The sequence below is a fragment of the Streptomyces sp. NPDC087906 genome, from assembly GCF_055584925.1.
Map to the genome: position 1 here is coordinate 1 of NZ_JBVJLC010000017.1, position 57,671 is coordinate 57,671.

Sequence of the window (57,671 nt, forward strand, 5' to 3'; positions counted from 1 at the left end):
GGTTACATTCCGAACCCGGAAGCTAAGCCTCATTGCGCCGATGGTACTGCAGGGGGGACCCTGTGGGAGAGTAGGACGCCGCCGAACAATCTTTGAAGGGCCCGTGGTCCAGCGTTCAACGCTGGGCTACGGGCCCTTTTTTTGTTTTGTCCTTTTCTGCATGATGCGCACCCGAAGGCCGGTTGCGCGAGAATGACTGCGTCACCCGAAGACAGGAGCTCAACCCATGTCCCCCAACTCCTCCGAGGATCGTCCCGACCGCGAGCAGCCTCGCCGGGACAACAGTGGTGACCGGGGCGGGTTCCGTGGGGGTCGTGACGACCGTGGGGCCCGCTCCAGTGGCCCCCGTCGTGACGACCGCCCCAGCAGCAGTCCTCGGCGTGACGATCGCGGTCGTGATGATCGCGGTGGCCGGCCCAGCAACAGCGGTGGCACCGGCGGCGGTTTCGCGCGTCGTGACGACCGTCCCAGCGGGCCGCGTCGTAGTGACGACCGGCGCGACGACCGTCCCTCCTTCCGTCGTGACGACCGAGGTGACCGGCCGAGTGGTCCGCGTCGTGACGACGACCGTGGTGGACGCCCCAGCACAGGCGGCCGTCCGAGCACCGGGGGCCGTCCCACCGGCGGAGGCCGTCCCAGCAGCTCCGGGCGCCCGACCGGCGGTGGCAGGCCCACCGGTGGTGGTCGTCCCACCGGCGGCCGTGACGATCGCGGCCGCGACGATCGCGGTAGCAGGCCCAGCAACAGCGGTGGCGGTTACGGGCGTCGTGACGAGCGGCCGAGTGGTCCGCGCCGTGAGGACGACCGTGGCGGACGTCCCAGCACAGGTGGGCGCCCCAGCACGGGCGGCCGTCCCAGCAGTGGTGGGCGTCCGACCGGCGGTGGTCGTCCCACCGGCGGTCGTGACGATCGCGGCGGCCGTCCCACCACGGGCGGTGGCGGCGGCGGTTACGGTCGGCGTGACGATCGGGACCGTGGCGGATACCGCGGGCGGGACGACAACCGGCGCGACGACAGCCGTGGTGGCGGCTACACCCGCCGCGATGACCGCGAGCGGGACAGGGAGCCGATCAAGCGGCTGCCGATTCCCGACGAGGTCACCGGGTTCGAGATCGACAAGAGCGTCCGGCAGGAGCTGATGAGCCTGCCCAAGACCCTCGCCGACGACGTCGCCAGGAACCTCGTCATGGTCGCGCAGCTCATCGACGACGACCCCGAGCAGGCGTACGCGTACTCGCGTATCGCGCTGCGGCTCGCCTCCCGCGTCTCCGCCGTGCGCGAGGCCGCAGGCTTCGCCGCGTACGCGACGCAGAAGTACGGTGAGGCGCTTGCCGAGTTCAGGGCCTCGCGGCGGATGACCGGCGGCGTGGACCTGTGGCCCGTCATGGCGGACTGCGAGCGCGGCCTCGGCCGCCCCGAGCGTGCGATGGCGATGGCCGGCGAGCCCGAGGTGCAGAAGCTCGACAAGGCCGGCCAGGTCGAGATGCGGCTGGTCGCCGCCGGCGCCCGCAGGGACATGGGGCAGATCGATGCCGCCATCGTGACCCTGGAGAGCCCGGAGTTGGGGTCGAGCGCCATTCATCCGTGGACCTCGCGGCTCCGTTACGCCTATGCCGACGCGCTGTTGTCGGCCGGGCGTGAGGACGAGGCACGCGAGTGGTTCGCCAAGACGATCGAGGCAGACAAGGACGGGGCGACGGACGCGTCCGACCGGCTCGCCGAGCTGGACGGGATCGAGTTCGTCGACGCCGAGGCGGCCGACGAGGACGCTGACGGAGACGACGAGAAGTGACCGTGTAGTCCGACGAGAGGGCGGCGCCGGAATCCCGAACAGGGTTCCGGCGCCGCCCTTTTGCGTTGCCCGGCCGCAGCCGCACTCAGTCCAGCGTGAGGCTCCGCATCACCAGACCGGTCGCGGGCTTCGGTCCGAACGACGTAGATTTGCGCGGCATCGTGACGCCCTGGCGGGCCAAGTCCCGTACGACGTCCTCGCGTACCGGGTGCAGCAGCACGGCGGTCGAGCCGTTGCGTTCGGCGTGCTCGACCACCGCGTCGGTCTCGTGGATGTACGCGATATGTTCGCGGTCGTCGGGGATCCGCAGGATGTGGTCCAGCAGTGTGCTGTGCAGCACCGTCGCGTCCAACTCCCGCCAGGCCGCAGGCCGGTCGGCCGGGATCGTACGGGCCAGCAGTGCGGGGTCCGGGCGGTCGACCAGGTGGAAACGGCCGTCCCCTGCGAGCAGGAACGCGGTTCCGTCCTCGGCCGCCGCACCGAGGGCGCCCAGGGCCGCCGGTAGCGGTCCTTCGACCGTGCGCACGCGGAAGGCGCCGTCGAGAGCGTCGAGCGCGCGGGCCACCGGTATGCCGTGCAGCAGCCGGTGGATGGCCCGCACCCGCAGCGGATAGCGGTTCGTGTCGACGAGCAGGACCAGCCCGTAGCTCCACGGTCCGCCCGCCGCGTGCTCCGTACGCAGCCGCAGATACGTCGCCCACCGGTGGTGGCCGTCCGCGATCAGCGCCTGATGGCTGCCCAGGTCCGCGGCGATCTCGGCGAGTTCGGCGGGATCGGTGACCGACCACAGCCGGTGGCTGAAGCCGTCCTCGGTGGTGGTGGCGAGCAGCGGGGCCTTGCCGACCGTGCGCTCGATGACCGCCGCGGTGCCCGTGTCCTGAGCTGTGCCGCGGTAGGTCAGCAGCAGCGGCTCCAGGTTGGTCGCCGTCGTGCGCATCAGGGCCGCGCGGTCCGCCACCACGTCCGGCATGACGTCCTCGTGCGGCAGCACGATGCCGTCCGCCGGTTCGGAGAGGGCCAGCGCCCCGATGATCCCGCGCTGCAACACCTCGCCCCTGCGCTGCTCGTAGACGTACAGCGCGGGGTCCGGGTCCGGGGCGATGACACCCTCGCCCCGCCAGCGCTCCAACGTCTCCGCCGCCTGCCGGTGGCGCTCGTCGGCTGTCGGCGCCTGCGGCAGGATCAGCCGGACGATGTTGTGGGGATCCGCCGATTCGAGGTGCTGCAGTCCGTCCGGCCTGATGACGACGTCGTACGGCGGTGACGTCACGGCGGCGAGGCTGCCGACCAGTTCGGGGACGTAACGCAGGCCGCGGAAGGGAAGCAGCCGCAGCCCATCGGGCGCCGGACCAGTCGTCTTCATCTGAGCATGGTAGGTGGGATGCGGCTATGAGCGATGATCTGGGGGATGGTCCCGAGCGAGGAGCGGAAGACGGATGAGTCAGCAGGGCAGGTCCAGGCCGGGCAGCAGCGCCGAAGCGCTGGACGAGACGTACGACACGGCTCTGCTCGATCTTGACGGTGTGGTGTACGCGGGCGGTTCCGCCATCGCGCACGCCGTCGAATCGCTCGGCACGGCGCGGGACGCGGGGATGCACCTGGCATACGTGACGAACAACGCGCTCAGGACGCCGGACACCGTCGCCGGGCATCTGACGGAGCTGGGGGTGCCGGCCGAGGCGGCCGATGTGATCACGTCGGCGCAGGCGGTGGCGCGGCTGATCGCCGAGCAGGTGCCGGCCGGGGCCAGGGTGCTGGTCATCGGCGGGGAGGGGCTGCGGGTCGCGCTGCGCGAACGCGGCCTCGAACCGGTGGAGTCGGCGGACGACGATCCCGCCGCCGTCGCCCAGGGGTACGGCGGTCCCGACCTCGCCTGGGGGAGGTTCGCCGAGGCCGGTTACGCGGTGGCCCGCGGTGTGCCGTGGTTCGCCTCGAACACGGACCTGACGATTCCGAGCGGGCGCGGGATCGCGCCGGGCAACGGGGCGGCCGTCGAGGTCGTACGGATCGCGACCGGCGCCGAACCGCAGGTCGCGGGCAAGCCGTTGCCGCCGATGCACCGGGAGACGATCCTGCGGACCGGCGCCAAGCACCCCCTGGTCGTGGGGGACCGGCTGGACACGGACATCGAAGGCGCGTTCAACGGCGAGGTGGACTCGCTGCTCGTGCTGACCGGCGTCACGGACGCGGCCCATCTTCTTGCCGCCGAGCCCAAGCACCGGCCGACGTATGTGGACGCGGATCTGCGCGGACTGCTGACCGGGCAGCCCGAAGTGACGGATGCCGACGGCGGGTTCGGCTGCGGCGGGTGGACGGCGGCCGTGCGCGACGACGCGTTCGTCCTCGACGGGGACGGCGCCGCGCTGGACGGGCTGCGCGCGCTGTGCGCCGCTGCCTGGACGCAGGCCGGTGAGGGCTCCTGCACGCTCGACGCGGGGAAGGTGCTGGCGAAGCTGGGCTTCTGAGCGGCGGGGGCTGCGCGCTGGAGGGCCGCCCGCAGGGGCTCTGAGCAGGCACGCAGCCCCCTCACCGGGGTGGCTTGTCAGGGTAGGCTAGCCTAACTTCCGTGTTGGTCGACCGTCCCTCCGAACAGCGCGCGGAGCCCCTGCCCGCAGCGCCGCCCGCGCGCCGCACCCTGCGTGCCGCCGGGTTGCTGCTCGCTCTCTGCGTGCTGCTCCTGGTGTGTGTCGCGAGCATCGCCGTCGGTGCGAAGTCGATCTCGCCCGCCGACGTGTGGCACGGGCTGTTCCACGCTTCGGGCACCGACAACGACGTGATCGTCACCGACGTACGGTTGCCGCGCACCGTCCTCGGGCTGCTCGTCGGCGCCGCCCTCGGGCTGGCCGGCGCCGTGATGCAGGCGCTCACCCGCAACCCGCTCGCCGAGCCGGGGCTGCTGGGTGTCAACGCCGGTGCTTCGGCGGCCGTGGTCTCCGCGATCAGCTTTCTCGGCGTCACCTCCCTGACCGGGTACGTGTGGTTCGCCTTCGCCGGCGCCGCCGTCGTGTCCGTGGCGGTCTACGTCCTCGGCGGCAGCCGTGGCGCCACTCCCGTACGGCTCGCGCTCGCCGGTACGGCGGCGAGCGCCGCGCTCTTCGGCTACGTCAACGCCGTCCAACTGCTGGATTCGGCCGCGCTCGACCGGCTGCGGTTCTGGACGGTCGGCTCGCTCGCCTCTGCCGACATGTCGACCGTCGGCAAGGTGTGGCCGTTCATCGCGGCCGGTGTGCTGCTCGCGCTGCTGATCGCCCGCCCGCTGAACGCCATGGAGCTGGGTGACGACACCGCACGGTCCCTGGGCGCGCGGCTGACCCGTACGCGCGTGCTCGCGATGCTCTCCGTCACCCTGCTGTGCGGGGCGGCGACCGCCGCGTGCGGGCCGATCGTCTTTATCGGGCTGATGGTGCCCCACCTCGTCCGTACCGTCACGGGCCCCGACATGCGCTGGATCCTGCCGTACGCGGCGGTCCTCGCGCCGGTGCTGCTGCTCGGCTCCGACGTGCTGGGCCGGGTCGTGGCCCGGCCCTCGGAACTGCAGGTCGGCATCGTCACCGCGCTGGTCGGCGGCCCCGTCTTCGTCCACCTCGTCCGCCGCAAGAGGATGGCCCAGTTGTGAGCGCGCCGACACGGGTGATCCGTACGCCCGGTGGACTGTCCGTACGGTTCGACGGCCGGTCCTGTCTCGTCCTTCTCCTGCTGACGGTGGCGGCGCTCGCCGCCGGGGTCGTCCTGATCGGCAGTGGCGACTTCGCGATGTCGCCGGGCGACGTCGTGGCCACCCTGGTCGGGAAGGGCACGGCCTCGCAGGAGTTCATCGTCCGTGACCTGCGGCTGCCCCGGGTGCTCGTGGGGCTGCTGGTGGGCGGGGCGCTCGGGATCGGCGGGGCCGTCTTCCAGTCCGTCAGCCGCAACCCGCTCGGCAGCCCCGATGTGATCGGCTTCGGCCAGGGCGCGACCGTCGGCGCGCTCGGCGTGATCGTGCTCTTCCACGGCGACGCGGCGGCCGTCTCGGCCGGTGCGCTGGCCGGCGGTCTGCTGACCGGCGCCGGTATCTATCTGCTGGCGTGGCAGCGCGGGGTGCACGGATACCGGCTCGTGCTCGTCGGTGTCGGCGTCGCCGCGATGCTCACGGCCGTCAACTACTACCTGATCACCAAGGCCGATCTGAACGACGCGACGCGGGCCGTGCTGTGGATGACCGGCACGCTCGACGGCCGCGACTGGGCGCAGTTCTGGCCGCTGCTGGTCCTCTGCGCCGTGCTCGCGCCGCCGGTCGTCGGATACGCCCGGCCGCTGCGGGTGATGGAGATGGGCGACGACGCGGCGTACGCGCTCGGCATACCGGTCGAGCGGGTGCGGGTGCTGCTGATGGGCGCGGCGGCGCTGCTCGTGGCCGCCGCGACCGCCGCCGCCGGGCCGATCGCCTTCGTCTCGCTCAGCGCGCCCCAGTTGGCCCGCCGGCTGACCCGCGCGCCGGGACCCAACCTCGCCGCCTCCGCCCTCATGGGCGCCGTACTGCTGCTGGCGGCCGACTGGGTCGCCACCAACGCGTTCGGCGGCCGGGAGCTGCCGGTCGGGGTGGTCACGGGCGCGCTCGGCGGCTGCTACCTGCTCTGGCTGCTGGTCACCGAACGCAAGGCGGGACGCATATGAGAGCGGTACGCAGATGACGGCCCCCACGGCCCCCACGGCCCCCACGGACCCGCCGGCCCCGCCCGCTCCGGTGGACCCGACAACACCCCCGACCGCTAAGGCTCCTTCCATGCAGCGCCTCACCGCGGAATCGGTGACCCTCGGCTACGACCGGCGGATCATCGCCCGCGATCTGTCCGTGGAGATACCCGACCACTCCTTCACCGTGGTCGTCGGACCGAACGCCTGCGGCAAGTCGACATTGCTGCGTGCGCTCTCCCGGATGCTCAGGCCGTCCGAGGGGCGGGTGCTCCTCGACGGCGCCGCCATCCACTCGCTGCCGGCCAAGAAGGTCGCCAGGACCCTCGGTCTGCTGCCGCAGTCCTCCGTCGCGCCCGACGGCATCACCGTCGCCGACCTGGTCGCCCGTGGCCGCTACCCGCACCAGGGGCTGCTGCGGCAGTGGTCGCCCGACGACGAGCGGACGGTCCACGAGTCGATGGCGGCGACCCGTATCGACGATCTCGCCGATCGCTATGTCGACGAATTGTCCGGCGGACAGCGCCAGCGGGTCTGGATCGCGATGGCCCTCGCCCAGCAGACCCCGCTGCTGCTCCTCGACGAACCCACCACCTTCCTGGACATCCAGCACCAGATCGAGGTGCTGGACCTCTGCGCCGAACTGCACGAGACGGCGGGCCGCACGCTCGTCGCCGTCCTGCACGACCTGAACCACGCCGCCCGCTACGCCACGCATCTCATCGCCATGCGCGACGGGGCGGTCGTGGCGGAGGGGCCGCCCTCGGAAGTGGTCACGGCGCCGCTGGTGGAGCGGGTGTTCGGGCTGCGCTGCCAGGTCATCGAGGACCCCGAGACGGGTACGCCGCTGGTGGTCCCCGCAGGCCGCCGCGCCAGGAGCCGGGGACCGGGTCAAGCAGCCCTGCCGACAGTTCCGAAGAAGTGAACGCCCCGGAGAAGTGAGCGGAGAAGTGACTGGGCAGTCCCGGAGAAGCGACTAGAGAAGCGACTTCAGCCGCAGCAGGTCGCGGAAGCCCGCATCCAGCTTGACCCGCCCCGAACCCCAGGCCCGTACGAAGTTCAGCTCACCGTCGACCAGCGCGACCAGGTCGTCGCCCGCCATCGCCAGCCGGATCTGCGCCGGTTCGCGCGGCGGGCCCGGCCGGGTGTCGGCCACCTCGATACGGCCGTCCGTCAGCCGGCCCGTGAAGGTGATGTCCAGATCCGTGATGTGGCAGCTCAAAGATCGGTCGAACCCGGCAGCGTCGCGAACCTTTCCGTCCGCCCCTGCCAGATTGTCCGAGAGCCTGTCGAGTGCGCCACGGCACTCCTCCTTCGTCGCCATCGTGATCGACGGTACCCCACCCCTTCGGGGTAGCGTCGTGGCATGAGCGACTCGATGGCGGGAACGGCCGGTGGCGACGGCCCGCACGACCCTGAACCGCGGCCCCTGGGGGTGGTGCGGACCCCGACGGGCAACGCCGATGTGGACGGCCAGCTCGCCCGGCTCGACGATGTGGACCACCTGCCCGCCGAGGGCCATGTCGAGGTGTACGAGGATGTGCACAGGGGCCTGCGCGACACCCTGACGGCGCTCGACGCGCGCCCGGCGCACCCGGGCCCCCCGGCGCCGGCAGCGTCGTCTTCGCCTTCGCCGGCCTCGTTCACGTACGACCACAGGAGCTGAACCGAACGTGGCAGGACTGGCACGCCGCCGTCTCGATGCCGAGCTGGTACGCCGCAACCTCGCCCGCTCACGCGAGCACGCGAGCGCGCTGATCGCCGCCGGCCGGGTCACCGTCGGCGGCAACACGGCCACCAAACCCGCGACCCAGGTGGAGACCAGCGCGGCCGTCGTCGTCACCGAGGACGACGGCGATCCCGACTACGTCTCGCGCGGCGGCCACAAACTCGCGGGCGCCCTCGCGGTGTTCGAGCCGCTCGGCCTCGTCGTACGCGGCAGGCGCGCCCTCGACGCCGGTGCGTCCACGGGCGGCTTCACCGACGTACTGCTGCGGGCCGGCGTCGCACACGTCGTCGCCGTGGACGTCGGATACGGACAACTCGCCTGGTCGCTGCGGAGCGATGAACGGGTGACCGTCAAGGACCGTACGAACGTACGTGAGTTGACGCTCGACCTGATCGGGGGAGTGCCTGTGGAGGTAGTCGTGGGGGATCTGTCGTTCATCCCGCTCGGCCTCGTGCTGCCCGCGCTGGTGCGCTGCGCGGCCGACGAGGCCGATCTGGTGCTGATGGTCAAACCGCAGTTCGAGGTGGGCAAGGAGCGCCTCGGCAGCGGCGGTGTCGTACGCAGTCCCGAGCTGCGTGCTTCGGCCGTGAAGAACGTGGCGGGGAAGGCCGCCGAACTCGGCCTCGGCGTACGGGGGGTCACGGCGAGCCCGCTGCCCGGCCCCTCGGGGAACGTCGAGTACTTCCTGTGGCTCAGCGCCGGAGCGCCCGCACTCGATCCGGCGGACGTCGACCGTGCAGTGGCGGAGGGACCCCGTTGACCGCGAACGCAGACCGCACCGTGTTCCTGCTGGCGCACACCGGAAGACCGGCGGCGATCCGCAGTGCCGAGCGGGTCGTCAACGGGCTGGTGCGCAACGGACTGCGGGTACGCGTCCTGGAGGCCGAGGCGGCCGACCTGCCGCTGTCGGGCTCCGTCGTGGAGACGGTCCCCGACGCGACCCCCGAGGCGCTCGACGGCTGCGAGCTGCTGATCGTGCTCGGCGGCGACGGGACGCTGCTGCGCGGCGCCGCCTTCGCCCGCGCCTCGGGCGTCCCGATGCTGGGCGTCAACCTCGGCAGGGTCGGGTTTCTCGCCGAGGCGGAGCGCGACGACCTTGACCGGGTCGTGTACCGGGTCGTCACCCGCGCCTACGAGGTCGAGGAGCGGATGACGATCGACGTCGTCGTACGTATCAACGGCGCCGTCGTGCACCGGGACTGGGCGCTCAACGAGGCGGCCGTGCAGAAGGTGTCCCCCGAGCGGATGCTGGAGGTCGTCCTGGAGATCGACGGCCGTCCCGTCACCGGCTTCGGCTGCGACGGCATCGTCTGCGCCACCCCCACCGGGTCGACGGCCTACGCGTTCTCGGCGGGCGGCCCGGTCGTCTGGCCCGATGTGGAGGCGCTGCTGATGGTCCCGATCAGCGCCCACGCGCTGTTCGCGAAGCCGCTGGTCACCTCCCCGACGACGGTGCTGGCCGTGGAGGTGCAGCAGGACACCCCGCAGGGCGTCCTGTGGTGCGACGGGCGCAGAACGGTCGAGCTGCCGCCGGGGGCCCGGGTCGAGGTACGGCGCGGCGCCGTCCCCGTACGGCTGGCGCGGCTGCACCACGCGTCGTTCACGGACCGGCTCGTGGCCAAGTTCGCCCTGCCGGTTTCCGGCTGGCGCGGAGCCCCGAACTGACCCCGGGCGTGCGGCGCTCCCGCAGGTCGGAGCCGGTACGGCCGGCGCCGTCCTGCGGGAGCCCGGCCGATCGGGGGGTGGGGTCCGTCGCACAGGGGGGCCCGGACCTCGTATGGTCATGACCGTGTTGGAGGAGATGCGGATACGGTCGCTCGGAGTCATCGACGACGCTGTGGTGGAGCTGTCACCCGGCTTCACAGCGGTGACCGGTGAGACGGGCGCCGGCAAGACCATGGTCGTCACCAGCCTCGGGCTGCTGCTCGGCGGACGCGCCGATCCCACGCTCGTACGGATCGGCGCGAAGGCGGCGGTCGTCGAGGGGCGGATCACGCTGTCCGCGGGATCGGCCGCGGCGCTGCGCGCCGAGGAGGCGGGGGCCGAGCTGGAGGACGGTGCGCTGCTCATCAGCAGGACCGTCTCTGCCGAGGGGCGCTCACGGGCGCACCTGGGCGGCCGCTCCGTGCCCGTCGGCATGCTGGCGGAGCTGGCGGACGACCTCGTCGCCGTACACGGCCAGACCGACCAGCAGGGCCTGCTGCGGCCCGCCCGGCAGCGCCAGGCCCTCGACCGGTACGCGGGTGACGCCGTCACCGGACCGCACGCGAAGTATCTGGCCGCCTACCGCAGGCTGCGGGCCGTCGTCGCCGAACTCGACGAGCTGACGACCCGCGCCAGGGAGCGCGCCCAGGAAGCCGATCTGCTGCGCTTCGGCCTCAACGAGATCGCCGCCGTCGAGCCGCTGCCTGGCGAGGACGTCGAACTCGCCGCCGAGGCCGAGCGGCTCGGCAACGCGGAGGCGCTGGCGTCGGCTGCGGCCCTCGCGCACGGCGCGCTCGCCGGCGACCCCGAGGACCCGGAGGGCGTCGACGCCACCACGCTGGTGGGCGGCGCGGGCCGCGCTCTGGAGGCCGTACGCTCCCACGACCCGGCGCTCGCCGGGCTCGCGGAGCGGATGGGCGAGATCTCGATCCTGCTCTCGGACGTGGCCGGCGAACTCGCCAGCTACGCCGACAACCTCGACGCCGACCCGCTGCGGCTCGGCGCCGTCGAGGAGCGCCGCGCCGCGCTCTCCGCGCTGACCCGCAAGTACGGCCAGGACATCGCCACAGTCCTGGCCTGGTCGCAGGAGAGCGCCGCCCGGCTGACCGAGCTGGAGGGCGACGACGACCGGATCGGCGAGCTGACCGTCGAACGCGACGCGCTGCGCGCCGAGCTGTCCGGGCTCGCCCAGGCGCTCACCGACGCCCGTACGGAAGCGGCTGATCGCTTCGCCGAAGCCGTCACCGCGGAACTGGCGTCGCTGGCCATGCCGCACGCCCGCGTCTCCTTCGACATCCGGCAGACCGAGGCGGCGGACGAGACGTCCGGCATCGAGGTCGGCGGGCGCGCCGTCACGTACGGCACGCACGGCGTCGACGAGGTCGAACTGCTGCTCGCCCCGCACCCGGGCGCCCAGCCCCGGCCGATCGCCAAGGGCGCTTCGGGCGGTGAGCTGTCGCGCGTGATGCTCGCCGTCGAGGTGGTCTTCGCGGGCTCCGACCCGGTGCCGACGTACCTCTTCGACGAGGTCGACGCGGGCGTCGGCGGCAAGGCGGCGGTCGAGGTGGGCCGCAGGCTCGCGAAGCTCGCCAAGTCGGCGCAGGTCGTGGTCGTGACGCACCTGCCGCAGGTCGCCGCCTTCGCCGACCGGCAGTTGCTGGTCGAGAAGACCAACGACGGTTCGGTGACGCGTTCGGGAGTGACCGTCCTGGAGGGCGAGGACCGGGTGCGGGAGCTGTCGCGGATGCTGGCCGGCCAGGAGGACTCCGAGACGGCGCGGGCCCACGCGGAAGAACTCCTGGCGACGGCACGCGCCGACGCGTAATCTGCGGAGCCTTCACCCGGGTGAGTGATTCAACGGGCCGATATCGCGCTGGCGGACGCAAGAACGCCACCTCCTCGGTGCCGGAACGTGCGTACGGGCTGGCATCCTTGACGGCAGACCCGCTGCGGCGCACCCCCGCCGCGGCGGCCCCAGCCCGCCCCCGATCCAGGAGCCTTGGCCACGTGACACAACTGCGTACGGTCCAGGTGCTGGGCGGAGGCAGTGCGGGCAGCAGCGCGCACGTCCGGTCGCTGACGGCGGGACTCGTCGCCCGGGGCGTGCGCGTGACGGTGTGTGCCCCCGCCGAACTGGACGACGCCTACGACTTCCGGGGCGCCGGGGCGCGGCACATCCCCGTACCGCGCTCCGGCGACCCGGCGTCGGTCGCCGCGCTGCGGGTGGCCTGCGTCGGCGCCGACGTGGTCCACGCGCACGGACTGCACGCCGCCGTACGGACCGCCCTCGCCCTCGGCGGCCGCCGGGTGCCGCTCGTCGTGACCTGGCACACCCGCGCCCTCGACGAGGGCGCGCGCGGCCAGGTGCTGCGGCTGCTGGAGCGAAGAGCCGTACGAGCGGCGGCCGTTGTGCTGGGCACGTCGTCGGGTCTCGTCGACCGCGCCCGTGAGCGCGGAGCGCGCGACGCCCGGCTCGCACCGCTTGCCGTACCGGCGCCCCGGGCGGGCGCGGGCGGCTCCGAGAGCAAGGCCCGCGCCGAACTGGGCGCGGTGGAGCGACCGTTGGTGATGGCGGTCGGAAGTCTCGTGCCGCACCACGGCTATGACGTGCTGTTGGACGCGACCAACACCTGGAGCACGCTCGACCCGGCGCCGCTGCTCGCGGTGGCGGGCGAGGGCCGGGAGCGCGCCAAGCTGCAACGGCGCATCGAAGAGGACGAGTTGCCGGTACGGTTGATCGGCAGACGCGACGACGTCAGCGAACTGCTCGCCGCCGCCGACGTCGCCGTACTGCCCAGCCGCTGGGAGGCGCGCTCCGTCCTCGCGCAGGAGGCGTTGCGGCTGGGAGTACCGCTGGTCGCCACGGCGGTCGGCGGGGTGCCCGAACTCGTGGGCGAGGCGGCGGAACTCGTCCCGTACGGAAACGCGGCGGCGCTCTCCCGCGCGGTGCTGCGCCTGCTGGCCGACCCGCGCCGCCGCCACGAACTGACCGCGGCGGGCCGCGCCCAGGCCGCGACGTGGCCGACGGAGGACGACACGATCGCCCAGATCCTGAGCGTGTACGACGAGTTGACGCAACCTTGGTCGTTCGCGTAGTCGCGGTGTCGCCGTCCGGCGCGGTGTCGCCGTCCGGCGCGGTGTCGCCGTCCGGCGGGGGTTGCGGGTCTTGGTTGCGGTGGTCGCCGGTGGCCGTTCCGGGGTCGTGTCCTGCGCTGCACGATTTACGGCGCGTGCGCCTCTGACGCGAGGTGGACCCGGACATGCGCCGCAAATCACGCTTTACGCTCCGGACACCACCCCTGCACGACCCCCTTCAGCCCCCGGGCCCGGATGGGGTGCTCCCGACCACCGGCGGCAAGGGGCCGGGCGTCCACGACAGGGACGCGGCCCCGGGCCCGAACGCACCCCGCAAGCCGCGCGCACGTGGACAGGTGCATGGGACCGCCGGGGGGAGGGGGCCGGGGCCGCAGGAGGGGGGTGTCCGGACGTAAAGCGTAGGAGTTCTAGCGATCGAGCAGTCCGGACACCCCCCTCCGGAGGCCCCGGAACCCGGCAGACGACAAGCGGGCCGCAACCACCGCACCCCGGCCGCCCCCGCCGGACGGCGACACCGCAGTCCGGACACCCCCCTCCGGAGGCCCCGGAACCCGGCACGGGCAACGACAACCGCAACCCAGACACGCCAACCGAACCCCGCCGGACGGCGACACCGCAGCGACGGGACTACGGCGCGTGCCTGCGCGCCCGTAGCGCGAGGCTCAGGGCCAGGACCGTCTCGGGGTCGTCCAGGTCCGTGCCCAGCAGCTCCGCGATCCTCGCCAGCCGGTTGTACAGCGTCTGCCGGTTCAGGCGCAGTTCGCGTGCCGTCTCCGCCTTGCGCCCCGCGTGCGCCAGATACGTCTCCAGCGTCGGCAGCAGCGCCGGGCGCGACGACGCGTCGTGCGTGCGCAGGGGGCCGATCGCGCGGTCCACGAACGCGGCCAGGTCGGGGTGGTCGCGCAGGCGCCACAGCAGCAGGTCGATGTCCAGGCGGCGGGCGTCGTACCACGGCCGGTCCGGCAGGCCCTCGGCCGCCGCGGCCGTTTCGCCGGCGTGCCGCAGGCCGCCGCCCGCCGCCGCCCAGCCGCCGGGTACGCCCACGACGACGACCGGTGGCCGCGTGCCACCGCGTTCGAGGCCGGCCCGTGCCACTCCCGCCCGCAGCGCGACAGCGACCCGGTCGGCGACGGCCGTGCGGTCCGACTCCTGGCGCAGTCCCAGCAGCAGCGGCACCCGGCCCTCCACCGGGCGCACACCGAGCAGGACCGGCATGCCCAGCGACGACAGCTCCTCCTGCACCGCGCGGGCCAGCACGGCCCAGTTGCCTGACGGTACGGGCTCGGCCGCCAGCCGCATCACGACCGGCAGCAGCGGCCCTTCGCCCGGCCGGAAGCCGAGCACCTTGGCCTGCGCGGGGGCGTCCGCGTACCCGACGCGGCCCTCCGCGAGATCGGTGAGGAAGTCACCACGGCCGCGCGCCGCCAGCTCGTCCTCCTGGCGGGCCTGCATCAGGACGACCGCCAGGAGCCCCGCCGCGCGCTCGGCCGCCATCCGGTGCACCGGCAGCGGCGGCCCGGCCACGGCGGGCAGCACCAGCCGGGCCCGTACGCCGCCCGCGCCCTGGCCGCCGCCCGCCACGTCCACCAGCACGGTGTCGGCGGGCGGTCCCGCGGCGCGGGCCGTGCGCTGGCCGCGCAGCCCCTCCCAGACCTGGAGCGGATCGACCCGCAGCGGCTCCGCGCCCGCCGGGGCCTCGCCCGCGCCCGCCGCGTACAGCAGCCGCCCGTCGGCGGTTTCGAGGAAGACCGGATTGCCCGCGAAGTCGGCGAGGATCCGCAGCACCTGCGGCGCGCCGCCGCCGTCGAGCAGCGCCTCCGTGCACCGCCGGTGCACCTCGTCGGCCTGCCGCAGCAGCGCGTAGTGCCCGTTGACGATCTCGGTGTGCACCTCTTCGGTCACCGCGACGAACGGCACCTCGCGCCGCAACTGCACCAGCGGCAGCCCGGCCGCCGTCGCCGCCTCCACCAGCGCGGCGGGCAGCCGGTCGAACCGGGACCCCAGCTCCACCACCAAGGCGGCGATGCCGCGCTCGGCCAGCCTGCGGACGAACGCGCGTTGCTCGGCGGGCCGGGTGCCGAGGCCGAGCCCCGTGGTCAGCAGCAGCTCGCCGCCCTTGAGCAGCGAAGCGATGTTCGGCACCTCACCCGCGTGCACCCAGCGCACCCGGCGCTCCAGCCGGTCCCCGCAGGCCACGACCTCCGGCAGCCCGCTGCGCAACCCCGGCAGCTCCAGCGCCCGCCGCACGGTGATTCCGCCCTGTTCGTCCATGGGCCGGAGGCTACCGGGCGCCCCGCCCTGCGCGGCACCTCAGCCCGAAGTGCCGCACACAGCCGCCTGCGGGCGTCAGCCGCCGTACGCGCCCGAAGCCGTCAGCCGCAGTGCCGTGTCGATCAGCGGCACATGGCTGAACGCCTGCGGGAAGTTCCCCACCTGGCGCTTCAGGCGCGGGTCCCACTCCTCGGCCAGCAGGCCCAGGTCGTTGCGCAGGGTCAGCAGCTTCTCGAACAGCTTGCGGGCCTCGTCGACGCGGCCGATCATCGCGAGATCGTCCGCCAGCCAGAACGAACAGGCCAGGAAGGCGCCTTCGTCGCCCTCAAGACCGTCCAGGCCCGCCTCTTCGCCCGCCGTCGGGTAGCGCATCACGAAGCCGTCCACCGTCGACAGCTCGCGCTGGATCGCCTCGATCGTGCCGATGACGCGCTTGTCGTCGGGCGGCAGGAAGCCCATCTGCGGGATCAGCAGCAGGGAGGCGTCCAGCTCCTTCGAGCCGTACGACTGCGTGAAGGTGTTGCGCTCTTTGTCGTAACCCTTTTCACACACGTCGTGGTGGATGTCGTCCCGCAGGTCCCGCCAGCGCTCCAGCGGACCGTCCGCGTCGCCCGACTCGATCAGCTTGATCGTCCGGTCGACGGCGACCCACGCCATGACCTTGGAGTGCACGAAGTGCCTGCGCGGGCCGCGCACCTCCCAGATGCCCTCGTCGGGCTGGTCCCAGTGCTTCTCCAGGTAGCGGATCAGCTTGAGCTGGAGAAGAGATGCGTAGTCGTTACGGGCGAGTCCCGTCATGTGCGCCAGATGCAGCGCCTCGGTCACCTCTCCGTACACGTCCAACTGCAGTTGGTGCGCGGCGCCGTTGCCGACCCGGACCGGGCCCGAACTCTCGTAGCCCGGCAGCCAGTCCAGCTCCGCCTCGCCCAGCTCGCGCTCGCCGGCGATGCCGTACATGATCTGCAGGTTCTCCGGGTCGCCGGCGACGGCCCGCAGCAGCCACTCGCGCCAGGCGCGCGCCTCCTCGCGGTAGCCGGTGCGCAGCAGCGAGGAGAGCGTGATCGCGGCGTCCCGCAGCCAGGTGTAGCGGTAGTCCCAGTTCCGTACCCCGCCGATCTCCTCCGGCAGGGACGTCGTCGGCGCGGCGACGATGCCGCCCGTCGGGGCGTACGTCAGCGCCTTGAGCGTGATCAGCGAGCGGACGACGGCTTCCCGGTAGGGGCCGTGGTACGTGCACTGGTCGACCCATTCGCGCCAGAAGTCCGTCGTCGCCTCCAGCGACCCCTCGGGGTCGGGCAGCGCGGGCGGCGTGCGGTGCGAGGGCTGCCAACTGATCGTGAAGGCGATCCGGTCGCCCGGCGCCACCGTGAAGTCGGAGTAGGTGGTGAGGTCCTTGCCGTAGGTCTCCGCCTCGGTGTCCAGCCACACGGAGTCGGGTCCCGCGACGGCGACCGTGCGGTTGTCGACCTTGTGCACCCAGGGCGTCACGCGCCCGTAGCTGAACCGCATCCGCAGCGTGGAGCGCATCGGCACCCGGCCGCTTATGCCTTCCACGATGCGGATGACCTGCGGGGCCCCGTCACGCGGCGGCATGAAATCCGTCACGCGCACGGAACCGCGCGGCGTGTCCCACTCCGATTCCAGGACCAGCGAGTCCCCGACATAGCGGCGGCGCGCGGCGCGCGGCGGGTTGGCACCCGCCGGGTACGCCGGCCCGAGCCGCCAGAAACCGTGTTCGTCGGTCCCCAGAAGGGCCGCGAAGACGGCGTGCGAGTCGAAGCGGGGCAGGCACAGCCAGTCGACTGTGCCGTCCCGGCAGACCAGGGCAGCGGTCTGCATGTCTCCGATGAGTGCGTAATCCTCGATGCGCCCGGCCACGTGCATCTCCAGTCGAACGGCCACGTTCGCCCCGAGGGGCGCTTACTGCGACGAAAAGGGTCGTTGACGAGCTGTTTGTTCCGGGAATACGGGCGGGGGTGATGCCTTTTCCGGCCTGACTCGGCAGCGAGTGTCCGAGCAGCTTACGACGCACCTCGTAGTTCCGCGCCACGCTCCCGGCAACATGAGGCCGCCGAACGGGTGAGCCAGGGGTGAGCAGGGGTACGGATAGGGACAGACGCGGCGACGCGTGGCCGGAAGCGGCCTCCCTTTGTCGCTGATACCCTGGTAGCCCGTGGACCGGTGGTCTCCCTGCGACGCACAAGGGGCCCCGAACCCGCAGCGACGGCAGCCCCCGCACCTCCGGCAAGGACGGCGCGCGGAAGCGGCCGGTACGCACTCCAGACCGCGACCACGGGAGCCCCCTCTTGGCCATGCCGAACCGATCCTCGACATCCTCGACGACCAAGCACATCTTCGTCACCGGGGGTGTCGCATCCTCCCTCGGCAAGGGCCTGACCGCCTCCAGCCTGGGTGCGCTGCTCAAGGCGCGTGGGCTGCGGGTCACGATGCAGAAGCTCGATCCCTACCTCAATGTCGACCCCGGCACGATGAATCCGTTCCAGCACGGTGAGGTGTTCGTCACCAACGACGGCGCCGAGACCGACCTGGACGTCGGCCACTACGAGCGCTTCCTGGACGTGGATCTCGACGGCGCGGCCAACGTGACCACCGGGCAGGTCTACTCGACGGTGATCGCCAAGGAGCGGCGCGGCGAGTACCTGGGCGACACGGTCCAGGTCATCCCGCACATCACCAACGAGATCAAGCACCGCATCCGCCGGATGGCCACCGACGACGTGGACGTCGTCATCACCGAGGTCGGCGGCACGGTCGGCGACATCGAGTCCCAGCCGTTCTTGGAAACCGTGCGTCAGGTACGCCATGAGGTGGGCCGCGACAACGTCTTCGTCGTACACATCTCGCTCCTCCCGTACATCGGCCCGTCCGGCGAGCTGAAGACCAAGCCGACCCAGCACTCGGTCGCCGCGCTGCGCAGCATCGGCATCCAGCCCGACGCGATCGTGCTGCGCGCCGACCGCGAGGTGCCGCTCTCGATCAAGCGCAAGATCTCGCTGATGTGCGACGTCGACGAGGACGCGGTGGTCGCGGCGATCGACGCCAAGTCGATCTACGACATCCCGAAGGTGCTGCACACGGAGGGCCTCGACGCGTACGTCGTGCGCAAGCTCGACCTGCCGTTCAGGGACGTCGACTGGACGGTCTGGGACGATCTGCTGGACCGGGTCCACCACCCCGACCACGAGGTCACCGTCGCACTCGTCGGCAAGTACATCGACCTGCCGGACGCCTACCTGTCGGTGACCGAGGCGCTGCGCGCCGGCGGCTTCGCCAACAAGGCGCGCGTGAACGTCAAGTGGGTCACGTCCGACGACTGCAAGACCCAGGCGGGCGCCGCCAGGCAGCTCGAAGGGGTCGACGGGGTGCTGATCCCCGGCGGGTTCGGCGACCGCGGCGTGACGGGCAAGATCGGTGCGATCCAGTACGCGCGCGAGAACCTGATCCCGCTGCTCGGCATCTGCCTCGGCCTCCAGTGCGTCGTGATCGAGGCGGCGCGCAACCTCGCGGAGATCCCCGAGGCGAACTCGACGGAGTTCGACGCGGGCACGGCGCATCCGGTGATCTCCACGATGGAGGAGCAACTGGCTTACGTGGAAGGCGCGGGCGACCTGGGCGGCACGATGCGGCTCGGCCTGTACCCGGCGAAGCTCGCCGAGGGCTCGCTGGTGCGCGAGGCGTACGCGGACGAGCCGTACGTGGAGGAGCGCCACCGGCACCGCTACGAGGTGAACAACGCGTACCGCGCCGAGCTGGAGAAGAAGGCGGGCCTGGTCTTCTCGGGCACGTCGCCGGACAACAAGCTCGTCGAGTACGTCGAGTACCCGCGCGCCGTGCACCCGTACCTGGTCTCGACCCAGGCCCACCCGGAGCTGCGCTCCCGGCCGACGCGGCCGCACCCGCTGTTCGCGGGGCTGGTGAAGGCGGCGGTGGAGCGGCAGCAGGGCGCGAAGGGTGACGCGTCTGTCGCGTCCGGCGCCGACGCGTCCGTCGCGGACGGCGTGTCCGGCACGGCCGGCTAGCCGGTCACGGCCGGACGATACGGTGGCAGCCGGGGTACGGGCCCTTCAGGGCCGGTGCCCCGGTTTTCCGTTTGTGTTCGGTTCGGGTGAGCCGCGGTGCGTGGCCGCTGTGTGGGAGGACGCTTTCATGACCATCAAGGATGCCGCCGAGGAATGGCGCGTCACCGGGACCGCGACGCCGTTCCAGGGCAACAAGACCAGCGTCCGCACGGACCACGTGGTCATGCCGGACGGCTCCGTCGCGACGCGCGACTACCAGGTCCACCCGGGGTCGGTGGCGATCCTCGCGTACGACGACGCGGGCCGGGTCGTCGTACTGCGCCAGTACCGCCACCCCGTACGGCACAAGCTGTGGGAGATCCCGGCCGGGCTGCTCGACGTACCGGGCGAGAACCCGCTGCACGCGGCGCAGCGCGAGCTGTACGAGGAGGCGCACATCAAGGCGGGGGAGTGGCGGGTACTCGCCGACATCTACACCTCGCCCGGCGGCTCCGACGAGGCGGTCCGGGTCTTCCTCGCCCGCGACCTCTCGGAGGCGGACGGCGACCGCTTCGAGGTCGCCGAGGAGGAGGCGGACATGGAGGTCGCGCGGGTGGAGCTGGCCGATCTCGTCCGGGGCGTACTCGCGGGCGAGCTGCACAACAGTTGCCTGGTGACGGGGGTCCTGGCGCTGTCGGCGGCGCTGGCGGGCGAGGGCCTGGACGCGCTGCGGGCGGCGGAGGCGCCGTGGCCGGCGCGGCCGTTCGAGTCCTGACCTGAACCGAATGCGTCCCTGATCCGACAAACTGCTGATCCGATCGGGGGACGTACCGGCCGCGCTCCCACCGACCCGTCGCAGAGAGTGAACTAGGCTCGATCCGCCCGCGCGGATACCCGCCGGGCTCGGCTCGTGCGCAGGCGGACGGAGCGTGGCCCGTGACGGATCAGGCGGTGGACTCGAACGACCAGGGCACCCCGCAAGCCCAGCGCCCGACCACACCTGACACCCCGACACCAAAACCCCGCCGCCGGGGCCGCAAGGCCCCCACCGAGCCCCCGGCGCCGACCGCCCCGGAGCCGGGAGGGGAGCAGGAGCCGCCCCCCGAGCCGGAGTCGGCGGCTGCCCAGGAGCGTCGTGTCGCGGCTGGTCGGCCGGCCGCTCAAGAGCCGTCGGCCGATCCTGAACGGCCCGTCGTGCCGGAAACACCCGCGCCCGAGGCGCATGCTGCCGGCGAGCAGCCGCCTGCCGTTCCGGCGGCGCAGATCGGCTCGGAGCCGCGAGCCGATCAGGCACGGCGACCGAAGCAGGAGCCGCGCCTTCCCGAGCCGCAAGCGGCTCAGGAAACGCCTGTGCCCGAAGGGCATGCCGCTACGGGAGTGCGAGCCGAGGCCGAGGGCCGCGTCGCGTCCGGGACGCTCGCTGTCGGCGAGCAGCCGCCTGCCCAGGGGGCACCGGCCGTCACCGAGTCGCCGCTTGTGCGTGAGCCGCACGTCGCCCCGGAGCCGCGAGCCGGGGAGGCGCGGTCCGCTGTGCCTGAGCCGCTAGCCGTCGGTGAGCCGTCAACTACCCAGGAGCCTTCGGCCGTCCAGGGATCGCCCGTCGCTCCGGCGCCGCAGGCCGAAGGCGAATCGTCCGCCGTGCCCCAGCCACATGTGGCTCCGCAGCCGCAAGCGGCTCAGGAAACGCCTGTGCCCGACGGGCATGCCACTACGGGAGTGCGAGCCGGGGCCGAGGGCCGCGTCGCGTCCGGGACGCTCGCTGTCGGCGAGCAGCCGCCTGCCCAGGGGGCACCGGCCGTCACCGAGTCGTCCACCGCGCCCGAGCAGCCGGGGGCACCGGAGCCCCGGGCCGAACAGGCGCCGGCCGCCGGACCCGTCGGCGCTGAGCCAGCGCTTGTGCGTGAGCCGCACGTCGCTCCGGGGCCGCGAGCTGAGCAGGGGCCCGCCGGCGGACCGGAGTCGGCTGCCGACCAGGAACCGTCCGTTGCGGCTGCGTCGTCGGTTGTTCCGGAGTCCCGTGTCGGGCCTGAGCCCTCCGTGGTGTCCGAGCCGCCCGCGGCTTCGGAGCCGCGCGCTGCCCAGGAATCCTCGGGCGCTTCGGCGCCGCGAGCCGAAGGGGCGCGAGCCGTCGTGGCTGAGCCGAGTGCCGATGGCGAGCCGCTGGTGGTTCGGGAACCCGCCCCCGCACAGGAGTCGTCCGTCGTATCCGAGCCGGACGGGGCTCCGGAGCTGCGACAAGGGCCGCCTGGCGGCCCGCAGGTGGCGGGGGGCCAGGAGCCGTCCGGCGCGCCCGAGCCGGGCCCGGAGTCGGCTGCGTGCCAAGCGCCGCGCGTAGCTCCGCAGCCGTCCGGGGCCTCCGCCTCGCGCGGCGACCAACCTGCGTCCGCCATCCCCGTCGCGTTCTTCGGGCGTGAGCGTGAACTCCGTGCCCTGCGCGGGGACGCCGAGCGGGCCGGGCTCAATACCATTTCCGGGCGTAAGGAGCCTCGGGCGCGGGTGCTGCTCATTGCCGGGCGCGGCGGGACCGGGCGCAGTGCTCTCGCCGAAGAAGTCGCGCGGCGGTTCGCCGTCGGGTATCCGGACGGGGTCGTGCGGGTGCGGCTCACCGAGGCCGGTGGGGAGGCTGTGGGTACCGAGGGGTCCGCTCGGGAGATCCTCGGCGTGCTCGGCGTGGACGCGCCGCCCGGGGCCGGTGGGGACGAGTTGTCCGGGATGGTGCGCGACGCGCTCGCCGGGCGGCGGGTGCTGCTCGTCCTGGATGACGCCGTGGACGCCGAGCAGGTCGATCCGCTCGTGCCCGACAACCCCGAGTGCCTCGTGCTCGCCGTCTCCCAGGGCCCGCTCACCGGTATCCCCGACGTCCGCCCCTGCACCCTCGGCGGCCTGGACGCCAAGGCCGCCGTCGAGCTGCTGGCCCGGTTCGCGGGCGCCGTGCGGATCACCGTCGATCCGCAGGCCGCCGAGTCGCTGGCCGAGGAGTGCGGCGGGCTGCCCGCCGCGCTGGTGCTCGCCGGCGGGTGGCTGGCCGCCCGGCCCACCGCTTCCGTCGCCGATCTCGCCGGGCGGCTGCGGGCGCTGCCGCTCGACACCGAGCGGCCCGCCGGCGACCGGCCGCTCGCCCGTGCCTTCCGGCTCGTGTACGAGACGCTGCCGCAGCCCACGGCCCGGATGCTGCGGCTCCTCTCGCTCGCCCCTGCGGGCATCGCCGACGCGCACACCCTCTCCGCGCTCGCCGGCTGCTCCGTACCGGCCGCCGCCAAGGCGCTGGACGACTTCGTCGCCCTCGGGCTGCTCGGCCCGGCCGCCGAGGGCGGGGCGGCTGGCCTCCAGGGCGCCGGGGTGCAGTACGAGGTGCCCGGCTGCCTCGTACCGCTGCTGCGCGAGCGCGTCGCCGAACAGGACAGGCCCGCCGAGATCCAGTTGGCCCGCGCGCGGATGCTGGAGCGGACCGTACGGCTGCTCCAGTCGTGCCGGGCCGTCACCGACCCCGAGGGCTCCCCTGCGCGCAAGAAGCTCGCGGGGCTGCCCGGCGCGCTGCGCTTCCCCAGCGCCGCCGTGGCGGCCGGCTGGCTCCGCACCCGGCAGCCCGCGCTGCTGGCCGCCGCGCGTGTCGCCGTCGCCGACGGCGAACTGGACACGCTGGCCCGCCGGCTCGTCGCCGCGCTCGTACGGGCGCTGGCGACCCATCGCGGCACCGAGGCCGCCGCCCCCGAGCTGTACGGGCTGCACCACCTCGTCCTGGACGTCGCCGAGCGGCGCGAGCTGCACCGCGAGAAGGCCGCCGCCCTGCTGAACATCGGCGATCTGGACGCCCGTACCGGCCGCACGGCCGACGCGCTGGTGCGCTACCGCGCCGCGCTCGACGCCGGAAGGGCCGCGAACGACCTCTACGCGACCGGCCGCGCGATGGAATCCGTAGGCGGCGCCTACCAGGACCTCCAGGACTGGCAGCGGGCCGCCGACTGGTACGGCAGGGCGCTGTCGCAGCGCATCGGGCGGGGCGAGCGCGCCGACGAGGCGCGGCTGTACGGCCGGCTCGGCGCCGTCCACGCCTACGCGGGCGAGTACGAGGACGCCCTGCGCGACTGGCGCGCGGCGGCTGTCGGCTTCCGTCGGCTCGGCGATCTGCCGGGCCTGGCGCGGGCGTTGAGCGAGACCGCCCGGGTACTCGAACACGGGGGCCGCCCCCAGGAGTCGCTGCGCGTCTGCGAGGACGCCGCCGCTGTCGCCCGCCAGGCCGGTGACGTACGGCTCCAGGCGGCGCTCCAGCTCCGGCTCGCGGACACCCTGGAGCGGCTCGGCGACCCCACGGCCGCCGGGCTGCACCGCGCCGCAGCCGACCGGTTGCTGGCAGAACCGCCGACAGAACACGAATCCGCCTACGAAATCCGCAGCGGTTCCGGGAAAGATTAATGCTTTGCAAGGCTAGACACCTGGAAGTCCTTCATTAGACTGGCTCCGCCGCATGCTTCTGTGGCGACTCCCGGAGCGCCCCGTGCTGCCCGGGTACGTATGGAATTGCCCCGGTAATCCCCTGAGCCCCTGAGTCAAGGACCGTGATCCACGTGCTGGTCGGCATCCCCCGCGAGGTCAAGAACAACGAGTTCCGGGTGGCCATCACCCCCGGCGGTGTGCACGAGCTGGTGCGCCACGGTCATCAGGTCGTCATCGAGCGTGACGCCGGCGCCGGATCCTCCATCACCGACGACGAGTTCACCGCTGCCGGCGCCCGCGTCCTGGCCACGGCCGACGAGGTCTGGGCCGCCGCCGACCTGCTGCTCAAGGTCAAGGAGCCGGTGCCCGAGGAGTACCACCGGCTGCGCAAGGGCCAGACGCTCTTCACGTACCTGCACCTCGCCGCCTCCCGCGCCTGCACCGACGCCCTGCTGGACTCCGGCACCACCGCCATCGCCTACGAGACGGTCGAGACCGCGAACCGCGCGCTGCCGCTGCTCGCCCCGATGTCCGAGGTCGCGGGCCGGCTCGCCCCGCAGGTCGGCGCGTACCACCTGATGCGCTCGGCCGGCGGCCGCGGCGTCCTGCCCGGCGGGGTCCCCGGCACGGCGCCCGGCCGCGCCGTCGTCATCGGCGGCGGTGTCTCCGGCTGGAACGCGACCCAGATCGCCGTGGGCATGGGCTTCCACGTGACCTTGCTCGACAAGGACATCAACAAGCTCCGCGAGGCCGACAAGGTCTTCGGCACGAAGGTCCAGACCATCGTCTCCAACGCGTACGAACTGGAGCGCGCGGTGGTCGGCGCGGACCTCGTCGTCGGCGCCGTGCTCATCCCCGGCGCGAAGGCGCCGAAGCTCGTCACCAACGCGCTCGTGGCCAAGATGAAGCCCGGGAGTGTACTTGTCGACATTGCAATCGATCAGGGTGGCTGCTTCGAGGATTCGCACCCGACGACCCACGCCGAACCGACCTTCCAGGTGCACGACTCGGTCTTCTACTGCGTGGCCAACATGCCGGGCGCCGTGCCCAACACCTCCACCTACGCGCTGACCAACGCGACGCTGCCCTACATCGTGGAGCTGGCGAACCGCGGCTGGGTCGAGGCGCTGCGCCGCGACCCGGCCCTCGCCAAGGGCCTCAACACCCACGACGGCCAGGTGGTTTACCGTGAGGTGGCAGAGGCGCACGGCCTGGACAACGTGGAGTTGAGCGCCCTTCTCGGCTGACGCGTCAACGCCTTCGTCAACATCGCGCCAACGGCCGGATCTTGCTCAGCGAGGTCCGGTCAGGTGTCTGTCCGGACACATTCGGACCGTCGGTCAACTCGCCTCGTACGTAACACTTCGACCGATTCGCGCACCCGGGAAACCCGTGCGCCATGCCTTGGTGAGAGGCCCGTGCGCCCTTGACAGAGAGGTGTTCGGTTGCCGACACATCGGGCCGGGTCCGGCGGATTGTGTTGCTGCGGACCGGTGACACGCCATAGAGTCGCCCATCGTCGGCATGGTGCCACGCTGACCTATCGATAAGTTTCCTGGTCACGTCCAAGGAGGTAAGACGACTTGTGAATGAGTCGACATTTACTCCCGGGGGTGGTCAACCAGGAATGCCTGCGAGGGGCCAGAGCCCTTCGTCCGGGCTCGACGCTGTCGGCTCCGTCGCAGTCCGCACCTTCTCGACCCACCCGCACATGACGACAGCCCACCAGATGATGGACGGCCAACACGTGAACGCCATGGCCGGCAACGAGGGCGGGCGAGAGTCCAGCCCATTCGCCGACTACAACGAAGTGCCCGAGGGTCACTTCTACGACCCTGACGCCGAGTACGAGCCCGACCCCGAATACGCGGCCACCCTCGCGCCCGACGCTGCCCGCCAGCGCCGCGAGCGGATCGGCCCGACCGGGCGTCCCCTGCCGTACTTCCCGATCCCAGGACCGCTCACCGATCACGGCCCCGCGAAGATCATCGCGATGTGCAACCAGAAGGGCGGCGTCGGCAAGACCACGTCGACCATCAATCTGGGTGCCGCGCTCGCGGAGTACGGACGGCGCGTCCTGCTCGTCGACTTCGACCCGCAGGGAGCCCTGTCGGTCGGACTCGGTGTGAACCCGATGGAGCTCGACCTCACCGTCTACAACCTGCTCATGGAGCGGGGCATGGCGGCGGACGAAGTGCTCCTCAAGACCGCTGTTCCCAACATGGATCTGCTGCCGAGCAACATCGACCTCTCGGCCGCCGAAGTGCAGTTGGTGAGCGAAGTGGCGCGCGAGTCCACGCTCCAGCGGGCGTTGAAGCCGCTGATGCAGGACTACGACTACATCGTGATCGACTGTCAGCCCTCGCTCGGTCTGCTCACCGTGAACGCGCTGACAGCGGCGCACAAGGTGATCGTGCCGCTGGAGTGCGAGTTCTTCGCGCTGCGCGGTGTGGCCCTGCTCACGGAGACCATCGAGAAGGTCCAGGAGCGGCTCAACCCCGAGCTGGAGCTCGACGGCATCCTCGCCACGATGTACGACTCCCGCACGGTGCACAGCCGCGAGGTGCTCGCCCGCGTGGTCGAGGCGTTCGACGAGAACGTCTACCACACGGTGATCGGGCGGACCGTGCGCTTCCCCGAGACCACGGTCGCAGGTGAGCCGATCACGACCTACGCGTCGAACTCCGTCGGCGCCGCCGCGTACCGCCAGCTCGCCAGGGAGGTGCTCGCCCGGTGTCACGCCGAGTGAGTCTGCCCGGGGCCGACGAACTGTTCCGTACGACCGGTGGCACGGCTCTGCAGGCATCGTCGCCCGCGGACCGGCGCCGGAGCGCGAACGGCGAGGCCCGGGTGCCCGGTCCCGCGGGGGAGAGCGACCCGTCGGGCGAAGGGGCGGGACCGGCTTCGCCGGCGGCCTCGGCCGGTACGTCGACGGAGGAGCACTCCACCGCCGGAACGGGTCCCGCAGGGCCGCCGCGCAGCCGCACGTCGGACGCGGAGCAGGCGGCGTCGTCCGTGAAGGGGCGCCGCCCGCCGGAGCAGGGCAACGGCCCTTCGCAGCCGGGCGGCCCGCAGGGGCCCCAGGGCGGGCAGCAGGGCGGCCAGCGCCGCAGGGGGCGCGGTGCCAACCGCCGCCCCAGCGGCCGGGAACGGCACGACGAGAAGATCACGGTCTATGTCTCGGCCGAGGAACTGATGGACCTGGAACACGCGCGGCTCGTGCTGCGCGGTGAGCACGGCCTCGCCGTCGACCGCGGGCGGATCGTCCGCGAAGCGGTGGCCGTCGTGCTGGCGGATCTGGAATCGCGCGGCGACGCGAGCATCCTCGTACGGCGCCTGCGCGGCCGCTGAAGATAGCCTGCGCGGGCCGGACCCGCCGCCCACGCACCTGGACCCCGATGCCGCCGACCGACGACCCCGCCCGCCCCGCCCGCCGCTCGCTCGGCCGCGGCCCCGGCGTGCCGGACGCGCGGCCACCGGCGGTTACGGACCCGGCGCCGGCGGAGCCGGTGCTGCCGGAGCCGGTCGCGGAAGCGGTCGTGGAACCGGAACCGGTTGTGATGGCCGAACCGGAACCGGAACCGGAGCCGGCACCGGTCGTGCTGGCGGAACTGGGACCGGAGCCCGCTCCCGCACCGGAACCCGTACCCGCCGGCGAAACCGAGCCCGAAACCGAGCCCGAACCCGTCGACGACGGCCGGTTCACCGTGCGGCTCGTCAACTTCGAAGGCCCCTTCGACCTGCTGCTCCAGCTCATCTCGAAGCACAAGCTCGATGTGACCGAAGTGGCGCTCTCCAAGGTCACCGACGAGTTCATGGGCCACATCCGCGCCATGGGCCCCGACTGGGACCTCGACCAGACCACCGAGTTCCTCGTCGTCGCCGCCACCCTGCTCGACCTCAAGGCCGCCCGGCTGCTGCCCGCCGCCGAGGTGGAGGACGAAGCCGACCTGGCCCTGCTCGAAGCGCGTGACCTGCTCTTCGCGCGGCTGCTGCAGTACCGCGCCTACAAGCAGATCGCGGAGATCTTCAGCGACCGGCTGGAGACCGAGGCCCGGCGGTATCCGCGTACCGTGGGCCTGGAGCCCCAGTACGCCGAGCTGCTGCCCGAAGTCGTGATCCGCATCGGCCCCGAGGGCTTCGCCCGGCTCGCGGTGAAGGCGATGCAGCCCAAGCCCCGGCCGCAGGTGTACGTCGACCACATCCACGCGCCGCTCGTCTCCGTGCAGGAACAGGCGGGCATCGTCGTGGCCCGGCTGCGCGAGCGCGGCGAGGTGAGCTTCGAGGCGCTCACCGAGGACGCGGCGGACACCCTCACCGTCGTGGCGCGCTTCCTGGCCCTGCTGGAGCTCTACCGCGAGCGGGTGGTGGCGCTGGACCAGGAAGAGGCCCTGGGCTCGCTGATGGTCCGCTGGACGGGCGGGGACGACGACGTGGAGCCGACGGTGACCGACGAGTTCGACCGGCCACCGGACGTACCCGACGGGCCGGCGGCACCGGCACCGGCACCGGAGGCCGACCAGACGCGCGAGGAGAAGGTGTGAGCGAGCAGCAGCAGGCCCCGTCCGGTACGGCGGTCCCTTCCGGTACGGCGGGGACGGCGGCCAGCGGCGTGGCGGGCACGGCGAGCACCGTCGCCGAGCTGGACCTCCGGCCCGCCCTTGAGGCGGTCCTCATGGTCGTGGACGAGCCCGCGAGCGAGGAGCACCTGGCCAAGGTCCTCGACCGGCCCCGCAGGGCCGTGGCGGACGCGCTGCGCGCGCTGGCGGACGAGTACACCGTGCAGGGCCGCGGTTTCGAGCTGCGGCTGGTCGCCGGGGGCTGGCGGTTCTACTCGCGCCCCGCGTACGCGGAGGCGGTCGAGGGCTTCGTCCTGGACGGCCAGCACGCCAGGCTGACCCAGGCGGCGCTGGAGACGCTGGCCGTCGTCGCGTACCGGCAGCCGGTCAGCCGTTCCCGGGTCTCGATGGTGCGCGGAGTGAACTGCGACGGTGTGATGCGCACCCTCCTCCAGCGGGGGCTGGTCGAGGAGGCGGGCGCGGAACCCGAAACAGGTGCGATCCTGTACAGGACGACGAACTACTTTCTGGAGCGGATGGGCCTGCGCGGCCTTGACGAGCTTCCGGAGCTCGCGCCCTTCCTCCCCGAGGCGGAGGCGATCGAGGCCGAGACCTTGGAAGGGGTTCCGTCGTTCGACCCAGACGCGCCGGACACCCCGGAAACTTACGCAGACGACAAGACGGAAATTTGATGCGAAGCGGCAACAGCAACAGCGGAAGCGGCAACAGGAACGGCGGAGGCGGTAGCGGCGGCGGCAACCGGGGGGCCGGCAGCGGCGGCCGGGGCTCCGGCGGCGGCAACCGCGGCGCGGGCGCCGGCGGCGGCCGTGGCGGCGCGGGCGGCCGGGGGGCCGGCGGCGGCCGTGGCGCTTCCGGCGGCGGTGGCTGGGACAACCGGGGCGGCGGCGCGGGCAACAGGGGCAGCAACCCCGGCGCCCGTACGTCGGGCAGCGGACGCGAGGACGAGCAGAAGCGCCCGTCCCGCCCGCGCCCCGAGGAGCGCCGCTACGACGTGGGCCGCTCGGGTCCGACCGGCGGCGCCGGTGCGAAGGGCACGCCGCGTGGCACCGGCCGGGCCGGCGGCTCGGCCGCGTTCACGCGTGACGCGCGCGACGGTGACGACGAGCGCCGTGGCGGCGGTGCCAGGGGCGCGGCTGCCCGTGGCGGTGCCAAGGGCGGCCCGAAGTCGCCGCAGAGCGCGCCCAGGGCCCGCAGGGACAGCCAGGGCCAGTCACGCCCCCGTGAGCTGGACGCGAAGATCGAGCAGCGCAACCGCGACAGGTACGCGGACGCCCCGGAGATCAGGACCCCGAAGACCAACCCGAACGACGAGGGCGAGCGGCTGCAGAAGGTGCTCGCGCGGGCCGGTATGGGCTCGCGGCGCGCCTGCGAGGAGCTGATCGAGCAGTCCCGTGTCGAGGTCAACGGCGAGATCGTGCTGGAACAGGGCATGCGCGTCGACCCCGACCAGGACGAGATCAAGGTCGACGGGCTGACCGTCGCCACCCAGTCGCACCTCTTCTTCGCGCTGAACAAGCCCGCGGGTGTCGTCTCCACGATGGAGGACCCCGACGGCCGGCAGAGCCTCGGCGACTACGTCACCAACCGGGAGACCCGGCTGTTCCACGTGGGGCGGCTCGACACGGAGACCGAGGGCATCATCCTGCTCACCAACCACGGCGAGCTGGCCCACCGCCTCACGCACCCCCGGTACGGCGTGAAGAAGATCTACCTCGCGGCGATCCAGGGGCCCCTCCCGCGCGACCTGGGCAAGCGGCTGAAGGACGGCATCCAGTTGGAGGACGGTTACGCGAAGGCGGACCACTTCCGGGTCGTCGAGAACACCGGCAAGAACTACCTCGTCGAGGTCACCCTGCACGAGGGCCGCAAGCACATCGTCCGCCGCATGCTCGCCGAGGCCGGTTTCCCGGTCGACCGGCTGGTCCGGACGTCGTTCGGCCCGATCCCGCTGGGCGACCAGAAGTCGGGCTGGCTGCGCCGTCTCACCAACACCGAGGTCGGCATGCTGATGAAGGAGGTCGGACTCTAGGCCCGCGCCTGGTACTCCGAACACTCCAGGCAATCCGAGCACTTCGAGCACCCCGAGCGAACCCGCGGCCCGACGGCCGCGGGTTTTTGCTTGTGCGGGCGGCCCGTTCGCCTTTATAGTCAACATGACTATTAAGGAGGCGGGCCATGAGTCTCGCTGACATCCTCGACCCGTTGCAGCAGCCGCTGTTCACCGTGCTGGACACACCGGTCAGTTGGACCGAGTTTCTCGGGTTCGGCAGCGGCGCGCTCTGCGTCTGGCTGGTCGCCCGCCAGCACCTCGCCAACTGGCCCGTCGGTATCGCCAACAACCTGTTCTTCGTTCTTCTGTTCGTCCCGGCGGGGCTCTACGCCGACGCCGGGCTGCAGGTCGTCTTCATCGCCCTCGCCGTGTACGGCTGGTGGATCTGGACCCACGGGGGTGGCCCGGACCCGCGGTCCCTGCCGGTGCGGCGCAGCAGCCGCACCGAATGGGGCGTGCTGCTCGCGGCGGGGGCGGTGGGGACACTTGGACTCACGTTCCTGCTCAGCCGCTTCACCAACTCGACCGTGCCGTTCTGGGACGCGCTGACCACGGCGCTGTCCCTGGCGGCGACCTACGGCCAGTGCCGGAAGCTGCTGGAGTCGTGGTGGCTGTGGATCGCCGCCGACCTCGTCTACATACCGCTCTACGCCTACAAGGGGCTGTACTTGACCTCGCTGCTGTACGTCGGCTTCCTCGCCCTGTGTGTCGTGGGGCTGCGCGGCTGGTCCCGTGATCTGGCCGGCGCGAAGGCGCCGGCGGCCGAGGCGGTGACGGCATGACGGATGCGGGCGACCTGACGCGCCATCAGCACGGCCTGGTACTGGGGAAGTTCTATCCGCCGCACGCCGGCCACCACCACCTCGTCCGCACGGCGAAGGGGCGCTGCGCCCGGCTGACCGTGCTGGTCTGCGCCTCGTCCGTCGAGTCGGTGCCGCTCGCCGACCGGGTGCGCTGGATGCGCGAGGTCCACCCGGACGTCACGGTCGTGGGCGCGGTCGACGACGTACCCATGGACCTGGGCGACCCCGACATCTGGGACGCGCACATGGCGGTCTTCCGCGCTGCCGTGCCCGAGCGGGTCGACGCGGTCTTCTCCTCCGAGGCGTACGGCACCGAGCTGGGCCGCCGGTTCGGCGCGGCGTCGGAGTGCGTCGACCCCGGGCGTACGGCCTACCCCGTCTCCGCCACGGCGGTGCGCAAGGACCCGGTGGGCTGCTGGGAGTTCCTGTCGCCACCGGTGCGCGCCGCGCTCACCCGCCGGGTCGTGGTCGTCGGCGCCGAGTCCACCGGCACCACCACCCTGGCCCTGGCTCTCGCCGAGCACTACCGGGGGCGCGGCGGGATCTGGGCGTCGACCGGCTATGTGCCCGAGTACGGACGGGAGTTCAGCGAGGAGAAACTGGCCGAGCTGCGCCGGGCCCGGCCCTCGGCGCACTGGTCGGAGGTCGAGTTCAGTACGGACGACTTCCCGCTGATCGCCCTGCGGCAGAACGAACTGGAGGAGCGGGCGGCGCGGTCGGGCTCGCCGGTGCTCTTCTGCGACACCGACTCGTTCGCGACCACCGTCTGGCACGAGCGGTATCTGGGCGGCCGCAACCCGCGCGTCGAGGAGATCGCCGACCGCGTCGAGCACCAGTTGTGGCTGCTCACCGACCACACCGGAGTCCCCTTCGAGGACGACGGACTCCGGGACGGCGAGGAGCTGCGGCCCTGGATGACCGGCCGGTTCCGGGCCGAACTGACCCGAACGGGACGGCGGTTCCTGACGGTCGGCGGCCCGCCCGCACGGCGGCTCGCGGCAGCCGTCGAAGCCGTGGACGAACTGCTCGGCCGGGGCTGGGACTTCGCGCCGCCCCTCCCGGAGCGCCGGTGACAGCGCGCCCCGGAGCGCCGGAGGGCTACGACCCGGCCGCCTTCGAACCGTTCGCCGTCACCGTCGACCTCGCCGTCTTCACCGTCCGGGAGGGCCGGTTGCACGTGCTGCTCGTGGAGCGCGGCCAGGAGCCGTACCGGGGCGCCTGGGCGCTGCCCGGCGGGTTCGTGCTGCCCCGGGAGTCCGCCGGGGACGCCGCGCTGCGTGAACTCGCCGAGGAGACCGGGCTTTCGCGGGAGAACGCCACCGCGCTCCACCTCGAACAGCTCGCCACCTACAGCGATCCCGACCGCGACCCGAGGATGCGGGTCGTCTCCGTCGCGTACGCGGCGCTCGTCCCCGACCTGCCCGAGCCGCGCGGCGGCGGCGACGCGGCGAGCGCCGACTGGACGGCGCTCGGCGCGGGCGGGGCACCGGCGGCGGGGCCGCTCGCCTTCGACCACGAACGGATCCTCGCCGACGCCTACGAGCGGGTCGGCGCCAAGCTCGAATACACCTGTCTCGCCACGTCGTTCTGCCCGCCCGAGTTCACCCTCGGCGAGCTTCAGCAGGTGTACGAGACGGTCTGGGGCGTCGTGCTCGACCGGCCCAACTTCCGCCGCAAGGTGCTCGCCACGCCCGGCTTCGTACAGCCCGTCGAAGGACCGCCGCGCAGGACCGGCGGCCGGGGCAAACCGGCCGCGCTCTACCGGCAGGGCCCCGCCACCACGCTGCATCCACCGCTGCTCCGACCGGAAGGGCGCACCCCATGACCACAACTCCCGCGAAAACGTACGCGAAGCGGCCGGCGACCGGCGCCCTGATCGGGCTGGCGCTCGGTGACGCGCTGGGCTTCCCGACCGAGTTCAACGACGTGCCGTCGATCCTCGCCAAGTCCGGCCCCTGGCGCGACATGGCGCTGCCGGACCCGGCCTTCGTCACCGACGACACCCAGATGACCCTCGCGCTCGGCAAGGGCATCGTGACCGCCCTCGACCGCACCCGCGCGCTCGACCCGGCGAGCCTCGAACCGCCCGTGCGGGCTGAGTTCGTCGCCTGGTACCACGACCCGCAGAACAACCGCGCCCCTGGCCGCACCTGCCTGGACGCCTGCCGACTGCTGGAGGACGACCGCCCCTGGCAGCGGGCGAGCCGGCTCGGCTCGAAGGGCTGCGGCGCCAACATGCGGGTGGCGCCCGTCGGACTCGTACCCGGCCTGGACGACGAACAGCGCGCGGGCGCCGCGCAGTTGCAGGCCGCCCTCACCCACGGCCACCCCACGGCGCTGGCCGCTTCCGACCTCACGGCCCGCGCCGTCCACCTCCTCGCACAGGGCACCGAACCCCTCGGCCTCGTCGGCCGGCTGCGCTCGTACGCGTACGAGAACCGCACCCGCTACGACCACCGGTGGCTCGGCGACCTGTGGACCCTGGCCGACGATCCGACCCCCGAGGCGTTCATCGCCCGGGGCTGGGACGACTGCCTCGCCGCCCTCGACCGCCTCCAGCAGGCCCTGCGCACCCCGTCCCCCGAGACCGACCCGTGCCTGACGACGGGCGACGGCTGGATCGCCGAAGAAGCGCTGGCCACGGCGCTGCACTGCTTCCTGCTCTTCCCCACGTCCCCCCTGACCGCCCTGCGCCGAGCGGCCTGCACCAAGGGCGACTCGGACTCCCTCGCCTGCCTGGCGGGCGCTTTCGCGGGAGCCCACCTGGGCGCGGCGGCCTGGCCCGAGCAGTGGGCGACCCGCATCGAGTACCGGCCCGACCTGCTGACCCTCGGCGCGCTCTGGGACGCCTGAGCCGACCGGCTCGGCGCTACCCCGCGCTCCCGTCAGGGACATCCGGCGACGACAGCGCCGAGGCGCGGCGGGTGCGGGTCAGGAATGCCTCCACTCGCGCGCGGTCCGGTTCCGGTGGGAGGGGGGAGCCGGGGAGCGCCGCCTCCGCCTCCGCCGCCAGGTCGTTCATCCGGCGTTCGACCTCCGGCCAGCGGACCTCGCCGCGCTTCACCGCCAGCAGCGGCTCCCGCTGGTCGCCCACGTCGATGACGAGTGCCCCCGTGCGGAGCAGGTCGCGGCAGGAGGCGAGCAGCCTGAGCAGGTGCATGGCGTGCTTCCAGCGCGGGGCGCCGTGCTGCCGTACGTCCGCCTCCAGCTTTCTGCGCTGGCCCAACGCGTAGCGCAGGAACGTCTCGTGCGCCCGCAGCGACAGGAACGCGTCGCGCAGGGCGAGCAGTTCGCGGCCCGTGGCGTCCGCGTGCTCCACGAGCGGGGAGTGCAGGCACTCCAGGACGTTGGGGTTGGCGCGCAGGGCGAGTTCGCAGAAGCGTTCCAGCTCCCAGGAGAACTGCTCGTCCGCCGGGCCCTCCACGTGCGTCGGCGGCTTCTCGAAGCGCCAGAACAGCGCGGTAGGGGCGAGGAAGACCCCGCGCCGGTCCGTGTCCGACCCCTCCGTCGCGAGCCCGAAGGCGCGGGAGCCCGTCACACACGCGTAGACGGTGTGGTCGCGGACCAGGGCCTCAGGCGTCATGGGCGCGACGCTACCCGGCCGGACACGCTCTAGGCTGAACGGAGCACGCGATCATCGTGGACGAACAAGGAGGAACCGTGGCGGTACGAGCGGTCCGTGGCGCGGTCCAGTTGGAGCGGGACGAGCGCGGGCACATGGACGAGCAGGTCAAGCAGCTCCTGTCCGCGATCCTCGACCGCAACGACCTCACGCCCGACGACCTGATCAGCATCTGGTTCACGGCCACCCCCGACCTGCACAGCGACTTCCCCGCCGCGGCGGCCCGCGGCCTCGGCATCGTGGACGTGCCGCTGATCTGCGCGCAGGAGCTGGACATCGCCGGTGCCATGCCGCGCGTCGTGCGGATCCTCGCCCACGTCGAGTCCGGCAGGACCAAGGCGGAGATCGCGCACGTCTACCTCGGCGCCGCCGCCGCCCTCCGCAAGGACATCGCCCAGTGAGAACAGCCGTCGTCATCGGAACGGGCCTGATCGGCACATCGGCCGCGCTCGCCCTCGCCGGCCGCGGCGTCGCCGTGCACCTCACCGACCACGACCCCGACCGGGCCCGCACGGCCGCCGCGCTCGGTGCCGGTACGGACGAGCCGGCGCCCGGCACCGTCGACCTCGCGATCGTCGCCGTACCGCCCGCGCATGTCGCCACGACCCTCGCCGACGCCATGCGGCGCGGGGCCGCCCGCGGCTACCTCGACGTCGCCAGCGTCAAGGGCGGCCCGCGCCGCGAGCTGGAGGCGCTCGGCCTGGACCTGACCAGCTACATCGGTACGCACCCGATGTCCGGCAAGGAGCGGTCAGGGCCGCTCGCCGCCACCGCCGACCTGTTCGAGGGGCGCCCCTGGGTGCTCACCCCGGCCAGGGACACCGACACCGAGGTGCTCAACCAGGCCCTGGAACTCGTCGCGCTCTGCCGCGCCGTGCCCGTCGTCATGGACGCCGACGCCCACGACCGGGCCGTCGCCCTCGTCTCGCACACCCCGCAACTGATCTCCTCCATGGTGGCCGCCCGGCTCGAAGAGGCCGACGAGACCGCCGTGCGCCTCTGCGGGCAGGGCATCAGGGACGTCACCAGGATCGCCGCGTCCGACCCCGCCATGTGGATCGACATCCTCACCGCCAACCCGGGCCCCGTCGCCGACGTGCTGGCCGGGATCGCCACCGACCTCGGCGAGACGGTCGAGGCGCTGCGCGCCCTCCAGTCGTCGGACGAGGAGAAGCGGCGCGGCGGCGCCGCGGGCATCGAGGACGTGCTGCGCCGGGGCAACGCGGGCCGGGTCCGGGTGCCGGGCAAGCACGGCGCCGCCCCGAAGACGTACGAGATCGTGGCCGTCCTGATCAGCGACAGCCCCGGCGAGCTGGCCCGGATCTTCGCCGACGCCGGGAGCGCGGGGGTCAACATCGAGGACGTACGGATCGAGCACGCCACCGGGCAGCAGGCGGGCCTCGTCCAGCTCATGGTCGAGCCGGCGGCCGCGCCCGTCCTCAACGCCGCCCTGCGCAACCGCGGCTGGTCCATCCGGCAGTGACCCGGGGGCCGTCCGGCCCCCGGAAGGACGCGTGCACCGGCGCCCTGAGTACTCGGTAACCTTGTGCGGGGGCCGTTGCCACGTCCCACCGCACCCCAGCCGTGAACCAGGAAGGTGTCCACTCCCGTGGAAAGCGCCGCAACCGCCGCAACCGCAGCCAGGACCGCCCCTGCCGCCGTGATCGTCGCCATCGACGGCCCCTCGGGCACGGGCAAGTCGAGCACCTCCAAGGCGGTGGCCCTCAAGCTCGGGCTGAGCTTCCTGGACACGGGCGCGCAGTACCGCGCGATGACCTGGTGGATGATCAGCAACGGCATCGACGTACGGGACGCCGCGGCGGTCGCGACAGCGGCGGGCAAGCCCGTCATCGTCTCGGGCACCGACCCGGCAGGACCGACGATCACCGTGGACGGGGCCGACGCATCGGGCCCGATCCGCACCCAGGAAGTCACGTCGAAGGTCAGCGCCGTCAGCGCGGTCCCCGAGGTGCGGGCCGTCATCACGCGGCTGCAGCGCTCCGTCGCCGCCTCGGCCGAGCACGGCATCGTGGTCGAGGGCCGGGACATCGGTACGACGGTCCTGCCCGACGCGGACGTCAAGGTCTTCCTCACCGCGTCGGCCGAGGCGCGCGCCGCCCGCCGCAGCGGCGAGCTGGGCGGCAAGGACGCCGCCGACGTCGCGGCGACCAGGGAAGCCCTCATAAAGCGGGACGCCGCCGACTCCAGCCGCAAGACCTCCCCGCTCGCGAAGGCGGACGACGCGGTCGAGGTCGACACCACCCACCTCACGCTTCAGCAGGTCGTCGAGTGCATCGTGACCCTGGTCGAGGAGAAGCGGGCGGTCCGGTGAGCACCGCCGAGCGGGCCGCCCCGTCCCGCAGAGGCGCGGCGGTCGGACGGGGCATAGGCGTCGGCCTGATGAACGGCCTGTGGCGGCCCCGGGTGCTGGGCGCCTGGCGGGTCCCCGCGAGCGGCCCGGTGATCCTGGCCGTCAACCACTCGCACAACATCGACGGCCCGATGCTGATGGGCACGGCGCCCCGGCCCGTGCACTTCCTGATCAAGAAGGAAGCGTTCGTCGGGCCGCTCGACCCGTTCCTGCGCGCGATCGGGCAGCTCAAGGTGGACCGCGCGGTCGCCGACCGCACGGCGATCACCGACGCGCTCGGCCTGCTGGCGGCCGGCGGGGTGCTCGGGATCTTCCCCGAGGGCACCAGGGGCGAGGGCAATTTCGCCTCTTTGCGGTCCGGTCTCGCATACTTCGCAGTACGGTCCGGTGCGCCGATCGTGCCGGTGGCTGTCCTGGGCAGCACGGAGAGCCACGGCCGGCTGGTCAAGGCGCTGCCCCGGCTGCGCAGCCGCGTGGACATCGTCTTCGGCGACGCGTTCGTGGCGGGCGACGGCAGCGGCAGGCGTACGCGCGCCGCGCTGGACGACGCCACGGTCGGCATCCAGCAGCGGCTGGCCGCCCACCTGGACGACGCCAGGCGCCTTACCGGGCGCCCGGCAGGACTTGAGTAGTGCGCCACATGTGGTGGCGCACCGATCACGATGGATGAACGAGGTACAGACTTCATGAACGACCAGATCGACTCCGACGACGAGCACGGAGAGCTTGGCGATGCCGAGTACGCGGAGTTCATGGAGATCGCCGCGCAGGAGGGCTTCGACCCCGAGGACGTGGAGGGCGCGATCGGCGAGGCCGGACACGGCCCGCTGCCCGTGCTCGCCGTCGTCGGCCGGCCGAATGTCGGCAAGTCGACCCTTGTGAACCGCATCATCGGCCGCCGTGAGGCGGTCGTCGAGGACAAGCCGGGCGTGACCAGGGACCGGGTCACCTACGAGGCCGAGTGGGCGGGCCACCGCTTCAAGGTCGTCGACACCGGCGGCTGGGAGCAGGACGTCCTCGGTATCGACGCCTCCGTCGCCGCCCAGGCCGAGTACGCGATCGAGGCCGCCGACGCGGTCGTCTTCGTCGTGGACTCCACCGTCGGCGCCACCGACACCGACGAGGCCGTGGTCCGGCTGCTCCGCAAGGCAGGCAAGCCCGTGGTGCTCTGCGCCAACAAGGTCGACGGGCAGAGCGGCGAGGCGGACGCCACGGCGCTGTGGTCGCTCGGCCTCGGCGAGCCGCACCCCGTCTCGTCCCTGCACGGCCGCGGTACGGGCGACATGCTCGACGCCGTGCTCGAAGCGCTGCCGGAAGCCCCCGCGCAGACCTTCGGCACCGCCATCGGCGGCCCGCGCCGTATCGCCCTCATCGGGCGGCCGAATGTCGGCAAGTCGTCCCTGCTGAACCGGGTCGCCAAAGAGGACAGGGTCGTCGTCAACGAGGTGGCGGGCACCACCCGCGACCCGGTCGACGAGCTGATCGAGCTGGGCGGCGTCGTCTGGAAATTCGTCGACACGGCGGGCATCAGGCGCCGGGTCCACCTCCAGGAGGGCGCGGACTACTACGCGTCGCTGCGCACCGCCGCCGCCGTCGAGAAGGCGGAGGTCGCCGTCGTCCTGATCGACACGAGCGAGTCCATCAGCGTCCAGGACCAGCGCATCATCACGATGGCCGTGGACGCGGGCCGCGCCCTGGTCATCGCGTACAACAAGTGGGACACGCTGGACGAGGACCGGCGGTACTACCTGGAGCGCGAGATCGAGACGGAGCTGGCGCAGGTCGCCTGGGCGCCCCGGGTGAACGTGTCGGCGCGTACCGGACGGCACATGGAGAAGCTGGTACCGGCGATCGAGACGGCGCTGGCCGGCTGGGAGACCCGGGTGCCGACGGGACGGCTCAACGCGTTCCTCGGCGAGCTGGTGGCCGGGCATCCGCACCCGATCAGGGGCGGCAAGCAGCCGCGCATCCTGTTCGGCACGCAGGCGGGTACGAAGCCGCCGCGGTTCGTGCTGTTCTCCTCGGGCTTCATCGAGGCCGGCTACCGGCGGTTCGTCGAGCGCAGGCTGCGCGAGGAGTTCGGCTTCGAGGGCACCCCGATCCATATCTCGGTGCGGGTGCGCGAGAAGCGCGGCCGTAAGAAGTAGCGGCAGACGGGCGGGCCCGGCACGGATCATCCGTGCCGGGCCCGCCCGTCTGCGCTGGTACGCCGACTCACGCCTCGCGACGCGGGGCGGGCGGCAGCGCCGCCGGGGTGTGGCGGGCGACGGGCTGCCGGGAGTCCCGCTGCCAGGAGCCCTGGTACGGCGTGTGCGCGCGGTCGCCGTGTCTGCCGCGGCCGGCGCCGAAGGCCGTGAAACCGAGGTTGTCCTCACCGCTCCTGTCGCCGGGGAGCGCTCTGAACGACCGGAGGAACTCGGAGTACAGCGCGTCGTAGATCGGGGTCGTCGAATACCCGTCCGCCACGTCCTGCGCGGGGCGCATCGAGGGGATCTGGCTCTGGTACTGCGGGCGGGAGGGGTCGTATGAGTGCACGTATGTGCCAACGACCCCGTGCCCCGTCGGATGCGGGTATGACCGGGAAATTGCCGGTCAACGGGGTGGTGACGGGTGCGCGACGGGGCGCGCCCGCGCCGTCACGTGCCCGCCAGCGGCATCGCGGCCGCCACCAGCCGGCCGTTGGCCGCCGCCTTCTCCAGGGCGTCCCGCAGCAGGTCCTCACGGGGCTGCTGGCCGATCGAGCCGACCGGCGCCGCGAACACCAGGACCTGGTGCGACTTGTTGGCAGCCGCCCGCCAGCCCTCGGTGACCTGGAGCGGCTGGTGCGCCTGCCACCAGGCGACCTGGCCGCTGCCGCCCGTGCCGGGCTGCAGAACGGCGTGGAGCTGGCCCATGGCGAGCAGCACGGACCAGCCGGGCAGCACGCCGGGCCGGCCGCCGAGGTCGGCGACCGGCTGGAAGCCCTGCTCGACCAGGAGCGGGAGGAACTCGTCCATCGTGCCGCCGGATCCCGCGCGGGCGATCGGCGCCGTCGGCTCCACCACAAGAGCGGGGTGCAACTCGCCCTCGATCAGCACCAGCCCGCTGGTGACGCCCAGCACGGCCTGCTGCTCGGCCCCGGCAGGCGCCTGCGGCTCGTTGCCGGTGATGGACCTGACCGCGCCCTGGAGCTGGTCCTCGGCGACCTGGACGACCTGGGACGGGATGCAGGTGGCGTGGGCGAAGGCCAGGACGGCCGTCTCCTCGCCGACGAACAGGACGGTGCTGGTCCGCTCCTGCTCGGAGTCTCCGGGGGTGCGGCAGGACGTGCAGTCGTAGCTGCCCGGGGAGTTCTCGCCGGTGAGCAACCGGTCGGCTTCTTCGTCGCCGATCTCGGCGCGGACGTCCTCGCTGACATCGAGCATGCGCGGCACGGGGTGGCTCCTCGAAATCGGTGCGTGAACCGGGCTCTTCCCGGCTCGTACGAGGTTCAACGGGCGAGCCGTGGCCGGGGTCACGCGCGAGGGCGAACAGAATCGGACGGGCCAGGACCGCAAGATCGAACAATTCTGCTGCCGGAGGGCACCTGTGCGGCGATTTTCGCATCTATAGCCGTATGACCAGATCGACCGGGCGGCGGACCGCGCGCGAGGAATGGGCCGCCGACTGCGTGGCCGACTCGGCCGGCGGCATCACCTTCGACGTGCTGGGCGCCGCCCGCCCCGACGCCGTACTCGTCCTCCGCAGGCGCCCCGCCGCCGACCCGGCGGACGACGTACGGCTGCCCCTGACGGGCGCGGGCGGACGCCGGCTGCGCGCCGTGCTGCCGAGCACCGTCGAACTGCCCGAGGGCCACTGGGACGTACGCACCGGGGCGCGCGGCGAGCGCCCCGTACGCCCCGGTGTACGCGACGCGCGGGCGCTCGTGGGGCGGACGCCCGGCGCGGGCCGGGTGATCGCCCGCGTCCCGTACGTGACAGCCGACGGCACCCTCGCCGTACGGAGCTGGGTCAGGTCGCCGCACGCCGAGGTCGCCGAGGTCCGCTGCGCGCCGGGCACGGTCACGGTCGAGGGCGCGCTGTACGGCGCCGAACTCGGCCGGGAAGCAGCGGTCGAAGCGCGCCCGCGCGACGCCGGGGAGACCCACCGCGCCCCGGTCACCGGCAAGGGCGGCACCTTCGCCTTCACGCTCCCGCACGCGCCGCTGACCGCCGAGTCCGGCGAAGCCGCCCGATGGTGGGACCTGTGGCTGCTCCCCACACCCGGCGGCCCCGCGGTCCGGCTGGCGCGCATCCTCGACGACGTCTGGAACAGACGAGGCAGCGCCCTAAGACTGCCGCCCCCGACGGACGGACGCCGGGTAACGCCGTACTACACGGACGACAACGGCCTGAGCGTACGTCTGGACGCCCTCCCCACGGCGACTCCTGTGGCCCCACCGTCGGAGCCCGCACCGCTCGGGGCCTAGCGCCTGGGACTCACCGGGGGGAGGGGGCCGGGGTCGGAGGAGGGGGGTGTCCGGACGTAAAGCGTGGGAGCGCTAGCGATCGAGCAGTCCGGACACCCCCCTCCGGAGGCCCCGGACCCCGGCACCAGCCGGACGCGGCGCAACCAAAACCCGCAACCGAAACCGCGCCGGACGGCGAAACCGCGGACCGAACCCGTCCGCAACCCCTGGCAGACTCAGCCGCATGTTGGACACCTCCGCCCGGCTGCTCCGGCTCCTCTCCCTCCTCCAGGCCCACCGCGACTGGTCGGGCGCCGATCTCGCCGAGCGGCTGGGCGTCACGCCCCGGACCGTCCGGCGCGACGTCGAGCGGTTGCGGGAACTCGGCTATCCGGTCAACGCCAGCCCCGGCACCGGCGGCGGCTATCAGCTCGGTGCCGGCGCCGAGCTGCCGCCGCTGCTCCTCGACGACGACGAGGCGGTCGCCGTCGCCGTCGGGCTGCGTACCGCGGCGGGCAACGGCATCGAGGGCATCGGCGAAAGCTCCGTACGCGCCCTGGCCAAGCTCCAGCAGGTGCTGCCCGACCGGCTGCGCCGCAGGGTCACCGCGCTCAACGCGTTCACCGTCCCGATGCTGCGCAGCCCCGGCCCTTCCGCCGTCGACCCGGCCGTCCTCACCGAACTGGCCACCGCGTGCCGGGACAGCGAGGGGCTGCGCTTCGCCTACCAGGACCACGACGGGGCGGTCGGGCAGCGCCGGGTGGAGCCGCACCGCCTGGTGTGCACCGAGCGCCGCTGGTACCTCGTCGCGTGGGACGTCGACCGCGCCGACTGGCGGACGTTCCGGGTGGACCGGATCACCCCCACCCCGCCGCACGGCCCACGCTTCGCCCCGCGCACCCCGCCGGCCGACGATCTCGCCGCGTACGTGTCGCGCGGGGTCTCCACGCGCGTCTACGCCACGTCCGCGGTGCTGCGGCTGCTGGTGCCCCGCGAGGAGGCGGCGGGGCTCGTGTCACCGTCCTCGGGCACCCTGGAGGCGGTCGACGACCGGAGCTGTCTGCTGCACACCGGGGCCGCGAGCCTCGACGTTCTGGTCCTGCACGTGGCGCTGCTCGGTGTCGACTTCGAGGTGGTCGAACCGGTCGAGCTGACCGAGCACGTGAGGGTCCTCAGGGACCGGCTGTCCCGGTCTCTTCGCTGAATTCGGCCCGCGGCCGATATTCCGCCGGCTTACCGGACGGTTACCTGCGGGTGGAATTCAGGGGCAGCGAATTTATGTGATCTTCAGGTGCTTTGAATTCATCCGGGGCATCTTGTGAACACGCTGTGAGCGCGCGTCATTCGCTTCGGAAGCGTGTCGTCATTCTGTGACGAAAGCGTGACCGCTCACTGACCGGAACGGGTTGTCCGGATGGCGGACGCTTCCTTCACCGTCCGCGTACGCCTACGGTGAATGGCATGGCACCGACACCGACATCACCCGACCGTCCCGACGACGACACCGAGGCGTACGTGGGCCTCACAGCCGAGAGCGCCGAGCGGCGCGCGAGGGAGCGCGGCTGGACCACCGTACGGTCCCTGCCGCCCGGCTCGATCATCACGATGGAGTACGTCGCCGGGCGGCTGAACTTCGAGGTGGACGACGAGACTGTGGTCCGCTGCTGGCTGGGCTAGCCCCCCGTCGGGGCAGGTCAGCCGCCGGTGACGGGCCGCGAGTGCGGCGGCCTGCGCGAGCCGGCCGGCGTGCCCGGTGAGCGCTCCGAGCGCAGCGTGTGCGGCCGCGGCTGGGCGAGCTGCGCCGGGCTGCGGCCCGCCGGGTTGCGGCCGGTGTGACCCGCGCCGATCGGCTCGCGCTGGGAGTCGTCCTCGGTGGGCGGCAGCGTCGGCACCTGCGACGGCTGGAGGCCGCCCGCCGGGACCCGCGCGGGTGAAGCAGCCCTCGCGCGCGCCCGCAACTGGTCGCGCACGGCGAAGATGATCTGCTCGGCTCGGCCGATCGTGGGCTCGCACCAGGGCAGCGCGAGCAGGATCAGCATGCCGGCGGCCCAGCCGAGCAGCACGTCGCTGAGCCAGTGCGTACCGAGGTAGACCGTGGTGGCGCCGACGCCCAGGGACAGCGCGGACGACAGGATCGACAGATAGCGCCTGGTCAGCGGGGTGGTGGCCAGATAGGCCAGGATTCCCCAGGTCACGACGGCGTTCGCGGTGTGGCCCGAGGGAAATATATCGCCGCCGGCGAACAGCTCGGCCGAGCCGATCTGCGTCGCGTAGTGCGGGCCGAGCCGGCCGAGGCCGAGCTTCACCGCACCGACCGTCACGTTGAGCAGCAGCAGAGCCGCGCCGAGGGCCAGCAGCGGGCGCAGCGTGTGCTGCCGCCAGGAGCGCCAGCCCAGCCAGGCGGCGATCATCACCGCTGTGGGGCCGCGCTGGCCGAGGACCACGAAGTAGTCGAGGAACGCGTGCAGTCCCGGCCACTGCTGATAGGGCCGGAACAGCATGACCTTCCAGTCGAGGGTCACCAGCCAGGACGAGTCCAGCACGGCAACGACGATGGCGAGATAGAACGCCAGCGTCCCGCCGAAGAGAGCCGTGCGGGTACGGCTCATCCGCGGGATCTCTATCTTCGGCGGCTCCGGCTCCCGGTCCAGCCGGGCGAAGATGTCGGTACGCACCCAATCGACGTTACAGCGAGTGAGTGCGTGAACCGGTCGTTCCGGTCTCTTTGTGATGACGATGTGATGTGGAGTATGTCTCAGCTCACGGTTTATCCCGGCGGGTAACCGAAATCCAAGTGAGTCGCTCCTTATTAATCGACACGCCGAGTGTCTACGTGTCTTTGTGGGGTCTTGAATTCGTTCACCGCCGCGTTACGCCGAATTTCCCCCGAGGGCGGCCGCGCGAGGTGAGGCGTGCACCACACGCCACAGGAGCCGACTCGCGTACGCTCGCCGGGCGCGCAGCACGCAGGGGAGGTACACAGATGTCGGGCACCACCACGGCCGCAGCACGGCCGGTCGCCGCCGGCGCCCGCGGCGGTGCGGGCCGCTGGCTCGTGCTGGTCGTCCTGTGCGTCAGCCTGCTGCTGGTCGCACTCGACGCGACGGTGCTGCATGTCGCGGTCCCCGCCGTCACGGCCGATCTGCGGCCCACCGGGGTCGAACTCCTGTGGATCGTCGACGCGTATCCGCTGGTCTGCGCCTCGCTGCTGATCCTCTTCGGCACGCTCGGCGACCGCGTCGGCCGCCGCAAGGTCCTGCTGATCGGCTACGCCATCTTCGGCGCGGCCTCGGCGCTCGCCGCCTTCGCCGCCACTCCGCAGATGCTGATCGGGGCGCGTGCGCTGCTCGGGATCGGCGGCGCGATGATCATGCCGGCGACGCTCTCGATACTCCGCGCGGTCTTCCCCGACCGGCGGGAGCGCGCCGTCGCCATCGGCGCGTGGACCGCCGTCGCGGCCGTCGGCGCCGCCGTGGGGCCCGTACTCGGCGGATTTCTCGTCGAGCACTTCTGGTGGGGCTCGGTCTTCCTCATCAACATCCCGCTGCTCGCCGTCATCCTGCCGCTCGGCAGGGCGGCGCTGCCCGAGTCGCGCGGCAGCGCCGAAGGGCCCTGGGACGTGCTCGGGGCGCTGCTGGCCGCCGCCGGGGTGCTCGGCGTGGTCTTCGGGGTGAAGCGGCTCGGCGCGGGGGAGGGCATCCTCTCGGGCGCCACCGTCGGACCGCTGTGCGCGGGGGCCGCGCTGCTGGTGGTCTTCGTCCGCAGGCAGCGGCGCCGGGCGCATCCGCTGATCGACGTGCGGATGTTCGCCAGGAAGACCTTCGCCACCTCCGTCGGCTGCATCGTCCTCGCCATGCTCGCGCTGGTCGGGCTGGAGCTGATCGCCGTCCAGTACCTCCAACTGGTGCTCGGACTCAGCCCGCTGGAGACCGGACTGCGGCTGCTGCCGCTCACCTTCGCCGCCATCGCCGCGGGCGCCACCGGATCGCTGACGCTGCGCAGGCTGGGGCCGCGCGCGATGGTGTCCTGGGGATTCGCACTCACCGCTGCCGCCGTGCTGCTGCTGGTCCTGATGGGGCAGCACGACCGTCCGGTGCTGCTCACCGCCGCTTTCGTCCTGCTCGGGGTCGGGCTCCAGTCCACCCTCTTCGGGGCGTACGAGTCGATGCTCAGCGAGTGCCCCGCCGACGAGGCGGGCGGCGCGGCAGCGATCGGCGAGACGTCGTACCAACTGGGCGCGGGTCTTGGCATCGCGCTGCTCGGCAGCGTGATGAACGCGGCGTACGCGCCCGGACTGTCGTCCGTACCCGGTGTCCCGGCGGCGGCGCGCGCGGCTGCCGCCGACTCGCTGGGGGAGGCGTACCAGGTGGCGGCCCGGCTCGGCGGGCCCGCAGGCACCTCGCTGCGGACGGCCGCCCGTAACTCCTTCGTACACGGCCTGCACGTGACGCTGCTGGTCAGCGCGGGACTGCTGCTGCTCGGCGCGCTGGCCGCGCTGCGGCTGCCGCGGACCGCGGACTGCCCTGCGGGCGCGGCGGCGCCGGCCCCGCGGATATCGCTGGTCAAGCAGGGCGGCGGGGAGCAGCATGGCGCGCGGGCCGGGGCGGGGCCGCTCGGGGTACCGGCCGGCAGAGCCGCTTCCCGGCAGGCGGGGTCGGCCCGCCAGCTCTAACTACCGCTGCTAGTTTTGGTCGTGAGCAGACCGAGTTCGAGCTTCAGTCCGTGCGAGCCGCCGGAGGCAGCGCCATGTCAGCATCCTCAGCCCTTTCCTTCGACCCCCATGACCCGCTCGGCATCGACGATCTGCTCAGCCCCGAGGATCTCGCGATCAGGGAGACCGTCAGGGACTGGGCCGCCGACCGGGTGCTGCCGCACGTCGCCGAGTGGTACGAGAGCGGCGAGCTGCCCGGCATCCGCGAACTGGCCCGCGAACTCGGCGCCATCGGCGCCCTCGGGATGTCGCTGACCGGGTACGGCTGCGCGGGCGCCACCGCCGTCCAGTACGGCCTGACCTGCCTGGAGCTGGAGGCCGCCGACTCGGGCATCCGCTCGCTCGTCTCCGTCCAGGGCTCCCTCGCCATGTACGCGATCCACCGCTTCGGCTCCGAGGAGCAGCGGCAGCGCTGGCTGCCGGGCATGGCGGCGGGCGAGACCATCGGCTGCTTCGGCCTCACCGAGCCCGACCACGGCTCCGACCCGGCGGGCATGCGCACCTACGCCAGGCGGGACGGCTCCGACTGGCTGCTCACCGGACGCAAGATGTGGATCACCAACGGGACCGTGGCGGGCGTCGCCGTCGTCTGGGCGCAGACCGACGACGGCATCCGGGGTTTTCTGGTGCCGGCCGGGACCCCCGGCTTCACCGCCCCCGAGATCAAGCACAAGTGGTCGCTGCGCGCCTCGGTCACCAGCGAACTGGTCCTCGACGACGTGCGGTTGCCGGCCGACGCCGTACTGCCGGAGGCCACCGGGCTGCGCGGCCCGCTCGGCTGCCTGAACCACGCGCGGTACGGGATCATCTGGGGCGCCATGGGCGCCGCGCGCGCCAGCTTCGAAGCGGCCCTCGACTACGCGAAGACCCGGGAGCAGTTCGGCCGGCCCATCGGCGGCTTCCAGCTCACCCAGGCCAAACTCGCCGACATGGCCCTCGAACTGCACAAGGGCATCCTGCTCGCCCACCACATCGGGCTGCGCATGGACGCGGGGCGGCTCCGCCCCGAGCAGGTCAGTTTCGGCAAGCTCAACAATGTGCGGGAGGCGATCGAGATCTGCCGCACGGCACGGACCATTCTCGGCGCCAATGGGATCTCGCTCGAATATCCCGTGATGCGGCACGCCACGAATCTTGAGTCGGTGCTCACCTACGAGGGCACCGTCGAGATGCATCAACTCGTCCTGGGCAAGGCGCTCACCGGTCTCGACGCGTTCCGGTGAACCCGGCGTCAAGTGCCGGTGAACCCGGAGTGAACCGGTGAGCGCCCTGCTCAGCTCTGATTGAAGAAGCCGTCCTGCGTACGGCCGGCCGGATCGCCGGAGACGATCTCGGTGTCACCGGGGGTCAGCAGAAAGACCCGGGTGGCGACGCGGTCGATCGAACCGTGCAGTCCGAAGATCAGCCCGGCGGCGAAGTCGACGACGCGCTTGGCGTCGGCGGGCTCCATGGAAGTGAGGTTCATGATGACCGGGACGCCGTCCCGGAAGAGCTCGCCGATGCTCCGGGCGTCCCGGAAGCTCTCCGGGGAGACGGTGGCGATCCTGCGGTCCTGCTCGGGAGCGGGCCGGGAGGCGACCCGCACCCGGGGGTCGGTCTTCCAGGCTTCGCCGCTCTCCGCACCTTCGGCGTACTCGTCGTCGTCGTAGTACCGCTCGTCGTTGTCCTCAACGAGGCCCAGCCAGGCACTCGCCTTGCGCACCGATCCCATGGACGCCTCCTTTCACCGCGGTCACTTGTGGTTCCGCTTCTCTATCGTCGTCCATAATGCGGATTGAGCGCCAAGGGGATAGTCGCCGCAGAGGCGATTCGTGACGGTACTGGTGCAGAAGATGTGGCGGTTCGTCAAGGTTCTTCCTGGGTACGGGCCATGGCCCGGCACGAAATATGAATTTCGGGCCAGACGGGTGACGCAGGGGACGTTCGGGTGAACCGTCACTCGATACGATGCGTTTCGCACACGAGAACGAGCGAGAAACGGCTGGCGACAGCCCAAGGACGACGTACCGGGGGGACGGTCGTGTTCGGAATAGTCAGACCCTGCGCACATCGGCTGGCAGGCAGCCTCAAGACCGAGTGGACGGCCCATCTCTGCGGGCTGTGCCTGGCACTTCGCTCGGACCACGGACAGTTCTCCCGGGTTGTCACCAACTACGACGGCCTGATCGTCTCCGTCCTGACGGAGGCTCAGACCGGGCGCACCGCCGGGCAGCGGCGCACAGCAGGTCCCTGCCCGCTGCGCGGGATGCGAACCGCCCCGGTGGCAAGAGGTGAGGGCGCGCGGCTCGCCGCCGCCGTCTCGCTGGTGCTGGCGTCGGCGAAGATACGGGACCACGTCGCCGACGGTGACGGGCTGTTGAGGCGCAGGCCGCTGGCGGCGGCGGCCCGCCGGGTCGCCGCGGGCTGGGACAAGGCGGGCGCGCGCACCGGCGCCGAGCTGGGCTTCGACACGGCCGTACTGGTCGAAGCCGTCGACCGGCAGCCGGACATCGAGCTGCTGGCGGGCCCCGGCACCCCGCTGCTGAATGTCACCGAACCGACCGAGACGGCGACGGCCGCGGCGTTCGCGCACACCGCCGTCCTGGCGGGCCGGCCCGGCAACCAGGCGCCGCTCGCCGAGGCGGGCCGGCTCTTCGGACGGCTGGCCCATCTGCTGGACGCCGTGGAGGACAGGGAAGCTGACGCCGCGTCGGGTGCCTGGAACCCGCTCGCCGCGACCGGCACCCCGCTGCCGGAGGCGCGGCGGCTCGCCGACGACGCGGTGCACGGCATACGTCTCGCCCTGCGGGACGCCGAGTTCGTCGACGGCAGACTGGCGCACGTACTCCTGGCGCACGAACTGCGCACCTCCGTCGACCGGGCCTTCGCCACGACGACGGCCTGCACGCACACGCACGCGCATCAGGGCCACAGCGCGGGCCCCGGGCCGGACACCGACCCGGACGCCCCTGCCGACCCCTGGACCTCCGGAGGGCGCGTCCAGCCGCCCGAGCCGCCGCGGAAGGACGGGCGGGGCTTCCTGGCCGGCTGCGCGGTCTTCGCCGGACTGCTCTGCACCTGCCGGATGTGCTGCGCCGAGCGGTACGAGGGCCCGTGGTCGGGCAAGCGGCGCGAGGGCTGCTGCCAGAGCTGCGACTGCGACGGCGGCTGCTGCGACTGCTGCCAGTGCTGCGACGGGTGCGACGGCTGCGACTGCGGGTGCGACTGCTGAGATGTGACGGTCGGTCAGCGGGCTGCCCGCTGCCCCTTCTGACGGCGTTCACACCCCCTGTCCACACCCCCTACGACCTGCGAAGCTGCGGCCAGAAGGCGGCCTTGTGCGGCTCGTCGGCACGCCTCGATACTCCGAGCGGCATGGCTTTCGACTCGGAGGAACGCACACGTGTGGATCAAGCACATCCGGCTGCCGTCGGCCGTCGCGGGGCTCGTCGTGGGGCTGGTCGCGACGCTCGTACTGGCCGCCCCCGTACCGACGGCTGTCGCCGGCGCGGCCCCTGCGGCCGTCGGGGCGGCCCGGCTCGCCGCGCTGGGGGAGGCCGTACGCCACGCCGACGTGGCCGGCACCGCCTGGTACACCGACGGGGCCGACGGCGCCCTGGTCGTCACCGCCGACAGCACCGTCCCGCCCGCCGGGATCGCCGAACTGCGGGAAGCGGCCGGGCCCGGGGCGGGCGCGCTGCGCGTCGAGCGGGTCGCGGGCAGGATCTCCCCGCTCATCTCCGGCGGCGACCCGGCGTCGGCCACCGGCTGGCGCTGCTCGGCCGGCTTCAACGTCCGCAAGGGCGCCACGTACTACTTCCTGACGGCGGGGCACTGCACCGAACGCGGCTCGTCCTGGTACACCAACGCCTCCCACTCCGTGCGTATCGGCCCCACGGCGGGCTCCAGCTATCCGGGCAACGACTACGGCATCGTGCGCTACGCCAACACCTCGCTCCGGCACCCCGGCACGGTCGGCAGGACCGACATCACGGCGGCGGCCGAGGCGAGCGTGGGCATGCGGGTCACCCGCAGGGGCTCCACCACCGGTGTGCACAGCGGGACCGTGCTGGGTCTCGACACCACCGTCAACTACGGCGGCGGCCACATCATCTCGGGGCTGATCCGCACCAACGTCTGCGCCGAACAGGGCGACAGCGGCGGCTCGCTGTACTCCGGCAGCCGGGCCGTCGGCCTGACGTCCGGCGGCACGGGCGACTGCCGCTCCGGCGGCACGACGTACTTCCAGCCGGTCACCGAGGCGCTCAAGGCCTATGGCGTACGGGTCTATTGAGATACGGGGCTATTGGGAGTGATGTGCCGAAGCGGATGGAGGCCGCGTGGCCGTATTGAGACCTTCGTGTGCGTGTCCTGCGACCGGCCTTGTGTGCTACTGGCCGGTTTAGGAATAGTGGGCGGCTCATCCTCCGTGCCGGAACACCCCACTTGTCCCGGCGCGGCCCCCCACAGGAGGCCCATGTATGAAGCATCGGCACATATCCAAGAAGCGGGCGACGATGGCAGGCGGCGCTGTGGCCGCCCTGGTCGTGGCAGGAATCAGCTTCCAGACGGCCAACGCCAGTGAGGCGGCACCGCAGTTCGCGGTGAAGTCACTGTCCGCGACAGCGGCAGGGACGCTCTCCTCGCACCTGAACAAGGATCTGGGAAGCGACGCGGCCGGCTCGTACTACGACGCCAAGTCCAAGGCGCTCGTGGTGAACGTCGTCGACGACCAGGCGGCGGAAGTCGTGCGCCAGGCCGGTGGCAAGGCCCGAGTGGTGGAGAACTCCGCGAAGGAACTCACCGCCGCACGCAAGACCCTGGCGGCGAAGGCCGCCATCCCGGGCACGTCCTGGTCCGTCGACCCGGTCAGCAACAAGGTCGTCGTCAAGGCCGACCGCACGGTCAAGGGCGCCGAGCTGACCAAGCTCAACAGCGTGGTCGAGCAGCTCGGCGGCACGGTCGCGCTCAAGCGGTCCGCGGGGGAGTTCAAGCCCTTCGTCTCCGGCGGTGACGCCGTGACCGGACCTGTCCCCGGCGGTACGGCACGCTGCTCGGTCGGCTTCAACGTGACCGTGGGCGGCGCCCCGTACTTCATCACGGCGGGGCACTGCACGGCGGACATCCAGACCTGGTCCGACGCGCAGGGCAACCAGATCGGTTCGACCGAGGGCTCGGACTTCCCGGGTCACGACTACGGCCTGGTCAGGTACAACGACGGCGTGGACCACCCCAGCGAGGTCAACCTCTACGACGGCAGCGCACAGCCGATCACCGGGGCGGCCGAAGCGACGGTCGGCCAGTCCGTGACCCGCAGCGGCTCCACCACCCAGGTGCACAGCGGTACGGTCCTGGGGCTCGACGCCACCGTCAACTACGGCAACGGTGACATCGTCAACGGGCTCATCGACACCGACGTGTGCGCCGAGCCCGGCGACAGCGGCGGCTCGCTCTTCTCGGGCAGCTCCGCGATCGGGCTGACCTCGGGCGGCAGCGGTGACTGCAGCTCGGGCGGTGAGACGTTCTTCCAGCCGGCCACGGCGGCGCTCGCCGCGTTCGGCGCCGAGATCGGCTGACGCCGGTACCGGTCAGGTCGTGACGAGCAGTGACCCGGGAACCCGGTCCGCCGCCAGGCGGGCCGGGTTCCCGCTGTCCCTAGAGTTGCTGACCGGGTGGTGACTCGGCGGTGACGACCCGCCGGTCGTCCCGCGGCTTGCGCAGCACGGTCGCGACGAGCGTGACCAGGGTGCCGCCCACCGCCCAGGCGCAGAGCACCAGCAGCGGCCCGGTGACCGCGTTGCCGCGGAAGTACGCGATCGACCTGGCCACCCACGTCCCGGCGCCCGGCGGCAGCGCGGGCCCGATCGACCGCCAGAAGTCCGGCAGCAGCGGCAGCGGGAAGGCGCCGCCCGCGCTCGGATTGCCCGCCACGACGATCAGCAGGATGGCGAGGCCGATACCGACGACGCCGAAGACCGCCTGCAGGGCCAGGGTGGCGGCGCCGACGGCGAAGACCGTGAGCGCGCCGAGCCCCCACAGCCCGAACACGCTGCCCGGCAGGGCGTTCAGGATCGGCCCGGTGATCACCGCGCCGAGGATGCCGCCCACGACGGCGTACAGCGCCATCACCCCCAGCCGGATCACGGCCCTGCTGCGGTTGGCCGGCCGCGCCCCCGCGCTGATCGCGAGGATCGCCGCGCACAGGTAGCCGCCGACGCACCAGCCGATGACGAGATAGAACGACGAGAGCCCGTCGGCGTCCTGGACGGTGGCGGGCGCCACGTCGTCGGGCCTGAGCGAGCGCTGCTGCTGCTGTTCTAGACCGCCGAAGAGGTTGAGCAGGATGCTGGTCTCGGTGGAGCCCTGCCCGGAGGCGATCAGCAGGGTGTCGGTGCTCGACCGGGGGTCGACGAGGAGAGCGGCGTCGATGTCGCGGTTCAGCATCTGCCTGCGTGCCGTCTTCTCGTCCGGGAGCACCCGGGGGTCCAGCGGACTGCCCGAGAGCTGCTTCAGCTCCCCGGCGAGCTGGGTGGCGGTCTGCCCGGGGGCGACGACGGCGACCTTGATGTCCGTCGGCTGCGGATGGTGCAGCGCGCCGACGTACGAGGCGATGAACAGCAGTTGCAGCGCCAGCACCCCGATGACGAGCAGCGCTGCCCGTGGGGTGACCGCGGTCTTCACCTCGTCGACGAATGTCATGCCATCACCGTCCTGGGCTCCCGGTATCCGCGCAGGTGGGGAGAGTCTGAATGGCGTAAGGGCGGCCACGGGCGGGCCCGGGGAGCCGGGAGGCCAGGCGTCCCACGGGTATCGCACGCACGTTCGAAACTTGGTCTATGGTGGAACTCGGGGAGGCGAGCAGGACTGATCCAGGACGACCCAGGAGGTGCGGATGCCCGGGTTCACGCATCTGCACACCGTGTCCGGTTTCTCCCTGCGGTACGGCGCCTCCCACCCGGAGCGGCTCGCCGCGCGCGCCGCCGAACGGGGCATGGACGCCCTCGCGCTCACCGACCGCGACAGCCTCGCGGGCGCCGTCCGCTTCGCCAAGGCGTGCGCCGCGGAAGGGGTGCGCCCGCTGTTCGGGGTGGACCTCGCGGTGGGCGAGCGGGCACGTGAGGAGGGCCCCACCTCACGCAGACGCACCCCCGTGCGCGGCGGTGCCTTTGTCGACGAATCGGCGCCGCGCGCCGTCTTCCTCGCCCGGGACGGCGCGGCCGGCTGGGCCGACCTGTGCCGGCTGGTGACCACGGCGCACGCGGCGGGGGACGGCGGTCCGCTGCTGCCCTGGCGCGACAACCACGGCGCGGGACTCACCGTCCTGCTCGGCCCCGACTCCGAGATCGGCCGCGCCGTCGCCGCCGGCCGCCCCGACCGGGCGGCCCGGCTGCTCGCGCCCTGGCGGGAGGTCTACGGCGACGCGCTGCGTCTGGAGATCGTCCATCACGGGCGTACCGGCACCGGCCCTGGATCGCTGCGGCACGCCGCCCGTACCCTCGGCTTCGCCGCCGAACAGGGCGTACGCGCCGTGCTCGGCAACGCCGTCCGGTACGCCGACGCCGGGCAGGGCCCGGTCGCCGACGTACTGGACGCGGCCCGCAGGCTGATCCCCATCGACCCGCGCCGCGGCCTGGACACCGGGGAGCGCTGGCTCAAGGACCCGGAGGCGATGGCGCGTACCGCCGAGCTGGTCGCCGAGGCCGCCGGATTCCGGCGCGACATCGCACACCGGCTGCTCGCCATGACCGAGGAGACGGCGGCGAGCTGCCTCGTCGACCCCGAGGACGACCTGGGGATCGGCACCGTCCACTTCCCCGAACCCCGGCTGGTCGGCGCCGACCGGCGCAGCGCCTCACGGGTGCTGCGCTCGCGCGCCGCCGCCGGGATGGTGCTGCGCGGCTACGACCGGCGCGCCGACCACCGCGTGTACTGGTCCCGGCTGGAGGCCGAGCTGCGCACGATCGACGCGATGGGGTTCGCCTCGTACTTCCTCACCGTCGCCGGTGTCGCCGACGACATCCGGGGGATGGGCATCCGGGTCGCCGCCCGCGGCTCGGGCGCCGGCTCCCTGGTCAACCATCTGCTGGGCATCGCGCACGCCGATCCGGTCGCGCACGGACTGCTGATGGAACGTTTCCTCTCCACCCGGCGCCCCGGCCTTCCCGATATCGACATCGACGTGGAATCGGCCCGGCGGCTCGATGTCTACCGCGCGATCCTCGACCGGTTCGGCGGTGAGCGGGTCGCCGCCGTCGCCATGCCTGAGACCTACCGGGTGCGCCATGCCGTACGGGACGTCGGCGCCGCCCTGTCCATGGACCCGGCCGAGATCGACCGGATCGCCAAGGCGTTCCCGCACATCCGCGCCAGGGACGCCCGTACGGCGATGGCGGAACTGCCCGAGCTGCGCGAGGTCGCCGGGCGGCAGGAGCGGCACGGCAGGCTCTGGGAGCTGGTGGAGGCGCTGGACGCGCTGCCGCGCGGGATCGCCATGCACCCGTGCGGGGTGCTGCTCTCCGACGCCTCGCTGCTGCGCCGTACGCCGGTGGTGCCGACCAGCGGCGAGAGCTTCCCGATGGCCCAGTTCGACAAGGAGGACGTGGAGGATCTCGGCCTGCTCAAGCTCGATGTCCTCGGGGTGCGGATGCAGTCGGCGATGGCGCACGCCGTCGCCGAGATCGAGCGCGCCACCGGCGACGCCGTGGACATCGACGACCCGGCGCAGGTGCCGGAGGGCGACCCGGCGACCTACGACCTCATCCGCTCGGCCGAGACGCTGGGCTGCTTCCAGATCGAGTCGCCGGGCCAGCGCGATCTGGTCGGCAGGCTGCAACCCGCCACCTTCCACGACCTGGTGGTCGACATCTCGCTCTTCCGGCCGGGCCCGGTCGCCGCCGACATGGTCCGACCGTTCATCGAGGCCCGGCACGGCAGGGCGCCGATCCGCTATCCGCACCCGGACCTGGAGGCGCCGCTGCGGGAGACCTACGGGGTGGTCGTCTTCCACGAGCAGATCATCAGGATGGTGGACATCATGACCGGCTGCGGCCGCGAGGAGGCCGACAAGGTGCGCCGGGGGCTCTCCGACCCGGAGTCGCAGGGCCGGATCCGTGCCTGGTTCGAACAGCGGACCGTGGAGCGCGGGTACGCGCCGGAGGTGGTGGCGCGCGCCTGGGCGATCGTCGAGGCGTTCGGCTCGTACGGCTTCTGCAAGGCGCACGCGGTCGCCTTCGCCGTACCGACGTACCAGTCGGCCTGGCTCAAGGCGCACCATCCCGCCGCCTTCTACGCCGGGCTGCTCACCCATGACCCGGGGATGTATCCGAAGCGGCTGCTGCTGGCGGACGCGCGGCGGCGCGGGGTGCCGGTGCTGCCGCTGGATGTGAACGCGTCGGCAGCCACTCATAGAATCGAACTGGTGTCTGATGGCGGTGGAATGGGGGCTGGGGTCGGGGTGGGGGCCGCGGGCGGCGGCGGTCCGGTCTGGGGGCTGCGGCTCGCGCTCTGCGACGTCCACGGCATCAGCGAGGCGGAGACCGCGCGGATCGAGGCGGGGCAGCCGTACTCCTCGCTGCTGGACTTCTGGCAGCGGGCCAGGCCGAGCCGTCCGGTGGCCGAACGGCTGGCGCAGGTCGGGGCGTTGGACCGGTTCGGCGCCAACAGGCGCGATCTGCTGCTGCATCTGTCCGAGCTGCACGGCGCGCAGCGCAGGACGGGCGCCGGCCACGGCGACCAACTCCCGCTCGGGGGCGGGCAGCGGACCGCGCCCGCCGGCCTGCCCGACCTGGGCGACGCCGAACGGCTCAGCGCCGAGCTGGGCGTCCTCGGCATGGACGCCTCCCGCCATCTGATGGGGGACCACCACGCGTTCCTGAGGGAGCTGGGGGTGATGTCGGCCAAACGGCTGCGGGCGGCGCCGCACGGCAGCACCGTCCTGGTCGCCGGCGCCAAGGTGGCCACCCAGACCCCGCCGATCAGATCGGGCAAGCGGGTCATCTTCACGACGCTCGACGACGGTACGGGCCTGGTCGACCTCGCCTTCTTCGACGACAGCCACGAGGCGTGCGCGCACACCGTCTTCCACTCCTGGCTGCTGCTGGTGCGCGGGGTGGTGCAGCGCAGGGGGCCGCGGAGCCTCAGCGTGGTGGGCGCCGCGGCGTGGAACCTGGCGGAGCTGGTGGAACTGCGGGAGCAAGGCGGCCTGGACGCGGTGGCGGCGGCGCTCAACGCGCCCGCCGAGCAGCCGGTCGCGGCCGAAGGGCCCGCCGACAACGGCCGGCGCATCCAACTGCCCACCGGGTACGAGATGAACCCCTGGGCCGACCTCCGGCCCGCGGGCGAGGGCGTACCGACCGGACAGAAGCTGCGCAAGCTGTGGCACTCCAGCCCGGGGAGCGCCGGATGATCCTCTGCGTACGGTTCCACCACGCCGACTTCCACGCCGATGCCGCCGACGCCGTTGACGTGACCCCGCTGCTCGGGCTGATCGAGGACATCAGCCCGGTCGTCCAGGCGCTGCCGCCGGACTCCGCGCTCGTCGATGTGCGCGGCGCCCAGCGGTACTTCGGGCAGGACGCGGCCGGGCTCGCCGCCGTGCTGCGGGTACGGGCCCTCGCGCACGCCGGGGCGGGCTGCACGATCGGGGTGGCCGGCACCCCGATGCTGGCCAGGATGGCCGTACGGGAAGCCGCGCGGGGAACGACGCTCGTGGTGCCGGACGACGAGCGCGCCGTCCGGCGGTTCCTCGCGCCCCGGCCGGTCGCCGCCCTGCCCGGGATCGGTACGGCGACGGCGCGGGCGCTCGGCTCGTACGGCATCGACACCGTGGGGAAGGCGGCGGCCGTACCGCTGTCGACCCTCCAGCGGGTCATCGGGACGCGGATGGGCCGCGAGGTGTACGAGAAGGCGCACGGCGTCGACGCCGCGCCGGTCGTGCCGAACGCGGCCTCCCGCTCGCTCGCCGCCGAACGGCCCTTCCCCCGCGACGAGTTGGACCAGGAACGGCACCGGCGCGCGCTGCTCTCGATCACCGAGGAGCTGGGGGTGCGGATGCGCGGTTCCGAGCAGGTGTGCCGCTCGCTCACCCTCACCGTGCGCTACGCCGACCGCTCCACCACCGTCCGCACCCGCGCGCTGCGCGAACCGACCGCCCACTCGGGGGCGCTGACCGCTGCCGCGTACCGGATCCATGAGTCGCTCGGGCTGCAACGGGCCCGGGTACGGGCGCTCTCGGTGCGGGCCGAGGACCTGCTCCCCGCCGAACGGGCCACCAGGCAACTGACGTTCGACCCGGTGGACGACCGGGCGCGCCGGATCGAGGAGGTCGCCGACCTCGTACGCGCCAAGTTCGGCCCGCAGACGCTGTTCCCGGGATCGCTGGCCGCCTGACCTCGGCCAACTGGACGCTCAGGCC

Annotated in this window: 49 protein-coding genes and 1 rRNA gene (1 of these 50 running past the window's edge); 39 read left to right on the forward strand and 11 right to left on the reverse strand. The window is 72.6% G+C overall.

The window, feature by feature from the left end; translation table 11 throughout:
- Positions 1-87, forward strand: a 5S ribosomal RNA gene (gene rrf, locus ACZ63I_RS32605); the annotation flags it as partial.
- 991 nt (positions 88-1,078) lie between these two features.
- Positions 1,079-1,792, forward strand: coding sequence for a tetratricopeptide repeat protein (locus ACZ63I_RS32610; RefSeq protein ID WP_469343123.1), 714 nt, complete (start codon positions 1,079-1,081; stop codon positions 1,790-1,792).
- Positions 1,793-1,877: 85 nt separating this feature from the next.
- Here ACZ63I_RS32610 and ACZ63I_RS32615 read toward each other — a convergent pair whose 3' ends face one another.
- Positions 1,878-3,155: a DUF1015 domain-containing protein gene (locus ACZ63I_RS32615; RefSeq protein ID WP_469342944.1), complete on the reverse strand. Its 1,278-nt coding sequence runs from the start codon at positions 3,153-3,155 to the stop codon at positions 1,878-1,880.
- Between the two features lie 73 nt (positions 3,156-3,228).
- Between ACZ63I_RS32615 and ACZ63I_RS32620 the strand changes: the two genes are divergently transcribed.
- From ACZ63I_RS32620 to ACZ63I_RS32635, 4 genes are all read left to right on the forward strand, one after another.
- Entirely contained in the window at positions 3,229-4,257 is a 1,029-nt protein-coding gene (locus tag ACZ63I_RS32620; protein WP_469342945.1) for an HAD hydrolase-like protein, read from the forward strand.
- Between the two features lie 140 nt (positions 4,258-4,397).
- Positions 4,398-5,408 (forward strand): FecCD family ABC transporter permease, encoded by a 1,011-nt coding sequence (locus ACZ63I_RS32625; protein ID WP_469343125.1) that lies wholly within the window; start codon positions 4,398-4,400, stop codon positions 5,406-5,408.
- On the forward strand, positions 5,405-6,445 hold the full coding sequence (locus tag ACZ63I_RS32630) for a FecCD family ABC transporter permease (protein WP_469342946.1): 1,041 nt from the start codon (positions 5,405-5,407) through the stop codon (positions 6,443-6,445). Before ACZ63I_RS32625 ends, ACZ63I_RS32630 begins: the two co-directional genes overlap by 4 nt.
- A gap of 109 nt (positions 6,446-6,554) precedes the next feature.
- The gene (locus ACZ63I_RS32635) at positions 6,555-7,388 is read left to right on the forward strand and encodes an ABC transporter ATP-binding protein (protein WP_469342947.1); all 834 of its coding nucleotides are present in this window, start codon (positions 6,555-6,557) and stop codon (positions 7,386-7,388) included.
- Positions 7,389-7,439: 51 nt separating this feature from the next.
- On the opposite strand, the gene ACZ63I_RS32640 is transcribed toward ACZ63I_RS32635, so the two are convergent.
- Positions 7,440-7,787: an SCP2 sterol-binding domain-containing protein gene (locus tag ACZ63I_RS32640; RefSeq protein WP_469342948.1), complete on the reverse strand. Its 348-nt coding sequence runs from the start codon at positions 7,785-7,787 to the stop codon at positions 7,440-7,442.
- 42 nt (positions 7,788-7,829) lie between these two features.
- Here ACZ63I_RS32640 and ACZ63I_RS32645 point away from each other — a divergent pair, with 42 nt between their 5' ends.
- The 5 genes from ACZ63I_RS32645 (at position 7,830) to ACZ63I_RS32665 (ending at position 12,992) form a co-directional block, all read left to right on the forward strand.
- Complete coding sequence (locus ACZ63I_RS32645) at positions 7,830-8,129, forward strand: hypothetical protein (RefSeq protein WP_469342950.1); 300 nt, start codon at positions 7,830-7,832, stop codon at positions 8,127-8,129.
- A gap of 7 nt (positions 8,130-8,136) precedes the next feature.
- The gene (locus ACZ63I_RS32650) at positions 8,137-8,952 is read left to right on the forward strand and encodes a TlyA family RNA methyltransferase (RefSeq protein ID WP_469342952.1); all 816 of its coding nucleotides are present in this window, start codon (positions 8,137-8,139) and stop codon (positions 8,950-8,952) included.
- Positions 8,949-9,857: an NAD kinase gene (locus tag ACZ63I_RS32655; RefSeq protein WP_469342954.1), complete on the forward strand. Its 909-nt coding sequence runs from the start codon at positions 8,949-8,951 to the stop codon at positions 9,855-9,857. Before ACZ63I_RS32650 ends, ACZ63I_RS32655 begins: the two co-directional genes overlap by 4 nt.
- 112 nt (positions 9,858-9,969) lie before the next feature.
- Positions 9,970-11,721: a DNA repair protein RecN gene (recN, locus tag ACZ63I_RS32660; RefSeq protein ID WP_469342956.1), complete on the forward strand. Its 1,752-nt coding sequence runs from the start codon at positions 9,970-9,972 to the stop codon at positions 11,719-11,721.
- Positions 11,722-11,903: 182 nt separating this feature from the next.
- The gene (locus ACZ63I_RS32665) at positions 11,904-12,992 is read left to right on the forward strand and encodes a glycosyltransferase family 4 protein (protein WP_469342957.1); all 1,089 of its coding nucleotides are present in this window, start codon (positions 11,904-11,906) and stop codon (positions 12,990-12,992) included.
- Positions 12,993-13,619: 627 nt separating this feature from the next.
- Here the strand turns inward: ACZ63I_RS32665 and ACZ63I_RS32670 are convergent.
- Entirely contained in the window at positions 13,620-15,263 is a 1,644-nt protein-coding gene (locus tag ACZ63I_RS32670) for a PucR family transcriptional regulator (RefSeq protein WP_469342958.1), read from the reverse strand.
- 75 nt (positions 15,264-15,338) lie between these two features.
- Entirely contained in the window at positions 15,339-17,147 is a 1,809-nt protein-coding gene (locus tag ACZ63I_RS32675; RefSeq protein WP_469343126.1) for a glycoside hydrolase family 15 protein, read from the reverse strand.
- A gap of 428 nt (positions 17,148-17,575) precedes the next feature.
- Here ACZ63I_RS32675 and ACZ63I_RS32680 point away from each other — a divergent pair, with 428 nt between their 5' ends.
- The 13 genes from ACZ63I_RS32680 to ACZ63I_RS32740 all read left to right on the forward strand — a co-directional run bounded on the left by ACZ63I_RS32680 (position 17,576) and on the right by ACZ63I_RS32740 (position 34,002).
- Entirely contained in the window at positions 17,576-19,303 is a 1,728-nt protein-coding gene (locus ACZ63I_RS32680; protein WP_469342959.1) for a CTP synthase, read from the forward strand.
- Between the two features lie 127 nt (positions 19,304-19,430).
- Positions 19,431-20,057 (forward strand): NUDIX domain-containing protein, encoded by a 627-nt coding sequence (locus ACZ63I_RS32685; RefSeq protein WP_469342960.1) that lies wholly within the window; start codon positions 19,431-19,433, stop codon positions 20,055-20,057.
- 1,613 nt (positions 20,058-21,670) lie between these two features.
- Positions 21,671-23,695 carry a hypothetical protein gene (locus tag ACZ63I_RS32690; protein ID WP_469343128.1) on the forward strand — a complete coding sequence of 675 codons (2,025 nt, stop codon included), beginning with the start codon at positions 21,671-21,673 and terminating at the stop codon, positions 23,693-23,695.
- Positions 23,696-23,847: 152 nt separating this feature from the next.
- Positions 23,848-24,963, forward strand: coding sequence for an alanine dehydrogenase (gene ald / locus ACZ63I_RS32695; protein ID WP_469342961.1), 1,116 nt, complete (start codon positions 23,848-23,850; stop codon positions 24,961-24,963).
- Between the two features lie 380 nt (positions 24,964-25,343).
- Positions 25,344-26,465 (forward strand): ParA family protein, encoded by a 1,122-nt coding sequence (locus ACZ63I_RS32700; RefSeq protein WP_041991155.1) that lies wholly within the window; start codon positions 25,344-25,346, stop codon positions 26,463-26,465.
- Positions 26,462-27,067 carry a hypothetical protein gene (locus ACZ63I_RS32705; protein WP_469342963.1) on the forward strand — a complete coding sequence of 202 codons (606 nt, stop codon included), beginning with the start codon at positions 26,462-26,464 and terminating at the stop codon, positions 27,065-27,067. The genes ACZ63I_RS32700 and ACZ63I_RS32705 overlap by 4 nt, the downstream gene beginning before the upstream one ends.
- A gap of 47 nt (positions 27,068-27,114) precedes the next feature.
- Complete coding sequence (locus ACZ63I_RS32710; protein ID WP_469342965.1) at positions 27,115-28,260, forward strand: segregation and condensation protein A; 1,146 nt, start codon at positions 27,115-27,117, stop codon at positions 28,258-28,260.
- A 68-nt stretch (positions 28,261-28,328) separates the two neighbouring features.
- Entirely contained in the window at positions 28,329-28,967 is a 639-nt protein-coding gene (gene scpB, locus ACZ63I_RS32715) for an SMC-Scp complex subunit ScpB (RefSeq protein ID WP_107070205.1), read from the forward strand.
- Positions 28,967-30,325 (forward strand): pseudouridine synthase, encoded by a 1,359-nt coding sequence (locus ACZ63I_RS32720; protein WP_469342967.1) that lies wholly within the window; start codon positions 28,967-28,969, stop codon positions 30,323-30,325. The genes scpB and ACZ63I_RS32720 overlap by 1 nt, the downstream gene beginning before the upstream one ends.
- A gap of 146 nt (positions 30,326-30,471) precedes the next feature.
- On the forward strand, positions 30,472-31,128 hold the full coding sequence (gene pnuC / locus ACZ63I_RS32725) for a nicotinamide riboside transporter PnuC (RefSeq protein WP_469342968.1): 657 nt from the start codon (positions 30,472-30,474) through the stop codon (positions 31,126-31,128).
- Positions 31,129-31,142: 14 nt separating this feature from the next.
- Positions 31,143-32,222 carry an AAA family ATPase gene (locus ACZ63I_RS32730; protein WP_469343130.1) on the forward strand — a complete coding sequence of 360 codons (1,080 nt, stop codon included), beginning with the start codon at positions 31,143-31,145 and terminating at the stop codon, positions 32,220-32,222.
- Entirely contained in the window at positions 32,219-32,974 is a 756-nt protein-coding gene (locus ACZ63I_RS32735; RefSeq protein ID WP_469342969.1) for an NUDIX hydrolase, read from the forward strand. The genes ACZ63I_RS32730 and ACZ63I_RS32735 overlap by 4 nt, the downstream gene beginning before the upstream one ends.
- Positions 32,971-34,002: an ADP-ribosylglycohydrolase family protein gene (locus ACZ63I_RS32740; protein WP_469342970.1), complete on the forward strand. Its 1,032-nt coding sequence runs from the start codon at positions 32,971-32,973 to the stop codon at positions 34,000-34,002. The genes ACZ63I_RS32735 and ACZ63I_RS32740 overlap by 4 nt, the downstream gene beginning before the upstream one ends.
- Positions 34,003-34,018: 16 nt before the next feature.
- Here the strand turns inward: ACZ63I_RS32740 and ACZ63I_RS32745 are convergent, their stop codons facing one another.
- Complete coding sequence (locus ACZ63I_RS32745) at positions 34,019-34,732, reverse strand: nucleotidyltransferase domain-containing protein (RefSeq protein WP_469342972.1); 714 nt, start codon at positions 34,730-34,732, stop codon at positions 34,019-34,021.
- A gap of 77 nt (positions 34,733-34,809) precedes the next feature.
- Between ACZ63I_RS32745 and aroH the strand changes: the two genes are divergently transcribed.
- The 5 genes from aroH to der all read left to right on the forward strand — a co-directional run bounded on the left by aroH (position 34,810) and on the right by der (position 39,289).
- Positions 34,810-35,172: a chorismate mutase gene (gene aroH / locus ACZ63I_RS32750; protein ID WP_469342973.1), complete on the forward strand. Its 363-nt coding sequence runs from the start codon at positions 34,810-34,812 to the stop codon at positions 35,170-35,172.
- Complete coding sequence (locus tag ACZ63I_RS32755) at positions 35,169-36,254, forward strand: prephenate dehydrogenase (RefSeq protein ID WP_469342974.1); 1,086 nt, start codon at positions 35,169-35,171, stop codon at positions 36,252-36,254. Before aroH ends, ACZ63I_RS32755 begins: the two co-directional genes overlap by 4 nt.
- Positions 36,255-36,368: 114 nt before the next feature.
- A complete protein-coding gene (gene cmk, locus ACZ63I_RS32760; RefSeq protein WP_469342975.1) occupies positions 36,369-37,103 on the forward strand; it encodes a (d)CMP kinase in 735 nt (244 codons plus the stop codon).
- Positions 37,104-37,171: 68 nt separating this feature from the next.
- Positions 37,172-37,774, forward strand: a complete 603-nt coding sequence (locus ACZ63I_RS32765; protein ID WP_469343132.1) for a lysophospholipid acyltransferase family protein — start codon at positions 37,172-37,174, stop codon at positions 37,772-37,774.
- Positions 37,775-37,828: 54 nt separating this feature from the next.
- A complete protein-coding gene (der, locus tag ACZ63I_RS32770; protein WP_469342976.1) occupies positions 37,829-39,289 on the forward strand; it encodes a ribosome biogenesis GTPase Der in 1,461 nt (486 codons plus the stop codon).
- A 67-nt stretch (positions 39,290-39,356) separates the two neighbouring features.
- On the opposite strand, the gene ACZ63I_RS32775 is transcribed toward der, so the two are convergent.
- Positions 39,357-39,677: a hypothetical protein gene (locus tag ACZ63I_RS32775; protein WP_469342978.1), complete on the reverse strand. Its 321-nt coding sequence runs from the start codon at positions 39,675-39,677 to the stop codon at positions 39,357-39,359.
- A 101-nt stretch (positions 39,678-39,778) separates the two neighbouring features.
- Positions 39,779-40,555: a hypothetical protein gene (locus tag ACZ63I_RS32780; protein WP_469342979.1), complete on the reverse strand. Its 777-nt coding sequence runs from the start codon at positions 40,553-40,555 to the stop codon at positions 39,779-39,781.
- A 182-nt stretch (positions 40,556-40,737) separates the two neighbouring features.
- Between ACZ63I_RS32780 and ACZ63I_RS32785 the strand changes: the two genes are divergently transcribed.
- The 3 genes from ACZ63I_RS32785 (at position 40,738) to ACZ63I_RS32795 (ending at position 43,245) form a co-directional block, all read left to right on the forward strand.
- Entirely contained in the window at positions 40,738-41,589 is an 852-nt protein-coding gene (locus ACZ63I_RS32785; protein WP_469342981.1) for a hypothetical protein, read from the forward strand.
- A 223-nt stretch (positions 41,590-41,812) separates the two neighbouring features.
- Positions 41,813-42,772 (forward strand): helix-turn-helix transcriptional regulator, encoded by a 960-nt coding sequence (locus ACZ63I_RS32790; protein ID WP_469342982.1) that lies wholly within the window; start codon positions 41,813-41,815, stop codon positions 42,770-42,772.
- Between the two features lie 257 nt (positions 42,773-43,029).
- Positions 43,030-43,245: an I78 family peptidase inhibitor gene (locus tag ACZ63I_RS32795; protein ID WP_469342983.1), complete on the forward strand. Its 216-nt coding sequence runs from the start codon at positions 43,030-43,032 to the stop codon at positions 43,243-43,245.
- Positions 43,246-43,262: 17 nt separating this feature from the next.
- Here the strand turns inward: ACZ63I_RS32795 and ACZ63I_RS32800 are convergent, their stop codons facing one another.
- The gene (locus ACZ63I_RS32800) at positions 43,263-44,243 is read right to left on the reverse strand and encodes a phosphatase PAP2 family protein (RefSeq protein WP_469342985.1); all 981 of its coding nucleotides are present in this window, start codon (positions 44,241-44,243) and stop codon (positions 43,263-43,265) included.
- Between the two features lie 308 nt (positions 44,244-44,551).
- Between ACZ63I_RS32800 and ACZ63I_RS32805 the strand changes: the two genes are divergently transcribed.
- Both ACZ63I_RS32805 and ACZ63I_RS32810 read left to right on the forward strand, forming a co-directional pair.
- A complete protein-coding gene (locus ACZ63I_RS32805) occupies positions 44,552-46,240 on the forward strand; it encodes an MFS transporter (protein ID WP_469342986.1) in 1,689 nt (562 codons plus the stop codon).
- 74 nt (positions 46,241-46,314) lie between these two features.
- Complete coding sequence (locus tag ACZ63I_RS32810) at positions 46,315-47,502, forward strand: acyl-CoA dehydrogenase family protein (RefSeq protein ID WP_469342987.1); 1,188 nt, start codon at positions 46,315-46,317, stop codon at positions 47,500-47,502.
- Positions 47,503-47,552: 50 nt separating this feature from the next.
- Here ACZ63I_RS32810 and ACZ63I_RS32815 read toward each other — a convergent pair whose 3' ends face one another.
- Positions 47,553-47,990: a cell division protein SepF gene (locus ACZ63I_RS32815; protein WP_469342989.1), complete on the reverse strand. Its 438-nt coding sequence runs from the start codon at positions 47,988-47,990 to the stop codon at positions 47,553-47,555.
- 309 nt (positions 47,991-48,299) lie between these two features.
- Between ACZ63I_RS32815 and ACZ63I_RS32820 the strand changes: the two genes are divergently transcribed.
- The 3 genes from ACZ63I_RS32820 to ACZ63I_RS32830 all read left to right on the forward strand — a co-directional run bounded on the left by ACZ63I_RS32820 (position 48,300) and on the right by ACZ63I_RS32830 (position 51,834).
- Entirely contained in the window at positions 48,300-49,490 is a 1,191-nt protein-coding gene (locus tag ACZ63I_RS32820; RefSeq protein WP_469342990.1) for a DUF5685 family protein, read from the forward strand.
- Between the two features lie 171 nt (positions 49,491-49,661).
- Positions 49,662-50,552, forward strand: a complete 891-nt coding sequence (locus tag ACZ63I_RS32825) for a S1 family peptidase (protein WP_469342991.1) — start codon at positions 49,662-49,664, stop codon at positions 50,550-50,552.
- A gap of 187 nt (positions 50,553-50,739) precedes the next feature.
- On the forward strand, positions 50,740-51,834 hold the full coding sequence (locus tag ACZ63I_RS32830; RefSeq protein WP_469342993.1) for a S1 family peptidase: 1,095 nt from the start codon (positions 50,740-50,742) through the stop codon (positions 51,832-51,834).
- 79 nt (positions 51,835-51,913) lie between these two features.
- On the opposite strand, the gene ACZ63I_RS32835 is transcribed toward ACZ63I_RS32830, so the two are convergent.
- On the reverse strand, positions 51,914-52,957 hold the full coding sequence (locus tag ACZ63I_RS32835) for an ABC transporter permease (RefSeq protein ID WP_469342994.1): 1,044 nt from the start codon (positions 52,955-52,957) through the stop codon (positions 51,914-51,916).
- Between the two features lie 193 nt (positions 52,958-53,150).
- On the opposite strand from ACZ63I_RS32835, the gene ACZ63I_RS32840 reads away from it, so the two are divergent.
- Both ACZ63I_RS32840 and ACZ63I_RS32845 read left to right on the forward strand, forming a co-directional pair.
- Positions 53,151-56,663 (forward strand): DNA polymerase III subunit alpha, encoded by a 3,513-nt coding sequence (locus ACZ63I_RS32840; protein WP_469342995.1) that lies wholly within the window; start codon positions 53,151-53,153, stop codon positions 56,661-56,663.
- Positions 56,660-57,646, forward strand: coding sequence for a DNA polymerase Y family protein (locus tag ACZ63I_RS32845; protein ID WP_469343134.1), 987 nt, complete (start codon positions 56,660-56,662; stop codon positions 57,644-57,646). Before ACZ63I_RS32840 ends, ACZ63I_RS32845 begins: the two co-directional genes overlap by 4 nt.
- Positions 57,647-57,664: 18 nt before the next feature.
- On the opposite strand, the gene ACZ63I_RS32850 is transcribed toward ACZ63I_RS32845, so the two are convergent.
- Positions 57,665-57,671, reverse strand: the end of a protein-coding gene (locus ACZ63I_RS32850; protein WP_469342997.1) for a LysR family transcriptional regulator. Its footprint extends 878 nt past the window's final position; only the last 7 of its 885 coding nucleotides appear in the window; its start codon lies beyond the right edge, outside the window — the gene reads right to left on this strand; its stop codon occupies positions 57,665-57,667.

What these genes read in the sequence shown, in the direction of transcription:
- ACZ63I_RS32710 (WP_469342965.1), top strand. Translation starts at nt 27,115, where the DNA reads ATGCCGCCGACCGACGACCCCGCCCGCCCCGCCCGCCGCTCGCTCGGC.
- ACZ63I_RS32840 (WP_469342995.1), top strand. Translation starts at nt 53,151, where the DNA reads ATGCCCGGGTTCACGCATCTGCACACCGTGTCCGGTTTCTCCCTGCGG.
- ACZ63I_RS32785 (WP_469342981.1), top strand. Translation starts at nt 40,738, where the DNA reads ATGACCAGATCGACCGGGCGGCGGACCGCGCGCGAGGAATGGGCCGCC.
- ACZ63I_RS32620 (WP_469342945.1), top strand. Translation starts at nt 3,229, where the DNA reads ATGAGTCAGCAGGGCAGGTCCAGGCCGGGCAGCAGCGCCGAAGCGCTG.
- ACZ63I_RS32685 (WP_469342960.1), top strand. Translation starts at nt 19,431, where the DNA reads ATGACCATCAAGGATGCCGCCGAGGAATGGCGCGTCACCGGGACCGCG.
- ACZ63I_RS32745 (WP_469342972.1), bottom strand. Translation starts at nt 34,732, where the DNA reads ATGACGCCTGAGGCCCTGGTCCGCGACCACACCGTCTACGCGTGTGTG.
- ACZ63I_RS32810 (WP_469342987.1), top strand. Translation starts at nt 46,315, where the DNA reads ATGTCAGCATCCTCAGCCCTTTCCTTCGACCCCCATGACCCGCTCGGC.
- ACZ63I_RS32645 (WP_469342950.1), top strand. Translation starts at nt 7,830, where the DNA reads ATGAGCGACTCGATGGCGGGAACGGCCGGTGGCGACGGCCCGCACGAC.
- ACZ63I_RS32670 (WP_469342958.1), bottom strand. Translation starts at nt 15,263, where the DNA reads ATGGACGAACAGGGCGGAATCACCGTGCGGCGGGCGCTGGAGCTGCCG.
- ACZ63I_RS32700 (WP_041991155.1), top strand. Translation starts at nt 25,344, where the DNA reads ATGCCTGCGAGGGGCCAGAGCCCTTCGTCCGGGCTCGACGCTGTCGGC.
- ACZ63I_RS32635 (WP_469342947.1), top strand. Translation starts at nt 6,555, where the DNA reads ATGCAGCGCCTCACCGCGGAATCGGTGACCCTCGGCTACGACCGGCGG.
- ACZ63I_RS32615 (WP_469342944.1), bottom strand. Translation starts at nt 3,155, where the DNA reads ATGAAGACGACTGGTCCGGCGCCCGATGGGCTGCGGCTGCTTCCCTTC.
- ACZ63I_RS32815 (WP_469342989.1), bottom strand. Translation starts at nt 47,990, where the DNA reads ATGGGATCGGTGCGCAAGGCGAGTGCCTGGCTGGGCCTCGTTGAGGAC.
- ACZ63I_RS32835 (WP_469342994.1), bottom strand. Translation starts at nt 52,957, where the DNA reads ATGACATTCGTCGACGAGGTGAAGACCGCGGTCACCCCACGGGCAGCG.
- ACZ63I_RS32790 (WP_469342982.1), top strand. Translation starts at nt 41,813, where the DNA reads ATGTTGGACACCTCCGCCCGGCTGCTCCGGCTCCTCTCCCTCCTCCAG.
- ACZ63I_RS32740 (WP_469342970.1), top strand. Translation starts at nt 32,971, where the DNA reads ATGACCACAACTCCCGCGAAAACGTACGCGAAGCGGCCGGCGACCGGC.
- der (WP_469342976.1), top strand. Translation starts at nt 37,829, where the DNA reads ATGAACGACCAGATCGACTCCGACGACGAGCACGGAGAGCTTGGCGAT.
- ACZ63I_RS32675 (WP_469343126.1), bottom strand. Translation starts at nt 17,147, where the DNA reads ATGCACGTGGCCGGGCGCATCGAGGATTACGCACTCATCGGAGACATG.
- recN (WP_469342956.1), top strand. Translation starts at nt 9,970, where the DNA reads ATGGTCATGACCGTGTTGGAGGAGATGCGGATACGGTCGCTCGGAGTC.
- ACZ63I_RS32830 (WP_469342993.1), top strand. Translation starts at nt 50,740, where the DNA reads ATGAAGCATCGGCACATATCCAAGAAGCGGGCGACGATGGCAGGCGGC.
- pnuC (WP_469342968.1), top strand. Translation starts at nt 30,472, where the DNA reads ATGAGTCTCGCTGACATCCTCGACCCGTTGCAGCAGCCGCTGTTCACC.
- ACZ63I_RS32720 (WP_469342967.1), top strand. Translation starts at nt 28,967, where the DNA reads ATGCGAAGCGGCAACAGCAACAGCGGAAGCGGCAACAGGAACGGCGGA.
- ACZ63I_RS32680 (WP_469342959.1), top strand. Translation starts at nt 17,576, where the DNA reads ATGCCGAACCGATCCTCGACATCCTCGACGACCAAGCACATCTTCGTC.
- ACZ63I_RS32795 (WP_469342983.1), top strand. Translation starts at nt 43,030, where the DNA reads ATGGCACCGACACCGACATCACCCGACCGTCCCGACGACGACACCGAG.
- ACZ63I_RS32640 (WP_469342948.1), bottom strand. Translation starts at nt 7,787, where the DNA reads ATGGCGACGAAGGAGGAGTGCCGTGGCGCACTCGACAGGCTCTCGGAC.
- ACZ63I_RS32805 (WP_469342986.1), top strand. Translation starts at nt 44,552, where the DNA reads ATGTCGGGCACCACCACGGCCGCAGCACGGCCGGTCGCCGCCGGCGCC.
- ACZ63I_RS32845 (WP_469343134.1), top strand. Translation starts at nt 56,660, where the DNA reads ATGATCCTCTGCGTACGGTTCCACCACGCCGACTTCCACGCCGATGCC.
- ACZ63I_RS32765 (WP_469343132.1), top strand. Translation starts at nt 37,172, where the DNA reads ATGAACGGCCTGTGGCGGCCCCGGGTGCTGGGCGCCTGGCGGGTCCCC.